The following is a 57,671-nucleotide window of genomic DNA, read 5'->3' as shown; positions in this document are numbered from 1 at the left end:
CCGGGGAGCGGAACAAGGAAATTTTTGAGGTTCCCTTTCGCTTTGAATTCGAAGACAAATCTATTTTACATCATCAAGGGCTACAACAGTTTGGCTGTGCCATTCCGGTATGGCAGCTGTGGAATTCGGGAATTCCACAGCCTAATTTTATCGTATTGTTAAGTTTTTATTAACAAAGTTTAAATTACATTTGATAAGAGCCTCCCAATAATACCCATGCACCTTACTATAGTGTACCGCTATATCAAGAATGTTATGAAAATGAAATTCACGGGAATCTTTATCTGCCTTTTGTTCACAGTACTAGCCCTTGCCCAACAGCCATCGGAAACACTTTCCTATGATGCCCTGCTGCAACAGATCGATCTGTATCAGGGAACCCAAAAAGCCTAGCCCTATCTGGAAGCCTACCTGCGTAAAGCCAAACAGGAAAATAATGCGCCTGAGATTGTTTTTGCCTACAGGGAAATGCTGCACGAGTGCCCGGAAAAACTCCGGCTGGTGTACTCCGACAGCCTGATTGCCGCCGCCCGGCAATCCGGTGACAATGACCTTATCGGGGATGCCTACCTTACGCGGGGCATAATATACTACCAGCGCAACAGCCATCAGATGGCACTGGACAATTATGTAACGGCTAATAACTATCTGGTCGCTACCAAAGACGATTACCTGAAGAACAAGGTCAAATACAGCATCGCTCAAATCAAATACTACCTGGGCTATTACCATGAGGCCATCTCCCTTTTTAATGAATGTATTGCGTATTTCAACAAAGAGGAACCTTTGCCCTACCTCAAGTCACTACACTGTCTGACCGTGTGTTATACCTTTGTCGGCAACCTGGAAAAGGCAGGAGAAACCTGCCAGCTGGCATTTACAGAAAGTGCTCGGCTGCGTATCAAGGACCTGCTTCCCTACCTGGAGAGCGCACAGGGAGTTATTGAGCTGGAAAAAAGCAACTACAGAGCTGCGGTAAAACACCTCACCTATGCCCTGCCCCAGATACAGAAAGACGGGGATTATGCCAATGAGTCGATTGCGCATTTTAACCTGGGGAAAGCCTATTGGGAATTAGGCAGCCTGGATTCGGCGGCGCTGCATTTTAAGAAAGTAGATACCATTTTTCTTACCAAAAAGTTCCTGCGCCCGGATCTCAGGCGCAGTTACGAATACCTCATAAAGTACTATAACCAAAAGGAAATGCCCAGCCGGGAGCTGGTATATGTAGACCGGCTCCTGCAGGCGGACAGCGTTTTGGGTAAGGAATTCCGGTACCTGATCAAGAAAGTATATAAAGAATACGACACTACGGAACTGCTCTCCGAGAAAAAGCAGATTCAGTCACAACTGAACCATACCCAGGGCCTTAGTATGGCATTGAAAGCGACGATAATCATTCTTGTACTTGGTTTCGGGTTTTTGTTCTACAGACACAAAATGCTGCGCAAACAGTACCGCAGGCGGTTTGAGGAATTATTAAAAAACGAACCTCCGGCACCTACTGATACGCAATCCCCTACCAACGACACGCTGGATATCAATCCGGTCATCGTCAACCACATCGTACGGCAGCTGGAAGGTTTCGAGCGCAGGCACGGTTTCCTGAAAAAAGATATTACCGCGACAAAACTCGCCGAAACTTTTGACACTAACAGCAAGTACCTCTCTAAGGTGATTAGTGTCCGTCGTGGCAAGAGTTTTATTAACTATATCAATGACTTACGGATTGACTACCTGATCGTGCGGTTAAAGGCGGAACCGCAGATCCGTAAATACACCAACGGAGCACTGGCCGATGAAGCGGGCTTTAGTACTGCGCAGCACTTTGTGACAGCATTCAAAAAGAAAACGGGAATGCCACCCGGATATTTTGTGGAGGAGTATGAGAAAACGGAAGGGAAAAAGTAGCCGGTTTACTTGGTACAATTCAGGATACTGCTATCTTTGCGTGGCAATAAAACAAAAAATGTCCCATGAAAGAATTATTTGACCAGATCAACGCACAGTTCGAGGCGTTTAAGGCGGAAGCGGAACTGCACATCGAAAAAGGAAACAAAGCAGCGGGTACCCGTGCGCGTAAGGCAGCACTTGAGGTAAGCAAACTGATGAAGGATTTCCGTAAGGTTTCTGTAGAGGAATCTAAAAAATAATACAGTATTACCTGCGGTTATAATTAAGGTAAGGTGTTCTTATGACCGCTGCAAGGCAGGCTTAAAAGCCTGCTTTTTGATTAAAAAATTTATCCCGTAACAGTACAAATTCTAAGACTTTTCAACAGTAAAAGTGTCGGAGTTATCTATTATAGCCTTTTGACAGAATATATCGCCTTTCAAAATTTGTTAATAAGAAACCCATATATTATTGACACTTTTTATAAATTCTGATATATTTAATTATAGAAATTTCAAGCAGATGAAAGTGATAAGAAATAAAAAAGCAGAAGCAATAATTGCGGAAATTATTGATCAGTATGCTTATGATGACAATAGCGATAGACCTTGGATAATTGGATTCAGCGGTGGGAAAGACTCTACTGTGCTTCTCACATTTGTTTGGATTGCATTGCAGCGTATTAGAGAAACCTTCCCCTACCCCTTCCAGCTAAAGAGAAAAGTCTACGTGGTCTGTAACGATACCATGGTAGAAAACCCTGTAATAGCAACATATGTTGAGGATGTACTTGCAAAAATTGAGGAAGAAGCACGAAATCAGGACTTGCCCATTTTTGTAAAAAAAACAACGCCAAAACTGGAAGAGACCTTTTGGATTAATGTCATAGGTAAAGGATATCCTGTCCCAAATAATTCCTTTAGATGGTGTACGGATAAGCTTAAAATAAGGCCAACATCTAATTTTCTTGTAGAGCAAATTGATGAAATGGGTGAGGCTATAGTACTACTGGGGACGCGTTACGATGAAAGTGCCACCAGGGAGCGTTCCATTCGTAAACATGAAGTTACCGGTAGAAGACTCTCTAAACACCAGACATCTCCCAACACATATACCTACGCCCCCATTAAAGAACTTTTATTAGATGAAGTTTGGTTTATTATAAATACGGTTCCTTCCCCTTGGGGGTATGATAATTCAATTCTCTTCCAAATCTATGCCGATGCGAGTGCAGACGATTACGAATGCCCTACAGTTGTGGTAAACAAGAACCACACTTCATGCGGACAAAGTAGGTTTGGGTGCTGGACATGTACTGTTGTAAAAGATGACAAATCAATGACTGCACTGGTGAACAATGGAAGAAACTGGATGGAGCCACTGTTGGATTTTAGAAACAGACTTATTGAAGGAAGGAACGAAACTGAAAATAGAAAAGATACCAGAAGAAATGGTCAAAAAGCCATTCGTGAAGACGGAAGCAATAATGGCACCTATACGGAGGAGTACCGATATGAGATTTTAAAAGATTTATTGACCGTACAGCGCGATCTGCAAAAAACACGTCCTGATCTTGTCTTAATTAACAATCAGGAACTTATTGCAATCCAGGTTATATGGAATAGGGACATGTATTTTGACAAAACCGTCGGTGAGCTATACAAAGATATTTACGGTAAGGAAATCAGCACCAACAATATTAAAACATTGGATAATACAGAGAAACGTATTATGAAAGAGGTTTGCAATGAAGATATGAAATACTTCCATCTCATTGATAACCTGATTGCGCTTCAGGAAACAAAAACACTTATGATTTCAAAATACGGCCTTCACAACGATATAGAAAAAAGAATAGAATCTTTTGCTATACAAAAGTAATAACGATGAAGATTAACAGGATTAGATTTAATAATTTCAGGATTTATAAAGGCGATAATGAAATAAAATTCGCCGTAAATTCGGGAAAAAACATAAATATCATTGCCGGAAAAAATGGCTTTGGTAAAACCACCTTTCTGACTTCCCTAATATGGGTATTCTATGGGAAGATGATGGTTGAGGTGGAGGATAAATATAAGAAAGATATTAAGAACGCAGGAGGGTATGAAAAGTACCTGCTCACACTTCTCAATAGGGATGTAAACTTAAAAGATGAAAAAGCGCATTTCTCTGTTGAAATTGACATAAGGGACATCTCAATTCCTTCAATTCCCTGTCAATCCGTCTTGATAAGGAGGTCGTATGATGTCAATACTCAAAAAGAAAATCTCCTGATATTAATTGATGGGCTTGAGAACGAGCTAACGAAGGAAGTGGGGTATGAAGTTTTCATTAATGATTTTATCTTACCACGCGAGATTGCAAAATTCTTTTTCTTTGATGCCGAAAAGATAGTCTCCCTTGCTGAGGCAAAGTCAAAATCCGAGCTGAGAAATTTGAGCAGGGCCTATTCTGAAGTGCTTGGAATCAAAAAATATGAAGACCTTAAAAAAAATCTTGAGACCTTACGTGTAAAACTGCGTCGTGAAGGTGCGACACCGGAGCAGGAGAAAAAACTGGAGGAACTAATTGAGATTGATACCCAGCTTAAGGCGTTAATTGATTTGAACCTGGATAAACGCCAAAAATTAGAGATAGAAATCCAGAACTTGGTGAAAGAAAGTGATACCCTGCAGGAAAAACTGGTTCGGGAAGGAAATGGAATTACTGTTGAGGAGTTGCATCAGTTAAGAAACGAACAGGAACTTTATCGCATTGAAGCAAATGAAATTAAGGCCAGATTAAAAAAAATGCTTGATCTGCTTCCGGTAGTAATGGCGGGAAAAAAGCTCCTTGATCTGGAACAACAACTAAATAAGGAAAGTGCCAGGTACGGTTTCCAATTTGACAATAAAGCTTTTGAGAACATCAGGAAAACAGTCTATCAAAAATTACTTGCCCTGGGTCTTGAAAAAAATAAGCCTGAACAAATTCTGGGTATTTTTAAGGATGCACTTGTTCCTGATAAAAAAACCGAGACCAATGCTTTAAATATTCTTCTCGATTTCACCCCTGAAGAAACTAGGGAAATACAGGCCATCATAGACAATGTCAGAAACAGTTTCAGCATCCAGTTCAGTAATATCGTGCGGGAAGAAAAAAATAACCGAATTGCAGCTTCCAAAGTTTATCATAAGATAAAACAGGCTGAAGCCCGCAAGAGCAATCCGGTTGCTGCAAAACTTCGGGAAGATAAATTACAGATCGATGAGAAACTATTGAACCTGTCGGAAAATAAAGGCAAACTTATCGAGGAATTGAGTAGTCTGGAGAATCGCGCAGCTAATAATTCAAAGATATTGTCGGAATATATGAAAGACTTTAACATTCGTAAAATTGATGCGCAGAAGTACAATGTAACAGTCAATGTCCTTGAAAAAATAAACCTGATAATCCAAAGGATTAAAGAAGATAAAAAATATTCTCTTCAAAAATCGATTTTGTTAGGACTTAAAAAGATTATGCATAAAGATGGCTTTGTTAATGATGTTAAGGTATTGGTTCAGGATGATGTTATAGATATTGACCTGTTGGATGGCAAAGGTAATATAATTGATAAGGATTCGCTTTCAAAGGGAGAACAACAGCTATATGCTACGGCACTGCTGAAGGCACTTGTTGACGAATCTGGAATTAAATTCCCTGTTTTTATTGACAGCCCGTTGCAAAAGTTTGATAAATTCCATTCAAAAAATATTATAAAAGAATTTTATCCAAGTATCTCTGACCAGGTAGTATTATTCCCCTTACTGGAAAAAGAACTATCGGAGATGGAATACGAATACCTTAAACCAAACGTGAGTAAGGTATTTGTTATCGAGAATAAGCAGGGAGCGTCAGCTTTTAAAGAGCTGAATGTAAAAAATCTGTTTGATGAAGTAAAAAAAGAAAATTATGTTTACTCAAATTAAAACAAGTAAAGCCAATAAGGATATTGTTACCAAATTGACAAGAAAACTTAATTTGGGTACTGAAAATATAGTTGCACGTCTGGCTTTTTCCTATTCCATATCGCAGGACAGGAAACTGAACTTGGATGATATTCAGGACTCGGGAGGTAAGGAATATTCAAAATCGGTTCTTTTTGGCGATTATTATGACCTTTATTTAGGTCTGCTTTGTGTGCATTATAATATCTATAAAACAGATAAAGATATCGTCAAGTATTTCAAAATGCATATTGATGATGGACTGACCCTTTTGGAAAACGAAATTTCCTTGCTTAATAACCTGGACGGTTATGATTATTTAATTGATAAAATAAGTTTGAAACTAACTGAGATATAAACTTACAATTGAGACATTTAGATAATAATTATTAGTAATTGATAGGTAGTCACCTAAACTGAATTAGATTACTTGATAGTTCACTGTAAGTAATCTAATTCAGTCGCTGACTTTAATTCTTATCCAATTCCCAGAAAGCTTTATCTTTTATTACTATTGGATTCGATCCGCCTAAGTTTACAACGCTATGATGCTTTTCCAGTCCTTTAATAGTTTTGATTAGGGCTTCTTTTTCAATCTTAGATTCTAAAGCAAATAAGGATTCAACTTCCTTCATTTTTATTTCGTTTACCCGATGGATAACCCAGGTAAGAATATAATTAGAGTATTCGTTTTCACTTGTTGCAAAATGATTTAAAAACTGTGTTGACAGGATGGTTCCTACACCAAATTCTCTACCCTCTTTAAGGATTTTTTTCAGTGACTGAAAGTCCTTACTTAAGAAGTTATCAGCCTCATCAACCAAGATTATTTTACGTAATTGTCTAAGATTACCCTTTATTTCACTATGCCCATGGCGTTGCATTTGTGTATAAAAAGCATCTAAGGTAACGGCGACAATAAGATTCTGGATCGAAGGGTCATAGCCAGATAGGTTAATTACAATAACACCGTTAATCAACGAGTACAATGATTTAGTTTTATTCGAATCCGGTTCAAAAATTTGAAAATTGGAAAAATACGATAACGCAGAATAAAGACTGTCTTGTGGAACTGTCGAATCTGAAAGGTATAAATTGCATATATCTTCGAATGTTGGAGGCTCTTTGGACCATGTACCCCGTTCTCCCCTCTCTATCCCTTTACTTTCATAGGCTCTGATGATAATATCAAATAATCGCTGCTTTTGAACATGGCCTAAATTAAAAGCACTGGAAATAGTTTCCTTAATGTCGTTTGCCGTATGCAGAGGTAACATTGGTCGGCTTGTTGCACCGTCAAGTGAAAGAGGATTGTATGGCAGCCTGTGAGGTTCATATACTTTCGCATCTGTGGCCTTTACAAAATCCTCTTTTATATAATCTCCCTTATAATCAAAAATAAGGACCCCGATACCCTGATTACCTGGATTCATTTTTGCTGATTTAAACAGTTGGGTAATTACCGATTTGGTAAATTGGGTTTTTCCGGTTCCCATAGTACCAATGATGCCAGTATTAGTGTGCAATACTTTGTCTGTATTATTAGGTTCCCAAAAAACAGGATGTTGATAATTGACCTCTGTACCAAAAGCTATTTTCATTCCTTCTGCTGACTTTTCCTCTTCAGCGCTTAACGGTTCTGGTAAGCCAATTTCTTCAACTGTAGAAAAATCGTCTGGTATGATTTCGTCATTAACTTCGCTTTCTTTCTCTACAGGTTCAAAAATGTTATTACTTTGATAAGTGTTTGCAAGTAACAATTCTCTCCTAATAGTAGTGGTGCCTTTATGAAAAAGCTCAAGTAATTCGTCTACAGTTTTTATAAGGAAATTGAAGCCATCTGCATAAAGAAGATTGATTCGAAGACAATTTGCTTCAAGGTTCATACTTCTAACGTTGTCTCCTAAGCGAAAATGTATTAATCCAAAAGTACCGATATAGGGTTCAACATTTTTCGATATCGTAAATTCATTATTCAACAGCGCTGCCCTGTAGTCCTTGATCACAGTATCCCAATTTTGGTTTTCCCAAATTTGAAAAAGTTTCATCTTTTCCGCACTCACCAGGACTAATTTGGCGAAAAAATTCTTGTAAAAATCCGCTGTAAATCCATTTTGGGAAAGATGGTCATATAGTAATGAAGCTGTCCTTTCACCTTGTACTTTTCCCTTATTGGCCAGATTTAATCCGCCTATTTTTAATTCAACAGGATAAAAATGCATAAATAGCCGCTCTTCTAGCATCTCAAGACCTATCATTAAAATATCATCACTGTAGGAGCCTATTCCTCCAAGATTTTTGGCAGAAAACAAACCTTCTTCTTTTGTCAGGCCTGCATTACCAGAAACCCTTAAAATTTCTTCGAGGGAAATCGGTATCCAAATCATACCAGGAACATTTAAAAATGTTAATGCAGCTTTTACTCCGGACAGGAGACTTAGCTTCTCTTTTGGAAAATGGCTTCTCTGACGTACTAGGCTCAGAAGCCAACTACCATTAACAGCATTAAAAAAATTTATTATCGGTATTGTCTGATCTTGTGAATGAAGTACAATGTTATTTTCCTTCAGGAATTGATCAACCACGAAAGAATATTGGGAAGTCTTTCTACTTACCGTAATTGAATCATAGCCGCTGGAATTTGTATACTGGTCGCTATAGTGAATAATTAGTAAATCAGATCTGTCCTTAAAAAAATCAAGGTCTACCCTCGGATCGATATAGGTAACCCAATGGGACTTAACATACAATTGTTCAAGATCTGCTCTTACATTATAATTTATTGTTGTGCAAAGTGCTTTTGAAGAGTCGTATGGATCATCATTGTATGCTACTTTAGCTAGTGCATTATAAAGAATAGCTAACTTCACCAAAGCTGAACGTTCTGACGGCAAGTAGCGTGTCCCAAAACCTGTTCGATAGTTATCTTGGGTTGCTACAAACGAAACATCTGAAAGCAGCCCATCCAACGACAATCCGGTACGAACGTCCGTCATTTCATTGTATGATGGTATTGATTTTTCTGAGCTGAACTCATAAAAGGTGATGTGAGCATAGTCATATTCCTCATCTTGGCCAGGCAACGGCTTAGAGAAAAACTTAACCTTATCAAAAAACACACTAAGGAAGTCTTCTTTATCAAAGGAATTTAATTTTAGATTAATATCAAACTGTTCCTCAATTTCCTCACTGGAAGTATAATAGGTGATTTCTTCAAACTTATTAACCAAATTCTCGGAACCATATATAGAAAGTTCTATCGGAGTAAGTTCCTCTAATCGCATATCCTTGCCTTTATACAGCTCCGCCCTGTAAAATTCGAAAATTCCCCTTAAAACCTCTCTACAATCCCCTTGATTAACAACATTTATCTTAATGGGTGAGATTATGGATTGCTTAAAAAGGACTTCAAAGTTTTTCTTAAAATCAGCAAGCTTTGAGTTTACTAATAAAGAAACATAATTTTTTGAAAGGTCTTGCTTACTGTCGGAATAAATTGAAAAATATTGCCACTCAGGAGAGTGTGACGAGTCAGTGGGAACAAAAATCTCGCGCTTATCACTACTTAAATAAGGCAGCAGATTCGTGGGTTGCAGCCTTTTTAGAATAGCGTCGTAAATATTCAAATCCTTTCCTATTTGTTGATAGATACCGAGCTGATAAGCAACATTTAAGGGATGAAAGGGAGTGAACTTAATCCTTTTAGCACTATCGTTCTCAGTAATAACACCTAAAAGAAAAACATTTTTCTGTTCTGGCGTAAGACTCTGATTTTCGAAAAATTGCTGTAGATACTCCATCACTGAAAACACATAGTCGACAGCAATACGGCGTTCTTCTGAGTTGATAAATGCGAGACTTGGTTGTAGATCTTTAGCTACAAAGATTGACCTGTAATCATCAAATGCCTTCTTTATTTTATCATCCAGTTCAAGAACTCTTTCTGTGAGTTTCTCATTACTTCCCTCAAACCAGGAATAAGCATCTGAATGAACTATCGCTTTTTCAAGGAGGAGATTTCTTCTGAAATCGCCACTGACAGTACGTTCCTGTTGTTCCGTTTTTAGTTGTATTTTTATTATTTCATTTTCGTGCTTAAAAAGGAAATCAGATTCATGAATACGCTTTTCTTTCCATACATCAAGCCCTGTTATAGGTTTTGGAGGTTCAAAATCGGGAGTAATGCAGATTGGAATAGTCGAAGATCCGATACGTACTTCAAAATGTAACTGTTCCTCATCAATACGTGAATAGTCACATACTAGCTGAAGGGACTCGTCTTCATACAAATCATAAACCGTATCATTTTCAAAATCCTTTTCTTCTTTGATTAAAGCATCTTCATTAAAAATGATAGTACTCTCGTCTTTAATAAGTAGTTCATTAGTGGTGCCTGCTACTACTTGAAAATTTGTTTCGTAATGTTGCAGATATTTGCTCTCAAATTTTGCGTGTAAAAACTTTATAGAATATTTCTTTTTGGTGGCTATATCTCTATATTCCACAAGATGAAATCTTGAAGTTTCACTGCTCTCCGAGAATGTAATAAAAAGGCTCTTACCAGCATTATGCACATTCAGATCTGGATCTTTGGAAACAATTCCATCTTTTGAAGTTCGCTGATCAAATCTAACTTCAACCTGGACTCCTTGATAATCAATTGAATTAAAAATAATACAACTGTATTGTCTCTTTTTTGTTGCTGTAGTCCCGTCAGCTCTTTTCCAGAAAGTCACCTCTTCATCAGGACAGCTAACCGATATAATTTCAGGAGCCTTATTCTTGGTATCAACTCCTATCCAACCTACGAGGGTTGCATAATCCGTCTGCTTCCAATCCTCTTTAATTAATCGCGAGACAGCATTATCCGGAAGAAACTCTCTTAAATCTGTTTCAGGCTCGCCATCGAGAAAAATATTTTCTATCTTCTCATATAATCGATAATTGCTACGGATATCATCAGCTATAGCATTTCCTTTTGAGGATAATTCCTCGTGCGGAAATAGTCCGACCACACAGTAATCAGAATGTTTAATTGTGCCTTTCAGGAACAAGTTGACTACTCCCTCGTAGTCAAATACTGAATTATTGTCCTCAAGAACACTTCTGGTTTTATAGTGTAAAACTTCTTTAAGCACCTCCTTCTCATGATACTGTAGTTGTTTGCTTTTCGAGATATCACTTTCAAGTCTGCTTCTAAAATTAACATAGTGAAGTGGCATTCCTTCTTTCTCTAAATTACCGCTGCCTCCCGATATACTGTCAAGCTTTTGGCTGTATAAAAATAGTAAAGCAGTATTTTCAAAACCGGCGACCTGATCCGAACAGTTATTTCGAAGCATTGTGAAATAATCTTCAGTAGCATGCTCACTTGAAGCTACAACAACCTTTACCCCGTTTATGGATATGGAAAAAGACTTGAAGAAAGAGTCTCCTGAAGGGTGTTTATATTCAAAAAACTCAACAAGCTTCCCATTATAAGCTTCTAAAGCCATGAATAACCCATTGACATATGATTTTTCTTCCAGATAAAAATTATAACGTTCACCAGCTTGAATCTGATTCACTTTAAAAAATTCAATAATTAAACTGGTAATATAATTATATAGAGGACTTAATGTATTGTGCATCTCCACTGTCACTTTTTTTCTCGATTAAATTTATTCGTTCAAATAGTTTTACCACTTCAGACTTGGAGGTTTCATCCATAGCTACCCCCCTTCTACTTAGTTCTTCCCAAAATGTCTTAAGCCTGATCTTATCCTTCTTCCCTACACATAATTTTGTCAGGAATAGTAGCATCTCCTGCGACAGCACCATCTTAGTACCGTAACGTCCTGCCGATTTTGTAAAATTCTCTTTGGTAAAAGTGATCAGCCACTGGGCATAGTCTGTATATGGTTTCTTCCTTTTACCATTTTCAAACTGATATTTTATTAAATACCAGAATGAGTACATCTTCTTTGTAAAATACTCTTTATAATCTTTTCCAATCAAAGATTCTTGAAGTTGTTCTTCGCAACTTTGCCAACTCGCATCCGGATTCAAAGTGTTAACCTTTTCCTTATAAAAAGTCATAAGGACATCAAGACATTCTCCAAAAGTTATTTTTTCGTCCTGACTAAATGTATTGTACATCAGGTTTATGCCTTCATAGTCACCTGGTGACGTACCTTCAACAGTAATATAATTTAAAAGTTCGAGAGCATTGGCGTGAGCAAAGATTCTTTCATAATTTTTATGGATGTGCTTCCATCCATTCTTATGCAGTGATATTCTCGACTCAGATAAATTTTCCCATTCCATTGTAAAGTAGACTGGCTTTAATTTAAACGATATTGCGCCAAAGTCATCAAGCTTGATGGCTAGTTGAGTAAAATAAAAGAAATAATAGTATTTAAAAAACAATTCAAAATTCTCAAGGAAATATTGTTTATCTGATAAGAGAAAGTCAAGATCAGACTGGAAAAGATCTGTAACTACAGGTAATAGATTACTGTAAATTTGCTTTTCACGTTTGGCTTCCTTTCGCTCCATAAGGTCCGGAAGGCAATCTGAAATCAACTGGTTAAGAAGATGATCATCTTCTCTGTCACCGGACAATACACTTTTAAACAATTCATTATCTCCTAAGAAAATATCAGAAATAAAAAAGGGAATATCCTTAATTGCGGCATTACCGCTTATAAAGTTCATGTAAGAAATTACAAAAAAATTATATTTATAAAGGCCGTTATTTTCATCAAAATAAACTGTAGTCAATATGTTTTCAAGCTTATCTTTTTCAGAAGTTTCAACTTTGCTAAGCGCTCTGTTAATTGTATTATTTTTGAGGTTGCTTCTGTAGGAATCAAAATCCTTTTGTTTGTCAAGCTCTTTTTTCTGAATGATACGTAAGGTTTCACCCATCACGCCCTGAAAGGATTTGAAATCTGCTTTAAAAGCATATCCGCCAGGTTGGGTCTTGAATGGAAAAACGTTAATTTGGTAACCGGTATGATGCTGAAATTTATCATTCTTAATTAGTCTATGCTTTAAACCGTCTTTCCCTTCCAGTTGTAAGGCTATTTTTTTCACGATACTTTTTCAAATTTATATTTTCCGAAAGCATTTTTTGATAATTTGTAATCTATGGGGTTACCCACATTCACTTCATCTATATATAATGATGCATTAGGGTTCTGTTTGGTAATGCCATTTATAAAGTGTACAAAATAAACGAAGTTGTTATTGTCCTTTTTATTGGGTCTATATCCCTTAGATATCATCTTTAATGTTCTATATAAGCTATAATCAATTCCAATTTTAATACTCTCGTTCTGTTCTGTAGTATTTTTATAGGAGACAATAAACTCCTGGCTAAACTGATGAAGGACAGACTGACCTAAATCTTCAGGTATATAGGGATCTACATCAATCGAAAAGTCTTTAAATATTCTGTACTTTATTTGAGTTCTCCCTGCCTTTAAAACTATTTTATCTCCTTTCTTAGGATCCCCATGCCATCTTTTTATCGCTGTTTCTACCAAACTATATAGCTTGCTCAGATATTCATGGTTACCTCTATTAAAATGATAGAGATTTTCCATATATTCCTGAAAGTAACTCCCTTTATAAACTAAATCAGGATGTTGAAAATACAGCAATCTTATAAAATATCTTGTAATAATAGTTGGATTAACCTTCTTTATGTCTACCGCAATAAAAGGGTCTTTAAAAGACCTGTCTTCTATATGGGCTTCAAAATACGCTACTGGATTATCGATACTTTGTAAACTTAGCAGCAGCTCATCCATGGTATCACTACGCCCAATACATGGATCCAGCTCACTTAACATCTCAAACAAAGGTGAAAGATCGGGATGCTCAAAAATGTAATTTGGAATAAGGCAAGATAAAAGTTCATCCGTATCTATATTCTTTATGATGTTAAGTTGATCCAGAGCATTACTGTTTGCTAATTGAATAGGCACCAAAAGATCATAAATGAAGTTCAATATAGACCTTACTGACACTATTTCTTTATTTTTAGCAATGGCTTCAATCAATAATTTTGTAATGATTTCCCTATTCTTCTGTTCAAAAAGAAATTCATAATTCATTTTTACAGGACACTTTCGAAAGTCCGGATTATCCCTGACTTCCTTGTAACCCCTGAAAATCTCATTACCGCTATTCTCAGCTACAATTTTACTTAATAACTCTGATATCGTTTCAGAGATAGGGCCCTCTGCTGTCAGGGTATAGATATGGTAATTGGTAAAGTTAACGTGTAGAAAAGAGCTGTCTAAGTCTGCATTAGAATTAACCTTAATTGTAGTATCGAGTATCTGCTCCTTAGCGATATATTCTTTGAGCTTATGAAATTCATCTTGGTAGGTATCGATAAACTTACTCAAAGTTCCTAAGTTAATTGCAACTATTACTTTTAATTTTGATCTCTCTAAGTTTACATCCTTAAAATCAGCAAGTAACCTGTATAGGGTGTCATTTGAAGACTCCATGGGATTGTGCGCTTCAGTAGCATCATTATAAATTTGAAACTTAGATATCTCTTCAGGTACACTTTTATGAAGATGGGACAGGACATGCGATTTTCCGTCTCCAACATTTCCGCAGACTAAAATTAATTGGGCACGGTCAGAATGGCTGCTCCGGACTATAGTTTCTTTTAGCTGCTTTTCAATCTCCCTTTCGATATGAAGGTAATTTTTAAAATCATCAAGGTCATATTTGTTCCCTTGGGCTATGGCATAACGAGAAGATTCTTTTAGTTTCTGCAGTTGTTGTATTAGAGGATGGCTATGCATGGTGTGGTTATTTCTTTAAATGCTTGGGTTTTGCCTGAAATATTGAATTCTCCTGCATATATCCCACCATATCAAATTTGAAATCAAAAAGAGTTCTGGGTTCTATACCTGCGGCAAGGCATATTTTGATCAGGGTCAAGAGGGTCGGAATATTTTCCTTGTTGATAAGCCTGTATATCTGCTTTCTGTCTAAATTAGCAGAAGCAGCCAGATCACTTATCTCCAGCCCTTTCTCCTTAATCAAAAAATTCAACCGGTTTGAGAGGGCAATAAAATATTTGTCTTCAACATTTCTCATGTGTTAAAATTGACATTTTTGACACATTAATCATTGACAAATATGTCACAATAAGAAATAAAAAAAGATGCATGAAGCATCTTGAAAGAATATTAAATTTGATATTCACTACTCGTAAACATCACTTCCATTTTAACCTTGAAATAACTTAACTTTTCTCCCAAGGTATCTTTTTAGTTTTACAATACTCTTCAACTTCAGTATCATTTTGGAAAACTTCATCACAAAATTCAACTAATTCCTTCTCAGATGCTTTGTATTTATCACTTGCAGTCATTAGCTTCTCTACCTGCTCTATAAACTTCTCAAAGTCTTGATTAATTTTACATAGCTTATCAATAGTAAAAAAATCTAATTCCTTATATTTTGCAGTAAATAAAACACGGCTCTAATAAGGATTGGATTTCAATTCAATAATTCCTATTCCGAAAGATTGATTAAGTCTTTTCATTTCCTCTAAAAGTGTACTACTTATATCATAAGCTACTAAATACCCATAGTTTGCCCAACTAGAATTAGATACTGTTTGAAAGAAATACTTTTTTAAATCATAATCAGTATTAATCTCTGTTTTAATTTCATACGAAGTAATTTTGAAAGTATCTAACCTATTAATTGCTTTTAAGCACTATAGTCCCAACTTTTAGAAAATCAATCTTCCCTATGAAATCTTCAGGAATATTTTCACAATGCTGCTGAATTTCTTCCAAAGGCACATCGCGCAGTAATTCCATATAAATCTTAAATAGCTTGCTGTCCTTTTTTGTCCCGATTATATATTCTCTATATCTATGCATTTTCAAAGGCACCTGATCTTCTTCTCTCCTATTTTTACGTTCAGAGTTGTATAATGTTTTTAACAACCACTTAGAGAGACGTTCAAAATCATAATTAATTTTAATCTTTGTTTCCGAACCAATAATGAAACGAGGTAAATTATCATTATTAAAATGTAAGGAAATAAGCATCAAGCTGCCCCAACACCTCATTATTGCACTTCAGACACACATCACGGATTACAGGATAGACCTCAGTATATTTATCGAATGCTTTAAAGTATCCCTTACCACTCTTATAAAACGTATCAATAAAAGCCTTGTTCACGACATGCTCACGTGTGATGTCTTCAACCTCACGGTGGCAATAAGCGCATCTTTTTTTTGTTTTCATTATAAATATATAATATGGGCTAAATTCTACTCTTTAATTCAGTACTGTCTAATTTTGTTGGGCGGCACTTATAGATGCTTTTTCTATATGTTCGATAAGTATATTTATAAAGCTGTCAAATTCATTGCCTAAACCTATCATTCGCTGCGGCACAACACCTCTGTAATCAATAAGATGTATATTCTGTTCCTGATTCTTTTCGGCAAAAAGATTGGATACGATCAGTGGCTTGATTGAGCTTCCGATATTGGTTACAAACTTCGTCAAGGGCAGGATCTCATCAATGGCCAACGCATACTTATCTGTCTGTCCATTATACTTAGAAATATCAACGCTACATAACGCATATCTTGTTTCAGTTTCAACAGCCCGCTGCAATTGCAGCTTGCTCATTGTCACAGAGCTTTCCGAATCCCATCTGGACTTGACTTCAATATAATATACCGGAGCTCCATCTAATAATACTATAATATCCTGACCACCCTGCTCATTGGATGCCTCAATGGTATCCTGATTGACAAATGAAATTCGTTCCGAGAGTTGTGAGGAAAGCTTTTCTCTTATTAATCCTTCAATACGCGTACCGATTTTGTACTTGTGCATAAAATCGGATTTTTTATGTATTTCCTGCTGTAATACGATTGCTGCCTTTTGAAGAATAGCCTCAAAATTCTCATGCTGTACCAACTGTCCAATCTGCCTCAATTGGTTTTCTTTAAGAACAACAATAGAAAAAATATCATCCTTTGTATTTTCATTAGTTACTACATCAAGCATAAGTTTAGCTTTTTCCCTGTCCAATATTGGAAAGAGTGCTTTGTATTTCGCACTGCTTATTTTTGCAATAACAGAAAGAATATCGTCCTTAAAGGGATGATCATTAATCCCAACACTTTCGGTTTGAAAAAATATCTGTTCTACAGCCGAAGCAAGATATTTATTATCAACATAGCGGTCTTCAGCGACAAAAGTATTGAACTGCCTGTAAATCAAATCTTGCCTTATATCTGTTGAAGTGACTCTGTTATAAAGTTCAACCATATCCCAATCACCATCAATATCCCTTTTTAGATCAATAACCTGTCGCAATTCATTAGTTTGACTGGGATATATGGCAGCATCCATATATGCTTCTTTAAGGCTGTCGTCATTGTAGTTTCCAATTTCATACAACAGACCTATATTTTCTGCAACCCAATCCTTTTTATGCAATTCTAAAAGATTGAAAAATATTTGTACGAGAATTTTCCTCGCAGTCCTTATATTTAGTCCTTCCTCTGGCAGCTCTGTATTAGGCAAGAAAATAAAATTATCATCTATTTCATAATATTGGCATATTATCCTGATAAGTTCTGACGGCTTGCTTTTGGAATCAACATTGTTTTTGAGCATGCAATACTTAAGCAATGCATCAAAAAAATTTCGCTCCAGAAACTTTTCACCTGATGATAAATTATATTGTTCTCTGCTTTCTTCCGAGGGAATACATATGTGTAAACCTGCATCAATATCATCCAGCATTGTCTTAACATCATTGGAAAAATCCCTTCTCGTAAAGCTTTTGCAATTGAAAGATAGATGAAAGTCCTCGTCTATAAGTTTAGATGTTGAGGAAGGGATCAGAACTTCACCTACCTCCAGCAACACTTCATCGATCTCCTTGGCAATCAAAAGGTCCGGAAGTAGAGAAAATTGTCCCTTCTTATTCGGAAGTAGTGCATACTGGGAAAAGTAAGAAGGTATGCCTTCTTGGATAAGGCTTTTATAATACGTTATCAAAGTTTCCCTTTTAAAACTCTCCAAACTTAGGCTGGAGATAAAAGAAAATAAATCTTTATGCCCAATAAATGTGATTTCTTCGTCTGTCCATTGCTGGACAAAAGAACTCCATAGCGCTATGGTATCTATGGAGGGCAGGTTATCATAGAACTGTGAAGCAATTTCATAAATTTCCGCGAAAACTGTATCATCCTGCAATAGTTCCTCACTGAAGAAGCATGCTTCATCTGCCGGTATAAAGCCTACGGCAGTTTTGACTATAGGCAGCTGCTTGAATTTACTGGTCCATTTCTGCTGTAGGTCTTCAAAATAATCATTCAATAACAGATTTTCAGAATTGCGCTTAAAGTTGATTTTAGCCAAGAGCAGGGGATTATTTATCTCGATGAGATTACTGGTAAGAAAATTAAAAATTAGCGCAGATGCCTTTGAGATTATCTCCCTATTGATTTCCTCCTGATCCTTTACCTGATCCTTGTTACTCATAAGATGTATACCATCACGAGCCTCAGTGGGTAAGAATGTAGTAGCATTTATGATGAAATTAATTCCAAAATCTTCTGAGCCCACCAGTGGATAATAGAGGAATAATTTTGCTATATTATTGGAATATATAAGGGTATTCAATTCTTTATCTATCGGTAAAAGAATTTCGATATCATCGTCAAGTCCCACTATAGAATAAATAACTATTTCTCCATCTGTAGTCGATATGAGAGTCTTATACAAACTGAATTCATCGTTACCATCAATCAATGACTTGTTTATACGTTCAAATCGCTTGATATTACCATTCGCCTCACAAACCTTAACTTTCTTAAGCCTTTCATTTATGGTCAGAACGATAGGAAAATACTCATCCAGGTCGCGTGCGGAATTTAACCTATATTCCAATTCTTGCTCCGTCTCTGCAATATATGTAAACCTAGTCTTGTAAATCGGGGCAGTAATAACTGTAGCTTCCTTTATAAGGGTGTAGACGCTATCTTTCTGTTCTTTTATTTTAGAACTCAACGACCTCCATTCCTTGGGTCTTCTGTCAACTAGAAAATCCTTGATTTCAAAATGCGTATCTCCGGCTTGAAGGACACTATTTAACAGAAACTGTCTTCCAAAAGTGTGGGTAGTTAAAAAACCAGTACCGTACTTTCCTACTTCCGTAATAGACTCTTCCCCGTATTTCCCGCTAACCTGTTTAATCAGCGAAATAAGTGATTTGGTTGTAAATGGCTTACCATTATGTGTAAATGAAAAATGTTCACCACTATAATCAATAATAACCTCACATTCCGTAGTAAGGTCACATGCATTCTGTATCATTTCCCAAATAGCGCGATTTGCTGACAATGCGTTAAAGCTTTCAAATCCCCGCAGCATTTTGTCTGCATGTTGTTTAAGATCTGATATCTCAGATTCGTATTCAGCGTTTTTTAAGATTTGTTCCCTGTTTGGTTCCATAAGATGATTGTATGTTGGTATAATGTTATTATTGTGTAGCGCTAATCACCAGCTTTCTTTTCTTGACCGAATTAAGGAGCAATTCCTGGTAATATGTGATTATATATGTCTCTATTTCCAATCGTCCAAAATTGACTTCAATAAAAGATACATAAAGGTATGTACTGAAATAATCGTCCAGCTGCGACTCTACCTCTCCGCAGAATTTATTGCCTGATTTAATCCCTTGAAACTTTACGCTTCCAATCTGCCTGCGAAAGCTGTGATTAACTGTCCGGTTGACCTCATTCTTTCTTTCTCTTAAATTTCCTGACTCTCCTACATAGAGGATGTTTCCATCAGCATCAAAAAATGCATAAACACCTGGGACTGATGGGATATTATCTAGCCTCCAAAGCCTGCACTTCTTGAACTTGATCTTACTGCCATTTATCAACATCTTACGTGAATGCTCCAATTGTTCCGCTAAAACATTCTCTTTTAAATTACTGTACATAAATATTCTAATATGCTGTGAGATTGGTTATGAATCCTTGGTAATCATGCGCTAATTCGATAGTACTGAATCCAAATAATTTAGAACAGCTACGTCCCTAACTTCGCCAATATAGAGTATAATTTGGAGATTGCAATGCGTAAAAACACCTGTTTTAGGTTAGGTAAAAACTACTTCCCAATGCGAAAACGGCCAAAAAGGGCAGCTAAGCTAGCAGGCGGCGGTTGCTCCGTGCGCATAATGGCTCCGGCTGCCGCGCGGGCCACCCTCCGGGACTTATAGCACGCCGCACCCTTACCGCCCGCTTTGGGCTGGCTTTCTTTTTTTTCCGTTTTTTCTTTTGGAAAATGTTATGCGGGATTGGGGAAAGTAACAGAACATTTTGTCAAACTTAAAATCTTTCGATTATGGAAATTACAGGACGACTGACAGCGGATGCCCAGGTGCGTACGCTGTCCGACAACAGGCAGGTGGTGAACTTCTCAGTGGCGGTTAGCAACAGTTATAAGGCGCGCAGCGGGGAACGTATCACACAGACCGAATTTTTTGACTGTGCCTACTGGTTTTCTACAGGCATAGCGCAGTACCTGACCAAAGGCAGCCTTGTAGAGCTTGCAGGGCGTGTGTCTGCCCGTGCGTGGATGGGCAACGATGGGCAGCCTAAAGCGGGGCTGAACTTTAACACCACCGACATTAAACTGCACGGGGGCAGCAACAAAGCCGAAACACAGGCAGGACAGCCACAAACTGAAAAACAGGCGCATCCTGTAAACCAGACCGCAGCAAGCGCAGCACCTGTGTACGAAGCCGAAATACTACCCAATGGTGCAGCCCCAGACGATGACCTCCCATTCTAAAACCGTTTAACCTTTAAATTGTAACATCATGGCACATAATATAAATTTCAATGAAGCAACAGGGCAACATGCCTTTATGAGTGTAAAGCAGCCCGCATGGCACGGGCTTGGGCAGATAGTAGAAAACTATCCTACAAGCCGTGAAGCGATAGCCGTTGCAGGCTTGGACTACGAAGTAACCAAAGCCCCGATTTTTGCAAGGGGTGCAGGGCTATTCGATACCTACCCAGTACCCGACCAGTACGCCACCATGCGCACCGATACCAAAGCCGTCTTTGGTGTGGTGGGCAAGGATTACCAAATAGTACAGAATGCCGATGCGTTCGCCTTTTTTGATGCCATTGTAGGCGGTGGCGAGGGCATACTCTATGAAACCGCAGGCGCACTCGGCAACGGGGAACGCATTTTTATCACTGCCAAGCTGCCCGGCTACATCCGTGTAGGCAACGGGGACGATGTAACCCAAAAGTATATTTTCCTGACCACCTCCCACGATGGCAGCGGTTCAATAACCGCAGCCTTTACGCCCGTGCGCATCGTCTGCCAAAACACCCTTAATGCAGCCCTGAAAACCGCTACCAACGTGGTACGCATACGCCATACCGCAGGGGCTAAAGAACGTTTGGAGCAGGCGCACAAAGTGATGGGCGTTGCCGATAACCTTTCAATACAATTGGAGGGCATTTTTAACCAATGGGCTAATGTGCGTATTGAGGATAAACAGGTAAAGCAACTGATACAGTTGGCACTTTGCCCGAACAAAGAAACCTACAACCTCTTAAAGAAAGGGGCTACCGAGGAACTTTCGACCATGTATAAAAATGCCTGTGATGCTGCTTTCGAGTATGCAATGGCAGACGATACCCAAACATTGGCTACCACTAAAGGCACCTTGTTTGGTGCCTACAATGCCGTTACGGGCTACTACCAAAATGTGCGCAGCTTTAAAACGGATGAGGACAAACTAAAATCCATCTGTTTGGGCGGCACGGCACAGGCACGGGGGCAAAAAGCCTTTGACCTGTGCGGGAGCTTTGCCAAAGATGGGGCGGTTGCCCTGCAATCCAACTGATAGTTAACCGCTGCACCGCTAAGCGGTGCAGCATAAAATTTATAGTTATGAGCATATTAGCACAAACCACAGAACGCAAGGCAGTAACCACACTAAAAAAAGTACTGCCGATTATGGAAAGGCTTGACCATGTTGCCATGAGCGCAGCCGATGCCTTTGACACCGCAACCGCCCTGAACCTGATTAGGCGTGTAATCGAAAGCAACCCCGAACCGAAACGTAAACCCAAAAAATAAAACATTATGCCAGTTACCAATTTTTTCGCCCATATCGCAGCCATTCCTTTCGAGGGCTGCCTGAACATTACCGTCAAAAAGGACGGGGAACAACTGACCACCTCCGTACTGCTCCAAAATGACGGTTGTGGGGATGCCGCCAAAAGCCATATACCGCCCCTGATACTTAAAGGCAGCGCAAAGGAACTGTGTGAGGGCTTTTTTGATGCTGTCAGCGCACCCGTAGCCGAAACCTCTAAACTGCTCGTGAATATGGAGCAGTTTCTTAAAGGGCAGGAAGCTGCCAAGAAAAACGCAGCGATGGAAAAGAAAAAAACCGAAAAAATGGATAAAGCCGATAAATCGGACAAGCCCGCCACGCCCGAGGAAATCAAAGCAATGAAATACAAGGGTATTATGGCGGAAGTCGACAAACTCGAAGCAGCAGGCAAATACAGGGAAGCGTGGTTAAAAGTTCCCAAAACTTCCGAGTTCCCCGACAAATCCGAGGAAATGCAAAAACGCAGGTCGAACCTGTCGGCTCAATTCAGCCCCGACCTGTTTGGCGCAGGACAGTCTGCTACCGATATAACGAATGTTGAACCTAAAACCAAACAAGATGCTACAGACCACACTACTGCCGAGGGTATTCCTGATGAAGGACAAGGGCAATGAGTTTGCCCTTACTGACCCCGACCCGAAATGGAGCGTAGAAGCCGTGATGCATTTCTATGCGAATACCTACCCGAGCCTGACTACCGCAAAAACGGTAGGGCCTGAAATTACCAACGATACCGTGCAGTACCGTTTTGAAACCACAATGGGTACAAAAGGATAATGATACTATTAACATTATGGACTATGCTAAAGATATTAACGGGGCAGTTACGGCTGCCCCAAAACAAAAGGCAAAAGCTGCTGCACAAAAACGCAGGCGAATTCCTAATAGGCTTGCAGCGCAGGAAAGACACCTCCGAAGTGCTTGCCGACCGCCCGGGGTCAGCCCCTGCGGGGCTGCTGCCTATGGTTTTCTGAAAACCCGTTTCCTGCCCCACTACACGGGGCAGGCAATCGCAGGCGGTACAGAAAAGAAAGATTTTTACCGCAGCTTAAAATTGCTGTGTGAACATTATAAAATAAAACCTTTGGACACCACAGGCTTTGCCTATCCCTACGGCAAGGAGGTTGTCCTGTACGAAGCAGGCAGGCTGCTCAACCAAACCTACCCACAGCATATTGAGATGGAAGTATTGGAGCATAACGGCAGTTTTGCAGTGGAAGCAACAGAATCCTGTTATACAGGTAACACGCTGTTTTATATCCCTGTGCTGCCCCTGCATTATATGATGCAGGACAAAAAGCACCGTAAAAGCGCACGGCTCTTGCTCTGTGTTTTCAGTTACCTGTACCACACCGCAAACATTCCTTATTACACAGAAGACAGCTTCCTGTACTGGCAGTACGAAATGGTATCGGAATGGGTACAAAATGACCCCGATGACTGGGAGCAAAAAGACTATTACGACTATGTAAGCCAGTTACGGGCTGCACAGCACTATGGGGAAACGATGCTGCGCAGGATTTGGAATACCATACATCTTGACCATTTCGGGGAATGGCTCGACAGCTTTCAGCCCCATGATGATTTTGACAGGCAATGCCAAAGTATCGCCCAAAAATTTTACCAACTGTGGCAGGACTACCCTGGAACTTCCATATACCGCCATGCCGATACAAGCTGCCTGCCCGATTTTGAAGAGGACGGATGCGATGATTACGACTGTATTACGATGGAAAAATACATCGGGTTTGTCGCCTGTACTGATGGGTGGCTGTATGAAAACGTACAACAGTCGGTTAACGCCTACTTTAACGAAAGCGTCTGTAAACAGGAGCCTGTCCTGAAACGCTGCTTTGATGGGCAACCGCAGGACACCGACACACTTGACTTTGAGTGCCGTTTGTTCCCACTTTTAAATGAATTGTGTTACCTCTTAAACGGCTATGACTATGGCAACGAACGTACAACTGTTCCATCCTAAAGCCGCCCTTGTCGTTTTTACGGCAAGCGGTTATGCTGCCCCGTATATCGAATATTATGATATGGACGAGACTGGCTGCCCTGTAAACCCGCACCCGCTAACGGTCAGGGAAGCGCAAAGCCTTGCCAAAGCCCTTGATACCCGTGAGCAAGCGGGAAAGGCGTTCCTGCGCCCCGAGGGCATACTGCCTGCTAACGTTTTACATATCGACCCGTCCGATAACGGCAGTGTGGTATGGTATACCAAGCCCCAACGGCAAACGCTGTATTTTGCCGAAAGCCTTGGATTGCAAAATGGCATAGTTGCCCTGCCTGCACTCGTTTGGAAAGCTAATAAAAAAGAGCTGCAAATCTTTGCACTTAAAGGCACAGCCAAACCAAAAGCCGAAACCCGTTTATACCATGCCCCATTCTTTAACCTCTACCAAAAAGGCTATGTCTGTATGGGTAATGTCAATGTTGCCATTAAATCCGCTGCCAGCCTGGAGGAATTTATTGGCGCATGGCAGGGCTATTTTTTTGAAAGCTATTTTTCGCACCACATCAATGACCACAACCCCGTAGGTGTTAACCTGTTTAACCTCTACAAAGAACTGATGGCAGACCCTGAAAAAATATTTCCGAGCGATACCCTAAGACCTACACCGCTAACCCTTAAAAACCTGTTGTAATGGAAACTAAAATAAAGGCACACTTTACCGCACCTGAACTACTGAACCCGACCAACCCGATAAGCGTATGCCTGATTGGTGCAGGCGGTACAGGCTCACAGGTGCTGACAGGCTTGGCACGGATGTCCCACAGCCTGCAACAATTGGGACACGCAGGCTTTCAGGTCAGCCTGTGGGATGATGATATAATTACTGATGCCAATCGTGGCAGGCAGTTATTTGCAGAGTGTGAAGTCGGGTTATCTAAAGCAACCGCCCTCATTACCCGTACCAACCGTTTTTTCGGCACAGCACGGAAAGCCGTCGAAAAGCCTTTTACCGTTAATACAACGACAGGCAGGAATGCGATTTATATTTCCTGTGTGGACACCGCAGCAGCCCGTTTCGGGATTTCCGAGGTACTGAACGATTTGGATTTGAGTGCACACCGTACCGATACGCCCCGCTATTGGATGGACTTCGGTAACAGCAGGGACACAGGGCAGGTTATCCTTTCCACAATCGGCAGCATTAAACAGCCTGCTTCGGAAAAGTTCACACCTGTGGGCAGCCTGCCACAGGTCACCCGTGAATTTGGGGAACTACTCACACAGGGCGATACCGAAGACCTGCCAAGCTGCTCCCTTGCCGAAGCCCTCGAAAAGCAGGATTTGTTCATCAACTCCGTATTGGCACAAATGGGTTGCAGCCTGTTGTGGCAGCTTATTAGAAAGGGCTTTACCGAGCAGCGGGGTATCTTTGTCAACCTTTTAGAATTCAGGACGTTGCCGTTGCCGCTTTAGGCGGCGGCACTCCACCATGTAAACCATCCCGGGGTTCTTGCGGCGCAAGACTGCTAAAATCTTTAGGTGCCTGAGCCTATGACATCAATGTAAACAGGCCAGCTATCCACCTCAGGCGTTGGATAAATATGATCTTTGGTTATGCCGTCAGCCTCCAGCTTTTTAATGATGTAAGGTGCCAGGCTTTTTTTGATATTAAAACATTCGCAAAAACGATACTCCTTTGTATCTCCCTCAGGAAATGCTTCGGCGTAATTGTCCTTACCTGCAACTTCGAGGGGTTTGTAAGGACTGGCGTTTAATACAAAGACCCCTTGCTGGTTTACTATATTATGGCTGTTATTAAGTGAAAAGATAAAACCTTTTTCTGCATCTTTATCGCTAAAGAACATAAGATCAAAGCCTGTAAGGTGTCTGGCCATGGTGAGATGCTTTATCAAACCGGAACCAAAGACCCTCTTAATATCAAAAAGACTGCGCCCCTTAAAATGTTCTTCCATCTCTATACGCTGTGCATCATCTTTTGCTATCTCGGTTATTACAGCTACAGCAGCTTCTCTGCCCTGCTCTTCAAAGATTTCTTCCATTAGCTTCCGCATGCCGGAGAGATTTTCCTCTTCAATATAATACACGCTGAAGTAGTTATTGATTTCCTTCGGTCCCTCGTTTTCTGATAGATGGTCCAATCCGAAATAAAGCGCATTCCTAAAACTGTAGGTCCAGTCCATTAAGGGTGTGGGACAGCCGTGGTGTTGAAGGAAACCAAGAACAGCAAGATCATTTAGTACATCTACGTTATGCTCCTTTAATAGTTCTAGTATCCTTTCATCAAATGTCTCGCGTCCTTTATCGGCTAGTCGTTCCAGCAGCGTTTCTATCGACCATCCTTTTTCTTCCAACTTTTCTGTTATCCAAGAGCGCTGGAGCTTATTGTAAAGCCGCCATGCTGCTTCACGTTGTCCGCGGAATAACATACCTTCCGCATTTTTATACTTGTCATATATAACATCAAATTCGGCTTCAGTATTGATCTCTACCTGGTCAAAGAAAAATGATTTCTGAAGCAAAGACTGGTACTCAGGCATTGCCTCATGACCAACGTAAGGAGGAATGAGATGTGAGTGCAGGATAACATTCATGAACGCTCTTAATCTGGGTGAATGTGTAGCGGGAACATCAACCCTGAAGTCAATTAGATCCTGCAGTAGATTGGGATCAGGTATTTTTTCCGTTCCACCATTGCGGAGATATTCATTTGTAAGCTGTACTTTAAGCTCAAATTCATCTTGTGCTGCCATATGTAAGTGATTGTGATCAGCAATTTACACATTTTCAAAAACAAAAAAAATTAGATGAATTAATTGTTTCAATTATAGATTTTTATCTTTAAGTCAAAATCTATTTTCATGAAAAAAGTAACCCTGACACGGCAGGAATTTTATGAATTGATATGGAGTACGCCATTGAGCCAACTGGCGAAGACTTATGCCATATCCGATAATGGCCTTCGCAAGATGTGCAAAAAATACAAGGTACCTATCCCCTTTAACGGATACTGGCAGAAGCTTAAGTTTAACAAGCCGGTCAGGCCCGAAAAGCTGCCGGCTTTTGCTATGGATAGGGATGCGATTGAGCTGCCCCTTCGCGGGGAGGATAATCCGCTGAGCAATGGATGTCTCCCCTGAAACACTCTTGGTACGCCAGATCAAGGGAGATCCGGCTGCACCGCTAACCGTTCCTGATGAGCTGGAAAAGCCGCATTTCCTCATCAAGGAAACAAGGCGGTATTGGTCCGACACAAAAAAGCATAAAGGAGGCTATAGCTATAAGAGCCCGTTCGCCTGTCTCAGCATCTATGTTGAGAAGGACACGCAGCCGCGAGCGCTTCGGTTCTTTGATACACTCATAAAGCTTCTGGAATATCGGGGTCATAAGGTCATCGTACGGGGGGCAGCAACCTATGCCATAATTGATACAATTGAACTCGATCTTACCCTGCGGGAATCAGGCAATCGGGTTTATAACGACGAAGGCCACTGGCGGACCTCGGAGATTGTTCCTAATGGCAGGCTGCACCTCAAGACAGGCAGGCACTCATGGGATAAGCAATGGCTGGAAAATAAAACCGGGCTGGAAAGCATGCTGGCCAAGATTGTAGCCCGTCTTGAACTTGATGCTGAGAAGGAAGCGAAATGGCGTGAAGAGTGCCGTCTTTCTGAAATACGGCGCAGGGAAGAAGAAAAGCTGCGCCTTGAGCAAGAAGCCATCCGGCGAGCGGAACAGCAAAGAACGGATACCCTGCTAAAGCAGGCAGAGCAGTATGAGAGGGCGCAGCAGATAAGGAGGCTTATCGATGCGGCGCAGCAACAGGAGTCAGCAGAGGGCAACGTAACAGATAATTTTAGGGAGTGGTTACACTGGGCAAGTGAAAAGGCAGACGCAGTCGATCCCATTACAGCAATTATTATTAACTCAGGACGGAGTTAAGAACAGGGCGGCACCTGCGTGCTGCCTCCGCATCGGTGCAAAGTGCTCCCGGACTGCGCAAATTCAGCAATCCTTATCTAATGTAATGGTTACTTCGCCATCCGCCGTAAAGCCTTTCGAATCCTCGTAAGTAACACAAATGGTATTGATCATTACAACACGCGTCGGAACTTGTCCGGCTGTGAATCCCAGCCCTTAAACAGGAAAGGCCGCCTTGAAATTAGGGCTCCTGAAAGGCCAAACCCGATGTATGGCAAAAAGGATGCATCCAGTGCCCTTAAAAGCTCAAGCTGTTGCACCGTCAATTCAAATCGGGAAGCGAGCCAGCCCAATGGATTTTTTGAGAGCTGCATTGTCTCATTCTGCAACTGTTCAATATCAAACTCAAGAAGTTCAGCATGCAGGGCCGCTTCCCCTTCAGGGGTGAAAGAATGTCGTGTCATATACGGGATTAAGCCGTAAAATTAATCCCAGTTCCTGGATATGGAATTGCAAAAAACAGGCAGGTTATTTCAAAAAAAGATATTTTCCTCGCAATCTCTATTGAAGGTGATGAATTGCTGGAACAATAAATCGGACACTTATGACAAGGTTGAAAAAGGATGCAGTGTCTAAAGTATTGATCCTGAGACTCGGGATTATTTTGAAATTGTCAAGCCATTGATTCAATTTTTCCATAACTCAGGTTTTTTCAACGTATGCCATATGTTTTCTCAGTTCCATGAGTTCTGCTTCAAGCTTTGCTAGCTTTAGAGCATTTTCATCCAAAATAGGTGTATCTAATCCTCGTCTTAAACGCTGCATTTCACGTCCTATGGCCTGTTGCTCTGTGACTGCATACTCCTCGGTTTGCTGAATAGAATGATGTCCTAGCATCTCCTTGACTATATGGATCGGTACGTGGTAAGGGCACTATTAACTCCACATAGATCGGCAATCTCCTTAAGGTAAGCATTCATCTTCTGGTTTGACGAAATGGGTAATAGGGAATCTTTTTTAAGGCATTGCGGATGCTTTCTATAGCGTTCCAGAATTTCGTGTGCTTTTGGTAATAGCGGTATATTTATTGGCCTCCCCGTCTTCTGCCTTTCTGAAATCAACCATAACTCCCCATCAATTCCAACACTGACATTTGATCTCTTTAAATTAAAAGTATCTGCATAGGCAAGGCCAGTGTAACACTGAAAGACAAAAATATCCCTAATCAAAGACAGGCGTGGCAAATCAAACTTATGATGCTCAATTTTAAACAGTTCCTCCCTAGTCAATGGCTGCTTAAACAACTTGATCTTTCTTGTCTTAAACCGCTTGAAAGGGTTGTGCAAAATTATTTCCAGATCAATACCGATCAGGACAATCTTTTTGAAATTTGTAATGTATTTTAATGCAGTGTTATTGCTGATATTTTTTACGGTCTTAAGATAAAATTCGTAATTCTTGATAAACTCTAAGGTTATATCCCTAAAATCAATTTCATCAATCTTGTATCGGTATTGGAGAAATTCCTGTAAGTGTTTTTTCGAGATCTCAAAACGCTCATAAGTTCCAAACGCATAATTCCCACTTTTAACTAAAGCCAGCATTTCATCATTATGTTTTTGAAATTGTTGGATAACCTTGGCTGAGGAATTATCCCTTCCGGTAACATGATCAATTAGTTTTTTACTCGTTATTGCCTGCTTATTAAAGAAAAGCTCATTTCTAAACTGATGAATTCTGTTTACTATAAGGTCTAAAAAGTGGTTGAGGGTTTGTGCCGTATCATCATCCCCAGTCATTCTTTGAAGATTTTGGTTCCACCGGCTCAACAAACATTTGCGGGATATGGAAATTTCTGCTGGTTTACCATCCACTATTATCCTTAAATAAATATATCGTTCGGCGCGATCAAATCGGGGCGTTTTAAGAAAAAAACTAATAGAAAAATTATGTGCTAACATGATCAGTATCTTGTATATTGAAAGCTACATTTAAGCTCCGCATCACAAAAATAGAGAACATACAAATCGCTAATCCACCACAGAAAACAAGTTATTAACCTTATTATTAATATTTTACATCAATTAAAGTTTTACAACTGCTTCACCGATGTACTGTCACTTCAAAACGAGAGTATCTGCTAAACCAGTCCACTATCAAACATTACATTTTTAGAATTCTCAGTGACACTTTTACAAACTTCAACTCTACCCCTTCACCTAAAATAAATTATATTTGATATCTATAGAAAAATAACAGATGTCAGATACTATCCGAAATGTTGCGACCGCCAAGCAAACCGGCGGAGGTGGATTCACTTTTGAAGATAAAGTAACTGCCTGGTTTATTTCCCACCTGTTAGGCAATACTATTGCCATTGACAAGGAAATCGGAAAAATTGCCAGGATTGATTTTCAGGTACGACCTCAGGGATGGCTTTTTGATGACCTGCTCATTACCCAACAATCTGCTGAGGGAGATGAAAGCAGGATGGCAGTATCGATCAAGAGCAATGTTCAGTTTTCCGGAAGTGGGCCAACTTCAGAATTACTCTACGACCTGTGGAACCAATATACAGGCGAGCCAGCCCGGATATTTGATCCCCTAGAAGATTATCTCTGCATTGTCAATGCACCGGCACCGGCATCCATAGGCATCGACCTGATAGGTTTGCTCAAGGCTGCCAAAGTAATGGACCCTGCGATATTTTTGGAAAACATCTCCCAACCTGACAAGGGGTTCTCCGCCTCGAAAATGACGCTTTTCAAGAATTTTCAATGCCCTGAAGACCTTGCCGCAAAACACGGTATAAGTGATTCCGATACGGTCACTTTACTGAGCCGTCTCTATTTCCTGGACTTTGATTTTGAAAGCCCCTCATCCCGAAGCGAAAGTTCGCTCATCGCAGTGTTGCGGCCACTTTTGCGCAATACCGACGGCAATGCGGAAATGCTGTTATACGATTCCTTATGCCGACTGAGAAGTGAATATGCACCTGGGCAAAGCTATCTTGACCTTGACAGTTTGGTAAAAAAAATAAGAACGCTTCATAATCTAGCAGACCATCCAACTTACGTAAGTGAGTGGAAGAAAATCTCTACAGTTAGTAAAATGGCCGTCGCATCACTTCACCATACAATAGGTAATTATATAGACTTGCCGAGAAAGGATGAACTTGATAAGCTGAAAGGGGAAGTTGAAAATAATGAGGCCGTATTTGTCTTGGGTAAATCGGGTTATGGCAAATCGGTTTTGGTCAAAAAGCTTCTGGAGCAAGAGGCCGATATTTACGAAAACTTTATATGGATCGACGCGTTCAGCATTGGAGCCGGAAACCTTACTCACTATTTTGGACTTCACCATCCTTTATCGGAGGTGGTTAAAAATATCCGAAGGCAATCATATTTAGTTATCGACGGGATAGACAGGATTTTGAAGGAAGAAGAACTTCGTGTCTTGTATGAGATCATCTCAATCGCAAAGTCACCCGATTCCGGCTGGAAAATTATTATTACATGCCAAAATGAGGATTATTGGGATGTCATAAGCCGGTTGAGCAGGATTAATATATCCTTAAGTGCTGCAAATTTTGCCGTGAGGCTCAATATGTATAATCATGTCGGTGAGCTGCGTACGCATTTTCCTGAACTTGCAGACCTGTATAAGCATAAGCATCTGAAAACCGTACTGAATAATTTGAAGTACGTCGATATGCTGGCCATAAAACTTACTTCGGGTGCTCCTATACCGGAAAAGGATTTGATTGGGGAAGCAACAATCATCGATTGGATTTGGAGTGCAGAGTTTGATTCTATAGGCACGCGCTTCATGCACACATTTGGAGAGAAGCAGGCACAGCAATTTGCATTAGGTGTGCCCGTAACAGATTTCAGCATCCCCGACATGCAGCCATTGGATAGCCTGAAAGCAAAGAAAATACTTTATGAGGAAACCGATAAGCTATACCTGGTCCATGATTTATTTGGCGATTGGGCGAGGTACAAGCTACTCCGCTCCAAAGACCAGGATATAAAAAGTTATCTCTTATCAATACAACTGGTTTCACCGCTTTGGCGAAAGGCAATCCGGCTTTATGGCATTTACCTTCTGGATAATGAAAGCGGTGCTGCTGCCTGGATCAGCTTAATGAAACGGCTTTCAGAAAGCGAGCCTGCCGAAAAGATCGTACAGGACCTGCTTCTGGAATCGTTGTTTTTCTCCGCCTCACCTTACAGGCATCTCGAATCCGTACTGGAATACCTGAAAGAGGACGATGGAAAGATGTTTAGGAGATTTATTGACCAGTTCATGATCAAAGCCACCGTTCCCAATCATAATGTGATGGAATTTGCCAAGGACATGGACGGTATTACCGGTGCCGAAGCTGCTTCCTATGCCCGAGTGCCGGACTTTATGTATTGGCCTGATATCATCAGTTTCATACGTGATCATAAAGACAGTATATTAGAGTATGCAAGGCTTAAAATTGCAAATTTATGTTCCTTGTGGTTTACTTACACTAAGCCAGGATTTCCTTACCGCGATGAAGCCGCGGAGATTGCTTTAGCTAATGCCAAATGGATGTTTGATTTCAAGCTGAACCGTGGTTTTGTAAGTGGGGACGCAGATGAAGAAATTTATTCCGCATTTCTTGCAGCAGTACACGAACGCCCTGATGAAGTGGCTGAACTTGCGCTAAAGCTGTGCAAAAGAATCAAAGTCGAGAGACCCAAGTCAGATACGGATAAAGGTTTTGAGCTCAGGCCAAAATCTTTATTTGCGGGAGCCAAGATCAGGGATGCCAAGCAGTGGCCTGACGGCCCTTATGAAAATGTAGACGATGCTTTTGAAGAGGTTTGCCTGGATAAGGGCTCCCTTGAGCCAATGATCCAAAAGCTTCCTGAAAAAGCTATGGAAGTTTGTCTGGCGTTGCTTATTGAACCGCCCAGGGAAGTTTCTTTCGGATATGATTCCTCGCATTATCATTTGGACATCAATCGACCTAGAAGATGGTTTCCTCCATTTTATACACGGGGCCCATTCATGTATTTCTTTAAGCACCATCCGTGGACAGGCATAGAATTGGTGATTAAGCTGGTAAATTTTGCTGCCACGCAGTGGACGAACAGCTATACGCACGAAGGCAAGGATATACCAAAACTCGTGATGCCTGTCGGTGGTACTGATAAAGATTTTATTGGAGACGAGAGAATGTATTACTGGTTCAGGAACAGCACTAGCGGACCTCATGCTGTTGTAAGCGCATTACAGTCATTAGAAAAATTTTTAATAGACACTGTTGATAATGGTCAGCCTATAGATGAATATATTGCTTATATACTAAACAATGCCACTACATGTGCCTTTTTGGGAGTCTTAAGTTCAATGGGAAAATATAACCCCGTGCTTTTTACAGGCCCGTTACAACCGATGTTTGGTGTACTCCCATTTTACTTCTGGGAAAAAGGCCTTGATTTCGGTGGGCACGGAATTGAGGAACACCAGATGATGGGCTCAAACTTCCTGGGAAAGGAGACATGGGAATTGGCAAATGAGTGGCATAAAATGCCGCATCGCAAACGATCCATTGGATCGGCCGCCATTACCCTATACATGCATAATGATGAGATTAAAGATTTGTTTACAGGCATATTGGATGACTGGAACACCATACTTACTAAAATAGGTGACGATGCACGGACTGGCGATTATATCAAAAGGCTAATCTCTTTTTTCAACAGGGACAATTATGAGACACGTGATCATAATGGACAGGCTGTTTTAGCTTATGTTGAACCTTCGGAACTTGCCTCTGAATTCCAAGAGGTAAGGCAGCAGTTTGAATCAAGTAACAGCTTACTTACTTTCCCATTTCAATGCATGCAGATCATAGACAAAGGAGAAATGGTTAGCCCAGAGCAATGTGCTGCCATATGGCAGACGATCACCGAGCAAATCGGTTCTGACGACGATGCTCCCTATGAGTATCTTGGAGGCAAACACAGGATTGTCCTTGGCGGGAGCGCCGTATTATTCTACAATTCTGAAAATTGGCTGGACACCAACCCTGAGGCTAAAACAACAATACTCAGCTATCTGGGCGATGTACTTGAAATTTATGTGCAGAATGATTATGGCTTGCTACAAGGCGATATGGGCGATTCCTGGCACTCTTTTGCCGCACGCATCTTGGGCCTTGAATGGCATAATGACCGGGCCAGTGAACCAATCCGGAAAATGATTTCGTCTTTGATACTCAAATGCCCCTACGCAACCATCAAAAACCTGCTAATGGTCCTAGCAAAGCAATCTGGCTGGGCCGATAAGGATTTTGTGCAGCTCCAGAACCTTATATTGCTATATGCGGCAGCGAGGTATAAAGCATATGCACTGTCGACCAGAACTTACTTTGGGGAGCATTCACAGCCGGAAGATTTTGTCCTGAACGAGCACCTCCAAAAAATTGCTGACGACTTTATTAATGCAACTATACCCTCAAGTTTAATTGACTGGTCAGAGCTGCGATTTCTTGCAAAAAAAGGCAGAAAAAAATGGGGAGATAATGACGATGAAGGTAATAGGTTCCTGCCTGGAATCGATATTAAAATACTACAGCATCTTTTTGCAGCGTTACCAAAACTCGAGGGATTATCCGGCGCGGATAGGGCACACATTCTTGCGTTGTGGCAGCAGGCGCTTAACCAGATTGTGTTTGAGTTAGGCCCTGTAACTGAGGTGGAGCCTGATCGGGAATATCCCGATGAATTTCATTTTTTTGTTATCCAAAAAATCGGAGAGCTGTTATTGGATATCCAGCCAGATGATAATCTTGCACCACCGGATTTTTGGAAGCCGCTACTTGCTTATGGCAACCAGGCCCAGGAATGGGTGAAACATTTAATCGAATCTTATTTCATCGGCAATATCGAGCAGGAAACCAAGCGGGAAAAATTTTTTGAGGAGTGGACAGCCATGACGGAATTTGTTTTGGTGCAGCCCACTTGGAATAGTGATAAATACAGAAGGCCATCCACTATTGCATTTACCCTATTCAGCATCTCAGACCGAATGATCCCATGGTGGAAAAACCTGAGTTATGCACATTTTTATGACAAGGCAATCCAAAAAGTTATTGCGTGGGCCGCTACCAAAAAATATGACCAGGAAGTCATTTGCAGAGTACTAACATTATTGACAGTTACCGCCGGAAAATTGGTTTTACATGAAGGGATCGATGTTGTAATTACATACCTCAGGCTTCGGATTGCCACCGATAAAGTTGGCCCGCCGAAAGGTTATGTTCGCAGAGAATTCGAATGTGAAGATACTCTTGCAAAGACAGCAAGCTTCCTTTGGGAGAAGCATAAGGAGGACATAAAAGGAAATCCGACAACGCTCAATGCATTAAAAGAAACCATCCTATATCTCGTGGCCCGGCAGAACAGTATTGGATTGGAATTGCAGGAAAGGGTTTTGTTTTAAGATATCAATTGTACCATCGTTGCAGCGATAGCAATACGCTGCCATATTAGCAATACAGCTGTTAGCCTGACAATTGCACAAGAAATAGCAAGCTTAAAAAGTTTAAAGATTTTTACGCATTTGAGATTTAAGGAATTTCTACTATGCCCATCTAACGAATTCATGGCTACCACTTGGCGGCCTAATGCGCCCAAGCGCCCCTGGTCTTCATTTGCCTAATCGATATGCTCTTTTCGGCTCGAAACGAATTTCCCTATATATTGTGCTGCTTTTCGAGTATCATCGCGTTGCACCTTATTTGGTGAGAAGAAGGTCAATGCCCTCTATAAAAACCAGCAGATTACCGGCAGCATACAATACACCTTCAACGTGCTAGACTGCCTTTAACTATATACGCCATTCACTTTGTCTCCTATCTCAATGGCTTGGGAGATATGATAATTCCCTTTGTCTTTTTTCCGTTAATAAAGTCAGCATAATCCCTCCCGTAACAGCATCATTCCAAATTGTGTCTTGAATGTTTAAATTACATCTTTTTATAAAAATATTTTGAAGATATTAAGCTAAAAATGAAACTAAATAATATTTATAAAATATATTTAATGTGATGTTAATTTTCTATAAATTACATATATTAGTATCTTAAAAAATTAAAAATAAGCATTTAATAATCGAACAACTCAAGATATTTAGCAAATGAAGATTTGGATTTACTACGAGGGCTACCTTTCAAAAATGAATCTTTCACCAATCTTAAGTAGATTAAATTATTGCGATCGTGATATTATAATTTTTTCATCAACCTCAACCTCACACTTTGATAAAGAAAAAATACGCAATTCCGCTTCAATCGAAACTTTTTTTAAAAAATCTTCAAAAGGAGACAAGTTACTGACAGGAATTGGAACACCAGGCAAAGTCGAAAGAGAATTACTTTCATTTTGTCACAGACAAAAAATAAAAACAATTGTTCTTATTTCAGATCTTGGCTTTGATCCTATAAAATTGAAAACAGACCAAAAGTATTTGGTTCCCGATTTGTTAATATTTCCTGATAAGATAACTACTCAAAAATTTGTATCCAAATTGGGAAGCCTAAACTATATAAGTGGTGGTCTACCTTTTTTGGATAATTTTTATGATCTAAATGTAATTTCAAGAGAGTGCTCCAATACTATTGGCTTTTTTTCAGTACCAATTGAATATGATCAAATCCATTGGACTTGGCCGATCGAGTATACAAGTCAAATACTTTTAAATGATATTATGTATGCTATAACCGATTCCGATTTTGAATCTGTCAGGGTGAGAAAGCATCCCAAAGAAGAAGTCTATTCAGAAGTTGGCACAGTTTCAAATCTAAGGTTTGAGTCAAACGATTTAGAAATGATTGAGTACTTCATATTGTCAAACAAATTATTAATTTCAAGTTACAGTACCTCAATAATATTGGCTGCGCTTTTAAAAAAGCCCAGCTATAGTTACCAACCTGATAGTAAGTTTATAATAAGAGAAGAAATATTTGATGCTATTGGAATACCGATAATTAAGAATAGGGAGCGAATTAAAAAATTAATTAAAGAACCAAATCTATCTGTAAATTATGACTTCGATTCGATTTACAACATGGGTAGAGCTACTCAATATATTATGGATCAAAACATATTAGATATATGAAGCTCGATGTTATAATGCCAGTTATGAACAAACCTTCATTGGAGAAGGTTCTTACCCATTTTTACACTCTCGAAAATTATATCAATAATTTAATCGTAGTTGACTTTAATCCACAGCAAAATTTTCATTTGGATAAACTTTGCTCATTGAACCAGATATATGTTGCAATCCGTTCACAAAAATATTTCAATAAAAGTCTAGCCAATAATATCGGTTTCAGCAAATCAAGTAGTGAATACATCACATTCTGCGATGCCGATGTATTAATAGAGCCGGATTATTTTTTACAAATAAAAGAAATGCTAAATGAGGGATGTAAAAATGCAGTTTTTATATTAGACCACGTAATTGAGACTTTTGACGGTACTAAAAGGCCAGCGCCTGGAATATGTAGCTGTCCAAGAAATGCATTTATCGAAATTGAGGGATATAGCAGTGAATTCGAGGGATGGGGAAAAGAAGACCAAGATTTTCTCCATCGGCTAAGATTAAATCAAATGCAAGAATATAGAATTTCTTTTGGGCACCATATCTCTCACTCAAATGAAGAAAGAATTAAAAATTATAATGGCGACAATATCTCAGCTATGAGAAATAAAAACAACATCCTCTTCAAGAATAGAGTCGACAATAATGTACTAAGAGGAACTTATGTTAACGATCTGCAGAAAATAAAATATGATGATGAATTTTGACGAAGTTCGTATTGAAAATACTAACTATTGCGGTTACAAATGCTTTTTTTGTCCTCGTGAAAAAATGGACAGAGAAATGGGGTTTATGTCACTCGAAGATTTTGAGTTAGCCGTAGATTCCATTCATGGGCATTCCGGCCTCGTAGATTTACATGGCTTTGGAGAACCACTACTGGATAAATTACTTATTAAAAAAATAAAACATCTCAAAACAGCATTACCAAATTCTAAATCACGAATTTACACAACATTAGGCTCCATCCACCCAAATATTTCAATTTGCGAACTTGTGGAATCAGGTTTAGACGAAATACAAATTAGTTTTTATGGTGTCAACAAAATATCTTATAAACAGACGCATGGTATAGATAAATTTGATGCAGCATTAAAAAATCTAAAAGAACTCTGCTTTTTAAAGCAGAAAAAAAATCTAAAAATACATATAGTGGTGCGCGATTTCCCTACACATACAGAAATTGACGCACCTTATACAAATGAGGAATTATCGAACTGGTGTCACCTTTTGACGAGCCTTCCTGTAACCACAATTTCTAGAGAAATGCATAATTATGGAGAAGGCCGAAGTTATAATAAGCCAGGATCTGAAGGAGTTTGTTCAGTGACTTGGGGCTACCGAAAAAGGATTCTACAAATCACATGGAACCTCGATGTTATACCCTGTTGCTTTGACAGTAACTCTTCGATAATCTTTGGCAATCTGAAAACATCTAGAATTGACGAAATTTTTTCCTCTCTTCGTTATGCTAATTTTATAGAAGCACATCTAAATAATCAATTAGAAAAATACCCTGTATGTTTTAACTGTGAGCGTTGCTTTAAGTCCTGAATTGAAAAGTGAGTAAATTATGAAAAATAGTATTTATACATACCAGTGGATGTCGGGTGAAGGCTTTCTATTTCCATCTATATTTAACACGTCAAAAATAATTGAGGGAAAAATTGGACATAAAACATCCGAAATTATAGATCAAATCAATAGTTCTCAAGGTTATTTTCTATTCCATATTAATTTAACATATACAAATTACTTTTTTGAAGATAGAAAAGTGTTAATCGAAGCTTTATTAAATAAAAATCTAGTACCGATAAATGCAAATATTACTAATACGACGAAAAGAAATATCCAAGAACTCTGTAAAAAAAATAAAATTAATACTGTTTCCGCCAAAGAAGAAGGAGATCTAAACGAACTGCTTATAATAAAAACTGACTATAATTACGCCGGAATTTCAGAGAGTAAGTTGACTTCCTCAGAGAAAAAAAAACTACAAATAATTGATTCTTCACATCCTCTTGATATTTACTATAAGATTATGCCAAGAAAAAATGTGGAAAAAGGAGTCTGGTATGACTCAAGTCTCGTCGTTGAGAAATTCATAAACAACAAACAAAACCTATTCTATAGAGTCCATAAATTATTTAATCACTTAGTGGTCACAGAAATGGTTGATTCTAATTTAATTAGAAAAGTACCTGATGGACTTCCTGTTTTGAATTATTATTACGACTTAGATATAGACTACACTCAAGATAAAAACTTTCTCAGGTTTAATTCGATAATCACACAAATTCAAAAATTGAGCATAGATGCTGAAATTGATTATGCGGCATTTGATGTTGTAAAGTCGGATAATGACAATTATTATATTATAGATATCAATTTGACTCCTTACTGGGGATATACAGACAATCAAACAATGTTTAATTTCATTTTTAATGCTTTACAATAACCAAAAACATTTAAAAAAAGACCTGTTACCCGCAATTCATAATCCCAATAATAATTGGTTGATAATAATTGCAGGCGGTGACGATGGTGTGATTAAATTAATTTTGGACTATAGTCCACAAAATCTTGCTGATATTATCAAAACGCACCACGATGATGAATATGTTGCAATTATAGAGTGTAGAAGCTTTTTGAAAAAAGAGCTTAATAAGATCCAACGATTTATTTATACCTACACAAGGCATAATTTTGAAATATTTATCTTTCTCGTTCCCGATAAAAAAGCACCACTAAAAGAAATTAGATTTGATGGACTGTGTTCGTCATTTCTAACGCGAATCTCTATTCTAAAAAGATTTTTTAAAAAAAACAGCTCGCAGGATATTTCCGTGCGATGTTATGAGATTGCCTATTTAATTCTAAATTCTATTAAACCGATTGACGGATTTTTAGTAAAAACGCTTTTAGATTTTGAACCTATTGTTAAAGATAAAAAAGAAACAACAGAATTTTCAATTATAATATCCCACTATGGAAAGTACAAATATTTGAAAACCTGTTTGTCTTATCTGAGCCCTGATTTTGCCAACATTCTAGTTGGATTTGACTTAAACAAATCAAATAACCATATAACCGAATTTACCGAGAACTACAAAGACATCAAATTTTTTATATCCAACAAAAACAAAAATGGTCCATATGGAATTAGGAGTGAGCTGATAAACGAATCACCTAGTGATGTTTGTGTATTTCAAGACTCTGATGATATTTCATGCATAGACAGATTTAAAACACTGATAAATAATATAAATTCTGAAGAAAACGATTTTGTTGGATCGCATGAACTACGAGTAGATGAAATAGAAAATTGTATTAAAATATATAGATATCCATTATCCGTCAATAGTGCGTTAAATAACGCCCCTTATCATTGCCTATTATTCCCCACATCTGCAATAAAAAAACATTCTTATATAGAATGTGGTGGGTTATCAAATCACATCAGATTTGGGCTAGATACACAATTTCTCTTAAAAAGCTATTTCAGTTTGAAAATTATAAATGTTGACAAGTTTTTATATATAAGGCGACGAAGGGAAAAATCTTTAACAACACATCCTAAAACCGCCTTAGGCACTCAAACTAGAATTCGTTATCTGAAATTATGGAAAAATGACTTTACAAAAATAAAACAAGGACTGCTCACAATAGAAAATTCAAGTCTTAATACTACAAAAAAATACAATATCGAACTTAAAAGAATAAACTAATGAAGAAAACTTTTTACGATCGATATTATTCAACTAACGGATGGAATTATGATTATGAAAAGGAACTCGAGAAATTAAAAAATAATGTGCTGTCTTTCATAAATACAAATAATAGGAACATCATTGAAATTGGTTGTGGTCTTGGATTTCACAGCAATTTAGGGTGTTCTATGGGATATAGAATAAAAGGTTATGACAGTTCAATTGTAGCAATTGAAAGGGCTACCGAGCGTTACCCAAATGTGCAATTTAAACATTATGATGTTTAATATCTCAGCGATTTATATGAATAGGATTCAATAGATATAATTTATTGCCGAGGATTAAGTTGGTATCACTACGAATTGGAAGGATTGAATCTATATGGAGCGGATGTTTTTAAAGAAACTGAAAAACTCTTCAAACTATTACATCCGGGTGGTTTTTTCGTATTAGAAATAATTACTAATCACAGCGGAAAAAGACCTATCAATGAGGTACATAATAATATAGTCGAAGATTATTTAAAGTTATTTAATAGCTTTGGAGTTTCCACTTCAGCAAAAGACTGGCTTGGATCGGAATTAACCTTGAAGATATGTCTGAAAATCTTGGCAGAAGAGGAATAACAATGGTAGTAAAAAAATAAGATGTTACGTGATCTAAATGATTACCGCAAAATATTAATTAATTTACAGTTTGATATATTTATGTTGCGAGAATCCTTTAAAATTCTGAATTACCGCATTTTTCTGGAAATACTATTATGATTATAAAAATCATGAGTTAAGCGAGTTTATGATCAAAGTGAGATAAAAGTAATTGAAATAACTCTTTCCATTGTTACGGCGAACATACGCCCATCGAGTAGATAAATTTATATATTAATTGAGTCAATTAATTTAAACTTATGAGCTTCTTAACACACTATAAAATTTTCTTAAAACTTAAAAACTAGTACTCCGAAAGCCTCGCCAGCACTGACAAATCCTCTAAAAAAGTGTTCGAAAATTGTCCGGGCAAGTCCACTTTTACGTTTTAAACGTATTGGAAATATCCAGTGGAAAACAGACAGAATGTCTTAAAACAATATAAGCCTGCAATTTACTTATTGCAGGTTTTTTGTTTTTATATCCTTCGTTTGCTATTTATTTTCGCAAGAAAATTAAGGGTTTTTACGTAACCTTATGGTTTTGATGTTAAGTACTTTTACATCAAAACCTTTTTTATGGCTATAAAAGATTTAAATACACTTAAAGAATGGTTCAGCAGTGGAAAAAAGCCCAAGCAGAATAATTATTGGGACTGGTTAGATAGCTACTGGCATAAGGATGAAACAATATCTCAAGATGACATACAAAACTTACCCGAAGCATTAGATCAGAAAACACAAAAGAGTGAATTCGAAGCACATGTTACAGACCTTGATGCACATAACCTTAATTCCAGGTTTGATGCAAAAGCCAATGTTAGGCATACTCATGAAATGACTGATGTAATTGGGCTGGATGATACTGTAGCGAGTTTAGTGGTTAATAATGCTACTTCTACACAAGCAGGTAAAATAAAACTTGCAGGCGATCTTTCCGGTACTGCAGAAACACCAATAGTACAGGGCCTTACAGCTAAGTTGAACAAAGATGCTAATGCGGAATATGAGCACACTGGTGATAATGCAGATACATTTGCCCCTGCCCTTTTGTCAAGAACGGGGGGCATCTTTAGAAGCGGTTTTGTAAAATGGTTTGAAAAGCTTAAAGTACTATCAATTGATGGCTCGCTTTGCCAGATAGAACCTAATGAAAGTGTTACAGATGGAAATATGGTTATTAAGGGTATAACAGGAGCTGCAGAATCATTACGGTTTTTGACAGGAGCCATACCTGTTGCATCCTATGGCATTGATAACAGTTCACCTGTATTTAGGTTTTTTTGCCCTGTACAATATGTTGCAGATTCAGCAATAAATGAAACACATTTTATCACATCCAGTATTGCTCAGGATGGAGTACAAAACCTTAAAGAGGTAGTTTTACCAAACAACAGCATCATAACTGTTGACATACAAAATATTGCAATTATGGATATAGATGGTAATTATATTACAGGTAAAGCACAGTTTTCATTTACAAATACCGGAGGAAAACTAAGTGCCATTGGCAATAAAGTCCTTAACTACAATGAGCAATACTCATCATATATAGATAGCTCACCTACGGAAACAGACACAAGGCTACAGGCTGTAATATCACACTCAAGTATTGCTGTGCAATTTGTAAATACTCAAAATAAACCGGTAAATATTAATTGCAGGATTGAATATAATATTGTAACACAACCTATTGCAGAGTAATGGGAATCTTTAAAGGAATAAAATTAAGTGGTTTAAAAGTAAGGGTTGAAGATACATTTAATTCGGTACCGGGACTCATGCAGTGGAACTGCATTCCTGAACTTTTAACCATGTATTATGATACGAAAATTACACGCTGGGGAGACAAATCAAACTTTCCTGTTCCATTATCTATGGGAAACACAGACAGAATGCCGGAGCTCGAAAAAGATATATGGCTTAAAACTGAAAGCAATCTGTCTTATTTGGCAGCCTATAATACAGATTACAGATTTTTACATAATGGTTCTCTTTTTGCTATTTACAGCATAATGAAGAATACATTCTCAACAAGCAGCACAAGGACAGCTAATAGCCCCTTTAGAACAGGATCTAATGCTACAACAGGCTTAGTACTTACTATCGGTAATGCAGTTTCAGGACGTTTTCAGGCAACTATAAGGGGCGGTGCAACAGTTCCTACAAGAGAGGTAACAGGCTTTTTAAACCCTGAAAGCCCCAGTTATACTCCAAATAACAGCATTGTTATAACTGCATGTATTAATTTAGGACAGGCAGATGGAGTAGTGATGCGATATGGAAATGCACAAGAAGTTTTACCACCTTTTTTTTCCACAATTGATGAATATCCTACTAAAGAAAATTCTCATTTTGTAGCAGCACAGGGCCAGATAGACATGACAGTACGTGAAAACCTCTTACTGATTTATAACTGGACAGGATATAGTAATGCTCAGGTACAGTCTTTTGATAAACAGGTTATGGAATTGTTAAGGAAAGAAAAACAAAAAATTGAAAGTTTAGATAACTAATCAATATAAATCTGCTCACTAATTAATTGCTATTAAATTGGGTATTTTTACGTAATCAGTTTTTTTGATGTTTACGTTATTTTTACATCAAAACAATTTATGGCAACTACAGATATAAATACCCTAAAAGAATGGTTTAGCGCCGGTAAAAAACCAACACAGGATGAATACTGGGCAATACTGGAAAGCTACTGGCACAAAGATGAGAATATTCCTTTTGACAGGATTGCCGGACTTAAGGAAGAACTTGACAAAAAAGAAGGACTACATGCTCATATTGTATATATAGATGATCTTGTTTCAGAAAGGTTATATAACATACAGTCTGAAGATCTTGGAAAAACGCTTATCTATTCAGGTAACGAAGATATTACAGTAAAGCTTAGTACGCTCATTTTGTTTAAAGAAGGGTTCCAATTAATCATTCAGCAGTCAGGAGCCGGCAATATTACTCTTGCAACAGACGGTTTTATATTAAATCATACTAACGACATGTTGCCACAATTATATGGCCAGCATGCAATTGCTGCTATAATGGTTACAAAAGCCGGCACAAAACCTGAAGTTCTGTTATATGGTAAACTAAAACTGGCATAATGCACACTCTTTTATTTGATAACTGTATAAAAGGCACAACAACCTGGAGTGGTGGCAGGTGGAGCAACGGGTTGCCTAACGGCAATTGTGATGCACTATTAAACGAAAAATATACAACTGCTGAACATGGCAGCTTTACTTGTTATAATCTTTACATTGGCGCGACTGAACTTATTATTACAGCGAATTGTTTTATAAAAGTTTTAGGCGAGACAGTAGAACAGGATCCTAAAGCAGTTTTTACTGTTGAAAATGATGGTGAATTTACATTGCTTAATAAAGATGTAGATGTAGCAACTGTAAAAGCTACCTTCAACCGCTTGCTGACAGGCTTAAAACGCCTTGACTATTGGTTTTTATCATCGCCAATATCGGGTTTACCGGTTATAAATTTATCACCTACAACTTTAACAAACAGATTTTATGGATATAATGCCATTGATGATATATATATTTCGATAGATCCTAAGATTACAATACTTGAAGCCGGAAGCGGATACCTTGTTCGGACTCCCAATAATTTTCCTTCAACGGTAAGCGACTGGCAGGTGTCTATAAATAACCTCACACTAGGTACATTAAACAGTGGTATTATAAATCTAAATTTAGGAGAAGGTAAAGGATATAGGTTTGTTGGTAATCCATATACTTCAAAACTTAGTTTACTTAAACTTTTAAGTGAAAACAAAAATCTTCTAAGAGGATATGTATATATATGGCATAAAACTAATAATCCTGATAATCCTACCTATGTTGTCTCAAATAAAATAACAACTGACAGAAGTACATGGGATATTAACCTGATGCCTTTTCAGGCATTGCTTGTTTATAAAGAAACGGAAGAAGAATCTATTGTAACTTTCACTCCTGATATGCAAGTGCTACAGCATGATTTTACTGAGCCTGATAAATTCTATATAGACTTATTGCAAAAAGATTTATATATACCTGTAGCAAGTGTATCCTATACTGTAGAGCAATATCCTGATGATTTTCTTAATATGGAAACCGAATCAAGGGTTTTGGCACTGGTTGATAATGAAAAGTTATATTACATAAAGCAGGCAGAAGACTGGAGTGCAAAAAAAGAAATACCCTTATTAGTAATAGCAGTATTTACTACTGAATATTCTATTCGGCTTAGCAAATTTGAAGGTTTATTTAGGCAACAAAACATTTTTTTATTTGACGGGGAAACCGGAGTCAAACATGATTTAAAGTCAGAGCCCTATACAATAGCATTAGAGGCTAAAATGGAGTACAGAGACAGGTTTATACTACAATTTGAATAAGTTATGGAAAATTTGGAAGGACTGAATGAAACCGAATTTAAGATTTTGCTTGAAGATTTAGAAGAGTTAAGCATTTTTATGAGTGATACTACTAATGTGCTCTTACTAGATGCAAGCCAGTATAAAAGGGCAAAGCAGGCACTTAATAAGGATAGCAATTAGCCGATATAACCGTCTGCCTCCCTCCTTTACCTTATTCAAAGTGGTTTATCCACTGCGGGTTGTTGTATAGTGTAGAATGGCTTATTTTACCTTTAAAATCAGGATTTATACCAGACAACATATTCTTAATGCTGTTAAAGGTTGTATTAGGCAGTTTACCACTAAGGGTAATCCGCCTAATACATGCCAGATCAATTTCTACATCAAAGCTTGCCATTTGAGGATTATTGCCTGAAGCAATAATCCTGTATTCCCGCTCCGGCCTGTATGGGAGCCGTTTTAAAAAGGGAATCTTTTCTGTTGGGTATTCGCCTAAATTTCTGACACTTATATACTCCATCCTGCCATGCATGATATTTTCATGCTTTTGAATAGAAGCAAACAGTTTCGCAGGGCTAAATTCTATACAGCAACCCGCCGTACCCGAAGCGTAGGAATTCCAATGATGTATCGTTTCGTTCTCGTGCGTAAGGCACAAAACATATACACTCTCAAAACCTGATTTAGACTTGTAAACCTCCAGCGTTTTCCTGTCGTTATAATCTTCCCATGACATTGGGTTAAGCAACGTTAACTTTTCGCGCCTCAGCATATCAATTACAAAAGGCAGCGTGGTAAAGCGGTTGAGTTTTTTAATGTTTGGTGTCATTATCAGGTTTTTATAAAAGTTACTGTATCATCTCCAATCTCTGTAAATTCTAAAAAGCTGCCAACCTTCATAGTACTAAGCGGTGTAGATGCAGGGGTAGAAAATGCGATTAACGGTGTTATGCTCCCGCCTGTCGTACACCTAATAACACCTTCAAATTCAATAGAGCTGGTTGGCGATGCCGTAGAACTGTTTAAAACCTTTATACCAATACCACTAACCTGTGTTTGGGTAAGTGCTGTGGCATAAGCATTTAAATTAGATGAAAATAGCCTTGCATAATACTCCATAGAAGTAATTGCAAGCCTGTCAACCGACCACCCTATAGAAATAGTATGCGATGTACCATTAGCAATATAATATTTCCCTTTAAATATATAGGTTTTGTTAGCTTCTAACGGAATTATATCGCAGCCTGCAGGAAAAGCAACAGCAGGTGAAGTGCCGGGTATGGTATAAGGTGCCGCCGGTACCGAAATTATCTTCTTCTGCCCTGTCGTTACGGTAATATTACCGGAGCCAACGAGTGGTTGCCCATTTACCGTTTTAAGATTGTTACTGTTAACTTTGGTATCTAAATCCTGCTGCAGCCCAGAGACCTGGTTTACAGCAATAGTACCGGTAATGGTTGCAGCACTTCCGGTAACGTTTGTAACTGTTACATTACCATTATCGTCAGGAGCTTTATCATTTACAGTTTTAACAGCAATAGACTCAACAATAAGTGCTGCCGTTTTCGGGGTTACAAACTGTGTATCGTTTTCGATATCAACCGGCTTTACAGCAGGGGCTTTATCTTCTTCCCTGTGCAGCAGGCTGTCTATAACACTAGCATAGTGGGAGTGTGATGGCTTATCTCCCGGCTCAAAATAAGATTTAAGTATATCTCTGTTTTCTATCATGGTTTTTGAAGGTATATATTAAGAGCAAGAAAGAAGAGGAGCAACATAACAAATGCTGCGCCGTAAAGATGACTCTTCAAAAACAAAGGAGTTCTGCAAATATATATAAAATTCATTCTGTCAATCAATTCTATCAAAAATATAGTAGAAAAAGTCACCATTTAAAGGGCTTTATTAATCATTAACATGTAGCCACATAAAAATTCAGTAAAAATACGCATTGCACAATCTGCGTAATTGGGATAGTTTTAACACATCCTAAACAACTAAAAAATTACTGCAATTATGATGATAACTGATGTGCTTGCCGATCTTATTTTAAAGGTAGAGGACAATACATCTACGCATGTAAAAGTGCACCTTAACAACATTGCTACACTTAAAGAGCACGATACACCTGTTGAAACATCATCTGCAATTGTACTTTCTATTGTTAACATAGAGGAAGATAAAACACTTAAAAACCAAAGCCTGTATCAAAAGTACCAGCCTGGGTCTAATACAGTAAGAAGATTTCATAAGCCTGCACAAAACCTGATCATCTCTTTATTATTTTCTTCTTATGATAAAGAAAATACCAAATATGAGGACGGGCTTAAAAGGCTTGAAGAAGTAATACGCTACTTCCAGAACGAAAATGTGTTTTACTATTACAACGGGCAGCTAAATATAGCGCCGCCTGCTACCGAAGAAGAAAAAGAAGAATCTACAAAAATAATACTGGATATGGTGAGCCTAAAAACAGATCAGGTTAACCAGTTGTGGTCATATCTCGGAAGCCGTTACATGCCTTCTGTAGTATACAGCATGAGGATGATTCGCATCCAGAAAGAAGACTTAATAAATCAACCAATTGTAAAAGAAGTAGAACTGGAATTATGGAGAGATAATAAAGATGACCCTTCGGGAGAACTGGAAACAAAGGAAGTAATCAAGTAAACAGAAAAAAGATTTTTTAACAAACTTTAATTATGAATATTAGTTCAATCAAAACCCCGGGGGTTTACATCAACGAAATTGATGCTTTTCCCCAATCAGTTGCCCAGGTGGCAACAGCCATTCCTGCTTTTGTAGGATATACAGAAACAGCACCGGAAGCTTTAAAGCCTGTAAAAATTGTATCGCTGTTAGAGTATAACCAGTATTTTGGCGGTGCACCACAGCCGGAAAACATTACTGTAGTATTAGATGCTAACAACATGCCAACTACAGGCACTACAGTTACAGAAAGCCAGTACAAGCTTTACAACAGCCTTCAGCTATTTTTTGCAAATGGTGGCGGAGAGTGTTATATAGTTTCTGTTGGTTCTTATGAAGATGATATTGACGAGACCGACATAACTGCCGGTTTAGATGCTCTTGAAAGTTATGATGAGCCTACACTTTTATTATTTCCTGACGCGGTGAGCCTGGATGCTGATGTATTGGGTAACCTTCAAAAAACTGCACTTTTACAGTGCCAGGAATTAATGGACCGTTTTGTTATTATGGACGTTAAGCAGGATGACAATCTTGATGATGCGCTAACAAGCTTCCGTGATAATGTGGGCATACAAAGCCTTAAATATGGTGCTGCTTACTACCCGCACCTGTATACCAGCTTTGCGAGCCAGTATAACTTTTCAATACTAAATGCGGCAATACCGGGTGGCTTTAAGAGATTTTCTCCTTCAGATACTGAACTAAATACAGCTATAGATAATTATATAAGTGCTGCGGGTTCGGCAGAAGCCTTAAAAGATTCTTGGGAATCTATTCCTGCTGCAGACAAACAAATTGATTCTATAGCAACAACCAATGAGTTGAAAGCCAATCTTGAAAAAGTATGGGGGCAGTTAACAAAGCTTGGAAAACCTGACACGGCTATATCAGATGCAGGATTAAAAACACAGGCTAATCAGGTAATAAGCACAAGCCTGCTTCAGTATGCGCGCAGGTTAGCAGATTTTAAAGCGGAATATGCCACACTAAAAACTGATGCAACTACAACCGTGACTCCTGTTGGTAATTATGGTACAGCAATAACAGGTGGCTTTGATGCAGCCTGGGGTGCAAACGTTATTACAACGTTAAATACACCTAACTCTTACCTAGATAAGTTAAGTACAGAAACTACCGTTGGGCCGGATACCTTTAAGCAGGTTGATTACGCAAAAATCACGGCACAGCTTACAAGGCTTAACAATGATGTACTTGCAGCAATGGCCTCTGCATTCAGTTCTTTTGACAGGTACCTTTCTTATCAGCAAGGGCAACTGGTTTCACAGATACCAATGTATAATGTAATTACATCTTACCTTGACCAAAGCCTTAATACAGTACCGCCAAGCGGTGCCATTGCAGGTATCTATGCACAAACCGATGCTACAAGAGGTGTATGGAAAGCTCCTGCAAATGTTAGTATAAACGGTATTGTTGGCCTTACTGATGATATTAACGACAGGGAGCAGGGCCCTATGAATGTTAGCGACACAGGTAAATCTGTAAACGCAATCAGGAAATTTACCGGACAGGGATTCCTTGTATGGGGTGCGCGAACGCTTGATGGTAACAGTAACGACTGGAGGTATGTAAACGTAAGGCGCCTTGCTAACACAATAGAAGAGTCTATCAAAAAAGCATGTCAGCATTATGTGTTTGAGCCTAACACATCGCAAACATGGATTAATGTTAAAGGCATGATAGAGAACTACCTTACCAATGTATGGAACGACGGTGGCCTTGCAGGCGCTAAACCAAGCGATGCATTTTTTGTATCTATCGGCTTAAACCAAACCATGACTCCGCAGGATATTAATGAAGGCCGTATGATTGTAAAAGTAGGTTATGCTCCTACAAGGCCGGCAGAATTTATCATTGTAGAGTTTAAACAAATGCTTCAACAATCTTAATACAGTAATTTATTATGGCAAATTCGAATTATCCACTACCTAAATTTCATTTTAGCGTGAACTGGGGTGGAACAACAATGTCTTTTACAGAGGTTTCCGGAATGGAGCAGGCCTTAGATGTTATAGAATATCGTATGGGCAACAGCCCGCAGTTCTCTAAAATGAAAATGCCCGGCCTTCAGAAAAACGGCAACATAACCCTTAAAAGAGGTGTTTTTGTTAACCAGAACGACTTTGTAACATGGTATAATACTGTTGCTATGAACCTTGTAGAAAGGCGCAGCATTACCATATCGTTGCTGGATGAAAACCATAACCCGGTTGTGGTATGGAAGGTGAGAGACTGTTTTATTGTTTCTTTAAAAAGCACCGATTTAAAATCGGATGCTAACGAAGTAGCAATAGAAACAGTTGAGATAGCCAACCAGGGATTTGAAGTTGAATATCTTTCATAAAAACATATGTTTCAATCTACCCCTATAACAGGTTTCTATTTCACGGTACATTTTGAGCTGTTGCCTATCCTTAGTGTAGATACTAAGTTTCAGAGTGTAACAGGGCTTAAGGCCACCGTTGAAATGGAAACCTATAAGGAGGGGGGGCAAAACAGGTTTACGCACAATTTGCCAAAAGGCATACAGTATAGTGACCTGGTTTTAAAAAGGTGCCTTACCGCCGAAACTTCTGCACTAAATACCTGGTGCAAAAGCAACATAGAGAATTTTAATTTCTCTCCGGCAAACCTTACCATATTATTACTTAATGATAAGGGCGTGCCTTTAAGAAGCTGGTATGTGGCACATGCTATACCCCTGTCTATAGAATACAGCGATTTTAATGCAGAAGAAAGCAAACTGGTAATAGAGACAATTACCCTTAAGTACAATTTTTTCAAAGAAATATCAGCCTCAAATATTTAAGCCGATGCCAATAGAGATTAAGGAGCTGCATATAAAAATGACCATTGGCGAAGCCTCGAGGGTTGAGAACCAAAAGCCACAGGAGCGCAAAGCAGACATTATGGCGCTAAAAAAACAAATTGTGGAAGAGTGTACCGCAACCATTATGGAAAAACTTAAAGAAAGGGAAGAAAGATGATACAGGCAGCACTGGGTATAATAGAAAAAATGAAGATAGAGATTTTTGGTGATGCTGATTTGCAAAATCAAAAAGATACCATTTATGTTCAGCTTAATCCGGATAAGTACAGTACTACTAAAACTATTATTTATACAGAGCAGCAGCCGGTTGGAAGTTCGCAAAATGTGCTAAACTACCAGTCCAGTAATTCTGAAACTGCTGCGTTTGAGTTTTTGTTTGATAGTACAGGTGTGGTGCCTCCTGCAAAAAAAGAAGGTGGCGGTATGTCGCTTGCAAGTATAGCAAGCAGTTTCGTCCCTTTTAATTTTGGGCAGGCAAAATCAATTAGTAAAGAACTTAGCACATTTAAAGACCTGTTGACTGAATATGATGGCAATACACACGAGCCACCTTATTTAAAGCTTACGTGGGGCGAGTTTATACTCAAAGGCAGGATTACCAGTATGGAGGTGCAATATTACATGTTCAACTCCCAGGGAGAGCCGTTAAGGGCAATAGCACGCTGTAGTTTCGCTGGCTCAACAACTATCAAGCTATTACAGGAACAACAAAAGCCCAGTTCTCCGGACTTGACCCATGAACGCATTTTCACAATGGGCGACAGATTATCAGTAATGGCAGAAAAGATATATGAAAGCCCCGATTACTATACAGATGTTGCCAGAGCAAACGGCTTACTATCCTTTAGGGATATACCCACAGGCACTAAGCTACTTTTTCCACCAATTAAATAATAAAAATGGCTGTAAATCCATATACACCAGATTATAAAGTACTAAACTATGAAATTACTGCAGGCCAGGCAAAGGGCCTCGGCACACTATTGATTGATGCCGAAATTAACTTTGAGCTGAATAAAATACCAACGGCAAAATTTGTCTTTTTTGCTTCTAATCTTGACAATGCCGGAAAAGAACTGCTTGAAAGCGATGAACTTGAGTTAAATGGAGAGCTAACATTTGATATTACTACCGATAAAGGAAAAAAAACACTGTTTAAAGGTTTTATAAAATCTATTGAAAAGAAAACGCTGCCTAACCAAAACCTGATAAAGGTAGAGTGTAAGGACGAGTGCTACAAAATGACTTTTACCGGTACGGAAACCGAAACCAACGAGCTGACTTTTGATGACCATCTTGAGGCAGCGGCAGGCAGCCTGACAGTAGACAGCAGCCTGACAGGACAGGAATGGGGACAGGAGAAAATAACAATGAACTCATCTGTTACCCCTTGGGATTTTATCTTATCCTACCTCGACTCTGTCGGAGTCATGGTGGCCGCCCGAAATAGCGAGCTTAAAGGTATAGATATTACCCAATCACAATCTGAAAAATATTTCGCCGAAACCGGCATTAACATATTTGCTTTCTCAGGAAAGGCCGACCTGTCTAAAAAAATAAAAAAAGTTTCTATAGACTACTGGGATCCTGCGAGCCAGAGCGTGCAGAAAACCGAAGCCGAACAAGAAGCTGATTATGAAAACAATAAAATAGTACGCCTAAACGAAAACAGGTTCAGCCAGGGCACAATAACGCTTATGGCAAATGCAACACTTAAAAAAAGTAACCTGCTGCACATATACGGAAAAGTGCTGACGTTCGGCAATTTAGAAGCTATAGCCGGAGATTACATTATCTGTAACAAGGTGCACGCCCAGATTGATAACAAAGTGTTACTGATAACAGGCGAACGGCATATTATAGAAAACGGTACCTGGAAAACAGAATACACCTTCGGGCTTGAAAAAGGCAATGCCTTTGCCGATATGGCAGACCAGCAGGCGCAAAAGCCACAGGCACAGATAGGCCAGGCCAACCTTACCGGGGGGCTGCTTATTGGTACTGTAGTGCAGCTTGAAGAAGATCCCGGCAATGAATTCAGGATTAAAGTAAGAATTCCTGCCCTTGCAGAAAATGGCGAAGGCGTATGGGCAAGGCTGGGGACACTTTATGGCGCAACCGAAATGGGCAGCTTTTTTATCCCGAATGTAGATGACGAGGTAATACTGGGTTGCCTGGGCAATAACCCTGATAACCCGGTAATACTGGGTAGCTTATACAGCAGTGCCCACACCCCGCCCTACCCTATAACTGCCGATAACTTTATTAAAGGCTTTGTAACCAAAGAACAGACAAAAATTGTTCTTGACGATGAGAAAAAGTCAATAGAGTTAAGTACTGCTCAGGGTAATAAACTGACTATATCAGATGAACTGAAGGGTATTGTGCTGGAAGATGAAAACAAAAACAAGATTAGCATGAACGACAGTGGGATAACGATAGAGAGTGCTAAAGATGTAATAATAAAAGCCAAAGGCAACTTTAAGGCAGAGGCAGCAGCCTTTCAGCTTAAAGCTTCAGGAAATTTTGAAATGAAGGGTGCCACAATTAAACTGAATTAATATGGGAGCCGCAGCAAGAGCAAACGATATGCATGTATGCCCAATGGTAACGGGCAACGTTCCGCACGTGGGCGGGCCTGTAATGCCCGGAAGCAACACTACAGTGCTTATTGGCGGACAGCCTGCCGCAGTTGTTGGTGATAACTGCACCTGTAACGGCCCTGCAGATTCTATAGTACAGGGATCGGGAACGGTGCTGATAGGCGGTAAACAGGCGGCAAGGATGGGCGACTCTACAGCTCATGGAGGCAAAATAGTTGCCGGGTTTGCAACAGTAATAATAGGAGGCTAAACGTATGAAAGAAGAAACATTTTTAGGTACAGGCTGGTCGTTTCCGCCGTCATTTAATGCTGATTCAGGTACTGTGATTACCGTGAGCGATGCTACAGATATTGTGCAAAGCCTGCAGATACTGTTAACCACAAAGCTAAATGAAAGGGTAATGCGCCCCGATTACGGCTGCGACCTTACGCCCTTACTTTTTGAAAATATAACCGTAACGCTGCTTACCGGTATTAAGGATATTATTAAGACGGCGATATTAAAGTATGAACCCCGGATAGATGTGGCAGATATTGCTTTTACATCTGATGAATCAACCGAAGGTGTACTGAACATATTGATAGACTATGTGATAAGGAAAACCAATTCAAGGCAAAACCATGTTTTTCCTTTTTATCTTAACGAAGGAACTTATATAAAATAATTTATGGAAACCTGTTCTCCTAAAAACACCATCCATCAGCGCATGGGCACAACCCAGTCAGATAGGTTTCTTGATGCCCTTAGAACTGATTATTTTTTAATAGACGAAAGAACCGAAACAGATTATATTCAGGTAGTACAAAAACTATCTGCCTATGTAAAATACTTTAATGAACAAAATATAAACACCAACAGCTGGGAGCCTTTTTTCCTGCTGGAATCTACCTCTGTACTTATAAGTATTTTTTCCTGGAACATGCAAAAGTTGCAGGAAGAATATAAAACCATTGCCAATCGCATACGCAATGCACAGACAGGCAATAGCAAAGAAATCCTTAAGCAATACTTTGGAGGCATAAGTAGTAAATTAGAATTGTATGACAGCCGCCTTAAAGGAATAGACGACAGCATACCTGCTAAAGATGCGCTGCTTCAGTCAATACAGCAAATAGTCTACCTGCTTAATGATATCATAATAGCAGATATTAATAGCAGTGAGGAAGATAAAATACAAAAACTGGTTAAAGAGTACAGGTTCGAAAAGAATGTACAACAGCTTTTTGGCTTGCTGCAAAACTGGAAAAACACCGGTGGCGGCAGCATAAAACAACAGCTTGACAGTTATGCCGGGCATACGCCTCATTATGCGCTATTGCTTGCTTTCCTGAAACTGCTGGGAATTGCACGCGAAGACCTGAATAAGTTTACAGGGCATCATCTTGATTTTTATTATAAAGATATACTCAGGATGCAGCCTAAGGCCGCCATGCCCGATAAAGTGCATCTTTTGGCACAGCCCGGGCAAATAAACAAAAGCTATGTGCTGCCAAAAGGCACAATTTTTCTTGGGGGTAAAAATGAGCTTGGGCAAAACAGGTATTATGCCTCAACTGCCGACCATAATGTAAACACTATTACCTTAAAGTATTTACTTTCAGCTTTTATTAATAGTAAATCTGCCCGCAGGCAAGCAGACCTTACTGAAATAAACAAAAAGGATATACCATTTAACGTATTCCCTAATCCCGACCAAAACGAACCATACCTGCCTTATGATTATGCTTCTGAAACGGGTATAATGGTAGCCTCTCCCCTCCTCTATTTAAGCGGTGGAGATCGTTATATACTGGTTAATATTTCAGGTACTATTTATGATGACACAGGTTACCGTTTTTTTCTTACTGGGGAAAAAGGTGTTATAGAAGTTACAAAGTTTGAAACCTTAACACCAGGGCAAAATGGGCAGTACTTACACCTGCTGCCAACCGCAGATAAAATTGTGGGGTATGATATCGAACTGCATAAGGGTATAAACGTAAAAGATACAAAATATCCCGTACTAAAAATAGTGCCAAAAGAAAACGTTGCAGCAATACGGCTTAATGATCAGTCTTATGTTTCTTTTGATATTAAGGTAAGAAACTTTAAGGATTACCTGCTGGCAACTGATACCGGCAGTGCAGATACCTCTAAGCCTTTTTATCCTTTTGGGGAATACCCTAAAAATGGTAACGGGTTTATAATTGGCGCCAACGAGTTTTTTGTAAAAGAAGGTGCTTCTATAAAAGTAGATACCGGTATTTCTGTAGGTACAAGTATTTTTAAAATGAATGCCAGCGGCTGGATACCTACACCTGAAGGGCTTTCAACAGGTATTACAAATGAATTTCCGTTACAGGAATATGAACCCGAGAACAGCGTACCTGTTAATGAAAGCATTGCGGGCTATATACGGGTAGAACTTAATGACCCTGATTATGAAAATAATAATACTGTACTTGACACCACAATACAGGATGGTAAACTTATAGTAAAAACCCCTCAGGGCCCTGTTGTAAAGTCGGTAACGATAAACTATGATGTTACAGATTCTACAGCATCAGCAAAAAACCCTATTGAAACCTACGAGCTATTGCCTTTCGGATATCAGCAAAAAAAATTGCCCATGCTGAGTTTTAATACCGCCTTTAATACGGTAAGAGCTTTTCCGTTAGCTTCAGTACAGCGGCTAAGGGTATTTGAGCCTGTTTTAGAAAGCGTAAGGCAGATAAGGGTGCCTGCAGTTAAGCAGGTGCAGCAATTGGCTGAGAGCGGAGGGGATATTTATCTTGGTTTCGCCAATGCGCAGGCAGGCAACAGTTTTAGCGTGCTTTTTCAACTGGCGGAAGGAACTGTAAACCCGATGCGAAACCCCGCTACTATTACCTGGAAATATTTAAGGAATAATAACGGTTGGCAGGATTTTAAAAACTATGAGCTTGCCGATGCTACAAACGGGCTACTGCAATCGGGCCTTGTAACTTTTACCGTACCTGAAGACTTTACAGACAGCGGCATAACCATATTGCCTGACGGGCTTTTCTGGATAAAAATTAATGTAGATGTTACCGATGCCATAAGTGATTTTGTAGGTGTACGCGAGCAGGCATTACAGGCAGAACTGGTTGCCTTTGATAAGTCTGACGGTGTGTTTTTAAGCAACATCCCGAAAGATACGGTTACAAAACTATACCAGCCGTTAAACTACATAAAGAAAATAACGCAGCCTTACCCATCTTTCGGCGGAAGCAGAAAAGAAGAAAGCAATATGTTTTATGTAAGGAGCAACGAAAGGCTAAGACACAAAAACAGGGCAATAACCCTATGGGATTATGAACGGCTTATTTTACAGGAATTCCCTCAGCTGATAAGAGTTAAATGCTTAAACCATTATAATTATATAGCAGAACACGGTGCCAATGCGTCTGCGGGATATATAAGCATTATTCCCCTGGCACGCTGGAGCAAATCTACCATAATATACCTAAAGCCGCTGGTAAGCCTTGAAACAATGCAAAACATACAGGCTTATGTTGCAGGATTAGGGTCTCCGCACGCACGCATAATGGTTAAGCCACCGCTACTCGAAAAAATAAGGCTGAACTTCAGCGTTAAATACCGCCAGGAACCGGGTACTGATGTAAGGGTGCTGG

Annotated in this window: 51 protein-coding genes (1 of these 51 only partly in view); 38 read left to right on the top strand and 13 right to left on the bottom strand. The window is 39.0% G+C overall.

Features of this window, described 5'->3' with window-relative positions; genetic code table 11:
* Window positions 1–303: 303 nt before the first annotated feature.
* The gene (locus KJK34_RS03510) at window positions 304–732 is read right to left on the bottom strand and encodes a hypothetical protein (RefSeq protein ID WP_223052476.1); all 429 of its coding nucleotides are present in this window, start codon (window positions 730–732) and stop codon (window positions 304–306) included.
* A 54-nt stretch (window positions 733–786) separates the two neighbouring features.
* Here KJK34_RS03510 and KJK34_RS03505 point away from each other — a divergent pair, with 54 nt between their 5' ends.
* The 5 genes from KJK34_RS03505 to KJK34_RS03485 all read left to right on the top strand — a co-directional run bounded on the left by KJK34_RS03505 (window position 787) and on the right by KJK34_RS03485 (window position 6,222).
* A complete protein-coding gene (locus tag KJK34_RS03505) occupies window positions 787–1,911 on the top strand; it encodes a helix-turn-helix domain-containing protein (protein WP_223052475.1) in 1,125 nt (374 codons plus the stop codon).
* 65 nt (window positions 1,912–1,976) lie between these two features.
* The gene (locus tag KJK34_RS03500) at window positions 1,977–2,153 is read left to right on the top strand and encodes a BF3379 family histone-like protein (protein ID WP_223052474.1); all 177 of its coding nucleotides are present in this window, start codon (window positions 1,977–1,979) and stop codon (window positions 2,151–2,153) included.
* A 262-nt stretch (window positions 2,154–2,415) separates the two neighbouring features.
* Window positions 2,416–3,774, top strand: coding sequence for a DNA phosphorothioation system sulfurtransferase DndC (gene dndC / locus KJK34_RS03495; RefSeq protein ID WP_223052473.1), 1,359 nt, complete (start codon window positions 2,416–2,418; stop codon window positions 3,772–3,774).
* A 5-nt stretch (window positions 3,775–3,779) separates the two neighbouring features.
* Entirely contained in the window at window positions 3,780–5,846 is a 2,067-nt protein-coding gene (gene dndD / locus KJK34_RS03490) for a DNA sulfur modification protein DndD (protein WP_223052472.1), read from the top strand.
* Window positions 5,830–6,222: a DndE family protein gene (locus KJK34_RS03485; protein WP_223052471.1), complete on the top strand. Its 393-nt coding sequence runs from the start codon at window positions 5,830–5,832 to the stop codon at window positions 6,220–6,222. The genes dndD and KJK34_RS03485 overlap by 17 nt, the downstream gene beginning before the upstream one ends.
* A gap of 112 nt (window positions 6,223–6,334) precedes the next feature.
* Here KJK34_RS03485 and dptH read toward each other — a convergent pair whose 3' ends face one another.
* The 7 genes from dptH to KJK34_RS03450 all read right to left on the bottom strand — a co-directional run bounded on the left by dptH (window position 6,335) and on the right by KJK34_RS03450 (window position 19,875).
* Entirely contained in the window at window positions 6,335–11,494 is a 5,160-nt protein-coding gene (dptH, locus tag KJK34_RS03480; protein WP_223052470.1) for a DNA phosphorothioation-dependent restriction protein DptH, read from the bottom strand.
* Window positions 11,466–12,941 (bottom strand): DNA phosphorothioation-dependent restriction protein DptG, encoded by a 1,476-nt coding sequence (gene dptG / locus KJK34_RS03475; protein WP_223052469.1) that lies wholly within the window; start codon window positions 12,939–12,941, stop codon window positions 11,466–11,468. The genes dptH and dptG overlap by 29 nt, the downstream gene beginning before the upstream one ends.
* Window positions 12,938–14,674: a DNA phosphorothioation-dependent restriction protein DptF gene (gene dptF / locus KJK34_RS03470; protein ID WP_223052468.1), complete on the bottom strand. Its 1,737-nt coding sequence runs from the start codon at window positions 14,672–14,674 to the stop codon at window positions 12,938–12,940. Before dptF ends, dptG begins: the two co-directional genes overlap by 4 nt.
* Window positions 14,675–14,681: 7 nt before the next feature.
* Window positions 14,682–14,972: a helix-turn-helix domain-containing protein gene (locus KJK34_RS03465; protein ID WP_223052467.1), complete on the bottom strand. Its 291-nt coding sequence runs from the start codon at window positions 14,970–14,972 to the stop codon at window positions 14,682–14,684.
* A 611-nt stretch (window positions 14,973–15,583) separates the two neighbouring features.
* Window positions 15,584–15,943 (bottom strand): hypothetical protein, encoded by a 360-nt coding sequence (locus KJK34_RS03460; protein WP_223052466.1) that lies wholly within the window; start codon window positions 15,941–15,943, stop codon window positions 15,584–15,586.
* Between the two features lie 247 nt (window positions 15,944–16,190).
* Window positions 16,191–19,379, bottom strand: a complete 3,189-nt coding sequence (locus KJK34_RS03455; protein ID WP_223052465.1) for a sacsin N-terminal ATP-binding-like domain-containing protein — start codon at window positions 19,377–19,379, stop codon at window positions 16,191–16,193.
* Window positions 19,380–19,407: 28 nt separating this feature from the next.
* Window positions 19,408–19,875: a GIY-YIG nuclease family protein gene (locus KJK34_RS03450; protein WP_223052464.1), complete on the bottom strand. Its 468-nt coding sequence runs from the start codon at window positions 19,873–19,875 to the stop codon at window positions 19,408–19,410.
* A 407-nt stretch (window positions 19,876–20,282) separates the two neighbouring features.
* On the opposite strand from KJK34_RS03450, the gene KJK34_RS03445 reads away from it, so the two are divergent.
* The 8 genes from KJK34_RS03445 to KJK34_RS03410 are packed head-to-tail and all read left to right on the top strand — an operon-like array spanning window position 20,283 to window position 25,513.
* Window positions 20,283–20,732, top strand: a complete 450-nt coding sequence (locus KJK34_RS03445) for a single-stranded DNA-binding protein (RefSeq protein WP_223052463.1) — start codon at window positions 20,283–20,285, stop codon at window positions 20,730–20,732.
* Between the two features lie 28 nt (window positions 20,733–20,760).
* Complete coding sequence (locus KJK34_RS03440; protein ID WP_223052462.1) at window positions 20,761–21,804, top strand: DUF932 domain-containing protein; 1,044 nt, start codon at window positions 20,761–20,763, stop codon at window positions 21,802–21,804.
* 47 nt (window positions 21,805–21,851) lie between these two features.
* The gene (locus KJK34_RS03435) at window positions 21,852–22,040 is read left to right on the top strand and encodes a hypothetical protein (protein WP_223052461.1); all 189 of its coding nucleotides are present in this window, start codon (window positions 21,852–21,854) and stop codon (window positions 22,038–22,040) included.
* A gap of 6 nt (window positions 22,041–22,046) precedes the next feature.
* The gene (locus KJK34_RS03430) at window positions 22,047–22,694 is read left to right on the top strand and encodes a prtrc system protein e (RefSeq protein ID WP_223052460.1); all 648 of its coding nucleotides are present in this window, start codon (window positions 22,047–22,049) and stop codon (window positions 22,692–22,694) included.
* Entirely contained in the window at window positions 22,639–22,857 is a 219-nt protein-coding gene (locus KJK34_RS03425; RefSeq protein WP_223052459.1) for a PRTRC system protein C, read from the top strand. Before KJK34_RS03430 ends, KJK34_RS03425 begins: the two co-directional genes overlap by 56 nt.
* A 16-nt stretch (window positions 22,858–22,873) precedes the next feature.
* Window positions 22,874–24,061 (top strand): hypothetical protein, encoded by a 1,188-nt coding sequence (locus tag KJK34_RS03420; RefSeq protein ID WP_223052458.1) that lies wholly within the window; start codon window positions 22,874–22,876, stop codon window positions 24,059–24,061.
* Entirely contained in the window at window positions 24,030–24,731 is a 702-nt protein-coding gene (locus KJK34_RS03415) for a PRTRC system protein B (RefSeq protein WP_236937574.1), read from the top strand. Before KJK34_RS03420 ends, KJK34_RS03415 begins: the two co-directional genes overlap by 32 nt.
* The gene (locus KJK34_RS03410; RefSeq protein WP_223052456.1) at window positions 24,731–25,513 is read left to right on the top strand and encodes a PRTRC system ThiF family protein; all 783 of its coding nucleotides are present in this window, start codon (window positions 24,731–24,733) and stop codon (window positions 25,511–25,513) included. The genes KJK34_RS03415 and KJK34_RS03410 overlap by 1 nt, the downstream gene beginning before the upstream one ends.
* Before the next feature lie 62 nt (window positions 25,514–25,575).
* On the opposite strand, the gene KJK34_RS03405 is transcribed toward KJK34_RS03410, so the two are convergent.
* The gene (locus KJK34_RS03405) at window positions 25,576–26,811 is read right to left on the bottom strand and encodes an FRG domain-containing protein (RefSeq protein WP_223052455.1); all 1,236 of its coding nucleotides are present in this window, start codon (window positions 26,809–26,811) and stop codon (window positions 25,576–25,578) included.
* A gap of 108 nt (window positions 26,812–26,919) precedes the next feature.
* Between KJK34_RS03405 and KJK34_RS03400 the strand changes: the two genes are divergently transcribed.
* Together KJK34_RS03400 and KJK34_RS03395 are read left to right on the top strand one after the other, a co-directional pair.
* The gene (locus tag KJK34_RS03400; RefSeq protein WP_223052454.1) at window positions 26,920–27,198 is read left to right on the top strand and encodes a hypothetical protein; all 279 of its coding nucleotides are present in this window, start codon (window positions 26,920–26,922) and stop codon (window positions 27,196–27,198) included.
* Window positions 27,182–28,000, top strand: a complete 819-nt coding sequence (locus KJK34_RS03395) for a hypothetical protein (RefSeq protein ID WP_223052453.1) — start codon at window positions 27,182–27,184, stop codon at window positions 27,998–28,000. The genes KJK34_RS03400 and KJK34_RS03395 overlap by 17 nt, the downstream gene beginning before the upstream one ends.
* Window positions 28,001–28,152: 152 nt before the next feature.
* Here the strand turns inward: KJK34_RS03395 and KJK34_RS03390 are convergent, their stop codons facing one another.
* Both KJK34_RS03390 and KJK34_RS03385 read right to left on the bottom strand, forming a co-directional pair.
* The gene (locus KJK34_RS03390) at window positions 28,153–28,443 is read right to left on the bottom strand and encodes a hypothetical protein (RefSeq protein ID WP_223052452.1); all 291 of its coding nucleotides are present in this window, start codon (window positions 28,441–28,443) and stop codon (window positions 28,153–28,155) included.
* Between the two features lie 441 nt (window positions 28,444–28,884).
* The gene (locus KJK34_RS03385; protein WP_369075496.1) at window positions 28,885–29,940 is read right to left on the bottom strand and encodes a site-specific integrase; all 1,056 of its coding nucleotides are present in this window, start codon (window positions 29,938–29,940) and stop codon (window positions 28,885–28,887) included.
* A 298-nt stretch (window positions 29,941–30,238) separates the two neighbouring features.
* On the opposite strand from KJK34_RS03385, the gene KJK34_RS03380 reads away from it, so the two are divergent.
* From KJK34_RS03380 to KJK34_RS03320, 13 genes are all read left to right on the top strand, one after another.
* Window positions 30,239–35,461 carry an NACHT domain-containing protein gene (locus KJK34_RS03380; RefSeq protein ID WP_223052451.1) on the top strand — a complete coding sequence of 1,741 codons (5,223 nt, stop codon included), beginning with the start codon at window positions 30,239–30,241 and terminating at the stop codon, window positions 35,459–35,461.
* A gap of 696 nt (window positions 35,462–36,157) precedes the next feature.
* On the top strand, window positions 36,158–37,138 hold the full coding sequence (locus KJK34_RS03375; RefSeq protein WP_223052450.1) for a hypothetical protein: 981 nt from the start codon (window positions 36,158–36,160) through the stop codon (window positions 37,136–37,138).
* Complete coding sequence (locus tag KJK34_RS03370) at window positions 37,135–37,833, top strand: glycosyltransferase family 2 protein (protein WP_223052449.1); 699 nt, start codon at window positions 37,135–37,137, stop codon at window positions 37,831–37,833. The genes KJK34_RS03375 and KJK34_RS03370 overlap by 4 nt, the downstream gene beginning before the upstream one ends.
* Entirely contained in the window at window positions 37,823–38,680 is an 858-nt protein-coding gene (locus tag KJK34_RS03365) for a radical SAM/SPASM domain-containing protein (RefSeq protein ID WP_223052448.1), read from the top strand. The genes KJK34_RS03370 and KJK34_RS03365 overlap by 11 nt, the downstream gene beginning before the upstream one ends.
* A 19-nt stretch (window positions 38,681–38,699) precedes the next feature.
* Window positions 38,700–39,584, top strand: coding sequence for a hypothetical protein (locus tag KJK34_RS03360; protein ID WP_223052447.1), 885 nt, complete (start codon window positions 38,700–38,702; stop codon window positions 39,582–39,584).
* Window positions 39,571–40,854, top strand: a complete 1,284-nt coding sequence (locus tag KJK34_RS03355; protein WP_223052446.1) for a glycosyltransferase — start codon at window positions 39,571–39,573, stop codon at window positions 40,852–40,854. Before KJK34_RS03360 ends, KJK34_RS03355 begins: the two co-directional genes overlap by 14 nt.
* Window positions 40,854–41,123, top strand: coding sequence for a class I SAM-dependent methyltransferase (locus KJK34_RS03350; protein WP_223052445.1), 270 nt, complete (start codon window positions 40,854–40,856; stop codon window positions 41,121–41,123). Before KJK34_RS03355 ends, KJK34_RS03350 begins: the two co-directional genes overlap by 1 nt.
* Before the next feature lie 75 nt (window positions 41,124–41,198).
* Window positions 41,199–41,462 carry a hypothetical protein gene (locus KJK34_RS03345; protein ID WP_223052444.1) on the top strand — a complete coding sequence of 88 codons (264 nt, stop codon included), beginning with the start codon at window positions 41,199–41,201 and terminating at the stop codon, window positions 41,460–41,462.
* A 599-nt stretch (window positions 41,463–42,061) separates the two neighbouring features.
* Window positions 42,062–43,186, top strand: coding sequence for a hypothetical protein (locus KJK34_RS03340; RefSeq protein WP_223052443.1), 1,125 nt, complete (start codon window positions 42,062–42,064; stop codon window positions 43,184–43,186).
* Window positions 43,186–43,998 carry a hypothetical protein gene (locus KJK34_RS03335; protein ID WP_223052442.1) on the top strand — a complete coding sequence of 271 codons (813 nt, stop codon included), beginning with the start codon at window positions 43,186–43,188 and terminating at the stop codon, window positions 43,996–43,998. The genes KJK34_RS03340 and KJK34_RS03335 overlap by 1 nt, the downstream gene beginning before the upstream one ends.
* Before the next feature lie 99 nt (window positions 43,999–44,097).
* Window positions 44,098–44,595 carry a hypothetical protein gene (locus KJK34_RS03330; RefSeq protein WP_223052441.1) on the top strand — a complete coding sequence of 166 codons (498 nt, stop codon included), beginning with the start codon at window positions 44,098–44,100 and terminating at the stop codon, window positions 44,593–44,595.
* The gene (locus tag KJK34_RS03325; protein WP_223052440.1) at window positions 44,595–45,887 is read left to right on the top strand and encodes a DUF8693 domain-containing protein; all 1,293 of its coding nucleotides are present in this window, start codon (window positions 44,595–44,597) and stop codon (window positions 45,885–45,887) included. The genes KJK34_RS03330 and KJK34_RS03325 overlap by 1 nt, the downstream gene beginning before the upstream one ends.
* Window positions 45,888–45,890: 3 nt before the next feature.
* Window positions 45,891–46,049 carry a hypothetical protein gene (locus KJK34_RS03320; RefSeq protein WP_223052439.1) on the top strand — a complete coding sequence of 53 codons (159 nt, stop codon included), beginning with the start codon at window positions 45,891–45,893 and terminating at the stop codon, window positions 46,047–46,049.
* Between the two features lie 31 nt (window positions 46,050–46,080).
* Here the strand turns inward: KJK34_RS03320 and KJK34_RS03315 are convergent, their stop codons facing one another.
* Entirely contained in the window at window positions 46,081–46,698 is a 618-nt protein-coding gene (locus KJK34_RS03315) for a hypothetical protein (protein ID WP_223052438.1), read from the bottom strand.
* Window positions 46,699–46,700: 2 nt separating this feature from the next.
* Window positions 46,701–47,600, bottom strand: a complete 900-nt coding sequence (locus KJK34_RS03310; RefSeq protein WP_223052437.1) for a hypothetical protein — start codon at window positions 47,598–47,600, stop codon at window positions 46,701–46,703.
* A gap of 285 nt (window positions 47,601–47,885) precedes the next feature.
* On the opposite strand from KJK34_RS03310, the gene KJK34_RS03305 reads away from it, so the two are divergent.
* The 10 genes in view from KJK34_RS03305 to KJK34_RS03260 are tightly spaced (at most 32 nt apart) and all read left to right on the top strand, a layout consistent with a single transcriptional unit that may run on beyond the window.
* Window positions 47,886–48,539 (top strand): Pvc16 family protein, encoded by a 654-nt coding sequence (locus tag KJK34_RS03305; RefSeq protein ID WP_223052436.1) that lies wholly within the window; start codon window positions 47,886–47,888, stop codon window positions 48,537–48,539.
* Between the two features lie 32 nt (window positions 48,540–48,571).
* Complete coding sequence (locus KJK34_RS03300; RefSeq protein WP_223052435.1) at window positions 48,572–50,491, top strand: phage tail sheath C-terminal domain-containing protein; 1,920 nt, start codon at window positions 48,572–48,574, stop codon at window positions 50,489–50,491.
* Window positions 50,492–50,505: 14 nt separating this feature from the next.
* Window positions 50,506–50,946 carry a phage tail protein gene (locus KJK34_RS03295; RefSeq protein WP_223052434.1) on the top strand — a complete coding sequence of 147 codons (441 nt, stop codon included), beginning with the start codon at window positions 50,506–50,508 and terminating at the stop codon, window positions 50,944–50,946.
* A gap of 6 nt (window positions 50,947–50,952) precedes the next feature.
* Window positions 50,953–51,411, top strand: coding sequence for a phage tail protein (locus tag KJK34_RS03290; RefSeq protein ID WP_223052433.1), 459 nt, complete (start codon window positions 50,953–50,955; stop codon window positions 51,409–51,411).
* A 4-nt stretch (window positions 51,412–51,415) separates the two neighbouring features.
* A complete protein-coding gene (locus tag KJK34_RS03285) occupies window positions 51,416–51,589 on the top strand; it encodes a DUF5908 family protein (RefSeq protein ID WP_223052432.1) in 174 nt (57 codons plus the stop codon).
* Window positions 51,586–52,326, top strand: coding sequence for a CIS tube protein (locus tag KJK34_RS03280; RefSeq protein WP_223052431.1), 741 nt, complete (start codon window positions 51,586–51,588; stop codon window positions 52,324–52,326). Before KJK34_RS03285 ends, KJK34_RS03280 begins: the two co-directional genes overlap by 4 nt.
* A gap of 5 nt (window positions 52,327–52,331) precedes the next feature.
* Window positions 52,332–53,993, top strand: a complete 1,662-nt coding sequence (locus KJK34_RS03275; RefSeq protein ID WP_223052430.1) for a phage baseplate assembly protein V — start codon at window positions 52,332–52,334, stop codon at window positions 53,991–53,993.
* A gap of 1 nt (window position 53,994) precedes the next feature.
* Complete coding sequence (locus KJK34_RS03270) at window positions 53,995–54,285, top strand: PAAR domain-containing protein (protein ID WP_223052429.1); 291 nt, start codon at window positions 53,995–53,997, stop codon at window positions 54,283–54,285.
* Window positions 54,286–54,289: 4 nt separating this feature from the next.
* The gene (locus KJK34_RS03265; protein WP_223052428.1) at window positions 54,290–54,700 is read left to right on the top strand and encodes a GPW/gp25 family protein; all 411 of its coding nucleotides are present in this window, start codon (window positions 54,290–54,292) and stop codon (window positions 54,698–54,700) included.
* 3 nt (window positions 54,701–54,703) lie between these two features.
* Window positions 54,704–57,671: the 5' portion of a baseplate J/gp47 family protein gene (locus KJK34_RS03260; protein WP_223052427.1), read on the top strand. The gene runs 302 nt beyond the window's last position; the window shows 2,968 of its 3,270 coding nt (coding positions 1–2,968); it begins with the start codon at window positions 54,704–54,706; its stop codon lies beyond the right edge, outside the window.

Origin of the sequence: Flavobacterium coralii (assembly GCF_019891545.1) — a bacterium.
Classification (GTDB): Bacteria; Bacteroidota; Bacteroidia; order Flavobacteriales; family Flavobacteriaceae; genus Flavobacterium; species Flavobacterium coralii.
Note: the sequence above shows the minus strand (reverse complement) of the source record. Positions and strands in the feature narration are given on the sequence as shown.

Excerpts from the sequence above, each read along its gene's own strand:
- KJK34_RS03370 (WP_223052449.1), top strand. The coding sequence starts at position 37,135 with ATGAAGCTCGATGTTATAATGCCAGTTATGAACAAACCTTCATTGGAG.
- KJK34_RS03455 (WP_223052465.1), bottom strand. The coding sequence starts at position 19,379 with ATGGAACCAAACAGGGAACAAATCTTAAAAAACGCTGAATACGAATCT.
- KJK34_RS03510 (WP_223052476.1), bottom strand. The coding sequence starts at position 732 with ATGGTAATAGCCCAGGTAGTATTTGATTTGAGCGATGCTGTATTTGAC.
- KJK34_RS03360 (WP_223052447.1), top strand. The coding sequence starts at position 38,700 with ATGAAAAATAGTATTTATACATACCAGTGGATGTCGGGTGAAGGCTTT.
- KJK34_RS03325 (WP_223052440.1), top strand. The coding sequence starts at position 44,595 with ATGCACACTCTTTTATTTGATAACTGTATAAAAGGCACAACAACCTGG.
- KJK34_RS03280 (WP_223052431.1), top strand. The coding sequence starts at position 51,586 with ATGATACAGGCAGCACTGGGTATAATAGAAAAAATGAAGATAGAGATT.
- KJK34_RS03400 (WP_223052454.1), top strand. The coding sequence starts at position 26,920 with ATGAAAAAAGTAACCCTGACACGGCAGGAATTTTATGAATTGATATGG.
- KJK34_RS03290 (WP_223052433.1), top strand. The coding sequence starts at position 50,953 with ATGTTTCAATCTACCCCTATAACAGGTTTCTATTTCACGGTACATTTT.
- KJK34_RS03270 (WP_223052429.1), top strand. The coding sequence starts at position 53,995 with ATGGGAGCCGCAGCAAGAGCAAACGATATGCATGTATGCCCAATGGTA.
- KJK34_RS03445 (WP_223052463.1), top strand. The coding sequence starts at position 20,283 with ATGGAAATTACAGGACGACTGACAGCGGATGCCCAGGTGCGTACGCTG.
- KJK34_RS03350 (WP_223052445.1), top strand. The coding sequence starts at position 40,854 with ATGAAGAAAACTTTTTACGATCGATATTATTCAACTAACGGATGGAAT.
- KJK34_RS03330 (WP_223052441.1), top strand. The coding sequence starts at position 44,098 with ATGGCAACTACAGATATAAATACCCTAAAAGAATGGTTTAGCGCCGGT.
- KJK34_RS03335 (WP_223052442.1), top strand. The coding sequence starts at position 43,186 with ATGGGAATCTTTAAAGGAATAAAATTAAGTGGTTTAAAAGTAAGGGTT.
- KJK34_RS03500 (WP_223052474.1), top strand. The coding sequence starts at position 1,977 with ATGAAAGAATTATTTGACCAGATCAACGCACAGTTCGAGGCGTTTAAG.
- KJK34_RS03430 (WP_223052460.1), top strand. The coding sequence starts at position 22,047 with ATGCCAGTTACCAATTTTTTCGCCCATATCGCAGCCATTCCTTTCGAG.
- KJK34_RS03385 (WP_369075496.1), bottom strand. The coding sequence starts at position 29,940 with ATGTTAGCACATAATTTTTCTATTAGTTTTTTTCTTAAAACGCCCCGA.
- KJK34_RS03310 (WP_223052437.1), bottom strand. The coding sequence starts at position 47,600 with ATGATAGAAAACAGAGATATACTTAAATCTTATTTTGAGCCGGGAGAT.
- KJK34_RS03295 (WP_223052434.1), top strand. The coding sequence starts at position 50,506 with ATGGCAAATTCGAATTATCCACTACCTAAATTTCATTTTAGCGTGAAC.
- KJK34_RS03450 (WP_223052464.1), bottom strand. The coding sequence starts at position 19,875 with ATGTACAGTAATTTAAAAGAGAATGTTTTAGCGGAACAATTGGAGCAT.
- KJK34_RS03355 (WP_223052446.1), top strand. The coding sequence starts at position 39,571 with ATGCTTTACAATAACCAAAAACATTTAAAAAAAGACCTGTTACCCGCA.
- KJK34_RS03285 (WP_223052432.1), top strand. The coding sequence starts at position 51,416 with ATGCCAATAGAGATTAAGGAGCTGCATATAAAAATGACCATTGGCGAA.
- KJK34_RS03465 (WP_223052467.1), bottom strand. The coding sequence starts at position 14,972 with ATGAGAAATGTTGAAGACAAATATTTTATTGCCCTCTCAAACCGGTTG.
- KJK34_RS03440 (WP_223052462.1), top strand. The coding sequence starts at position 20,761 with ATGGCACATAATATAAATTTCAATGAAGCAACAGGGCAACATGCCTTT.
- KJK34_RS03415 (WP_236937574.1), top strand. The coding sequence starts at position 24,030 with ATGGCAACGAACGTACAACTGTTCCATCCTAAAGCCGCCCTTGTCGTT.
- KJK34_RS03405 (WP_223052455.1), bottom strand. The coding sequence starts at position 26,811 with ATGGCAGCACAAGATGAATTTGAGCTTAAAGTACAGCTTACAAATGAA.
- KJK34_RS03320 (WP_223052439.1), top strand. The coding sequence starts at position 45,891 with ATGGAAAATTTGGAAGGACTGAATGAAACCGAATTTAAGATTTTGCTT.
- KJK34_RS03395 (WP_223052453.1), top strand. The coding sequence starts at position 27,182 with ATGGATGTCTCCCCTGAAACACTCTTGGTACGCCAGATCAAGGGAGAT.
- KJK34_RS03265 (WP_223052428.1), top strand. The coding sequence starts at position 54,290 with ATGAAAGAAGAAACATTTTTAGGTACAGGCTGGTCGTTTCCGCCGTCA.
- dndD (WP_223052472.1), top strand. The coding sequence starts at position 3,780 with ATGAAGATTAACAGGATTAGATTTAATAATTTCAGGATTTATAAAGGC.
- KJK34_RS03485 (WP_223052471.1), top strand. The coding sequence starts at position 5,830 with ATGTTTACTCAAATTAAAACAAGTAAAGCCAATAAGGATATTGTTACC.
- dptH (WP_223052470.1), bottom strand. The coding sequence starts at position 11,494 with ATGCACAATACATTAAGTCCTCTATATAATTATATTACCAGTTTAATT.
- KJK34_RS03340 (WP_223052443.1), top strand. The coding sequence starts at position 42,062 with ATGGCTATAAAAGATTTAAATACACTTAAAGAATGGTTCAGCAGTGGA.
- KJK34_RS03275 (WP_223052430.1), top strand. The coding sequence starts at position 52,332 with ATGGCTGTAAATCCATATACACCAGATTATAAAGTACTAAACTATGAA.
- KJK34_RS03315 (WP_223052438.1), bottom strand. The coding sequence starts at position 46,698 with ATGACACCAAACATTAAAAAACTCAACCGCTTTACCACGCTGCCTTTT.
- KJK34_RS03365 (WP_223052448.1), top strand. The coding sequence starts at position 37,823 with ATGAATTTTGACGAAGTTCGTATTGAAAATACTAACTATTGCGGTTAC.
- KJK34_RS03305 (WP_223052436.1), top strand. The coding sequence starts at position 47,886 with ATGATGATAACTGATGTGCTTGCCGATCTTATTTTAAAGGTAGAGGAC.
- dptF (WP_223052468.1), bottom strand. The coding sequence starts at position 14,674 with ATGCATAGCCATCCTCTAATACAACAACTGCAGAAACTAAAAGAATCT.
- KJK34_RS03390 (WP_223052452.1), bottom strand. The coding sequence starts at position 28,443 with ATGACACGACATTCTTTCACCCCTGAAGGGGAAGCGGCCCTGCATGCT.
- KJK34_RS03425 (WP_223052459.1), top strand. The coding sequence starts at position 22,639 with ATGCTACAGACCACACTACTGCCGAGGGTATTCCTGATGAAGGACAAG.
- KJK34_RS03380 (WP_223052451.1), top strand. The coding sequence starts at position 30,239 with ATGTCAGATACTATCCGAAATGTTGCGACCGCCAAGCAAACCGGCGGA.
- KJK34_RS03300 (WP_223052435.1), top strand. The coding sequence starts at position 48,572 with ATGAATATTAGTTCAATCAAAACCCCGGGGGTTTACATCAACGAAATT.
- KJK34_RS03375 (WP_223052450.1), top strand. The coding sequence starts at position 36,158 with ATGAAGATTTGGATTTACTACGAGGGCTACCTTTCAAAAATGAATCTT.
- KJK34_RS03420 (WP_223052458.1), top strand. The coding sequence starts at position 22,874 with ATGGACTATGCTAAAGATATTAACGGGGCAGTTACGGCTGCCCCAAAA.
- dndC (WP_223052473.1), top strand. The coding sequence starts at position 2,416 with ATGAAAGTGATAAGAAATAAAAAAGCAGAAGCAATAATTGCGGAAATT.
- KJK34_RS03435 (WP_223052461.1), top strand. The coding sequence starts at position 21,852 with ATGAGCATATTAGCACAAACCACAGAACGCAAGGCAGTAACCACACTA.
- KJK34_RS03410 (WP_223052456.1), top strand. The coding sequence starts at position 24,731 with ATGGAAACTAAAATAAAGGCACACTTTACCGCACCTGAACTACTGAAC.